Below are 57671 nucleotides of genomic sequence, written 5' to 3' on the forward strand. Positions count from 1 at the left end.
CGGCCTGGCAGGGGCAGGTCAGGCCGCCCGCGCGCAGGACGCCTCCACCATCGTCACCAACCCAGCTGGCATGACCCGGCTTCCTGACCATATGTTTACCGGCGGCGCGCAGGTCATGGGCGGCGATATCCCGTATCAGATGAATAACGAACACGGCGGTAATAGCCCTGGTAACGTGATGAATCTGTTTCCTAACGCCAGCGGCTTTTACGCACAGAAAATTAACGATGATTTATATGCCGGGATTGGCTTGTACGGCAACTACGGTTTAGGCATCGATTTTGGCAACTGGGCCGGCGATCGTCTTATCAAGAAAAGCACCATGGTGGCGATGACGCTGAGCCCGTCGCTGGCGTGGAAACTTAACGATCGTCTCTCTGTCGGCGCATCCGCCAACCTGAACTATGGTTATTTATCGCTGACGCGTAACGTCGACGGTAATGACGAGAAAGATAAAGACCATGACTGGGCGATGAGCTATCGTCTGGGTCTGCTGATGCAGTTAACCGACCAGACCCGCGCCGGCATCACCTGGAACAGTAAAACCGATTATGACTTTAACGTTAAGGGCAAAGCGCGTTTTCCCAATTTACCGAACGTTGCGTATGATTTGCCTATCTCCGCCCAGGTCCGCGCGCCGCAGCAGATCATGCTCAGCATGGTCCACGATATTAATAAACAGTGGTCGGTGATGGGCGATCTCGGCTGGCAGGACTGGAGCCAGTTCGGCAGCCCGCAAATCACCGTTTCCGGTCACGAAAGTAGTAAAAATAACCGCCTGAAGGACTCCTGGCATACCGCCGTCGGCGTACAGTACCGGCCGACCGAGCAGTGGCGTCTGAACGCCGGCGTCGGTTTCGACAGTACGGTTTATGATTCACAAAGCGACACGGCGCTCTCCCTGCCAACCGGCGATGAATGGCGCTTCGCCACCGGCGCGCAATACCAGATAACCCCGGCCAGCAATATCGGCGTCGCGGTATCCTATCTACATATGCAATCTTCCCACGTAAAATCACCGGAAATCATCGCCGGCAGCTACGATCATCCTTACCTGTGGTTCGCCAGCGTCAACTATAGTTATCAGTTCTGATGCGCCGGCTGCCCGCGCAAGAGGCGCGGACAGCCGATGGCCGTTGTCACATCAAGGTCTTAGCTCTTTGCGTCAAGTACAATTGGCGCGCTTACGCTATGCTTTAGCAGAATCTAACAACGTAGTGAGTTCATAAGGAAATCATCATGCGCTACAACATTCTTGCACTTGTTTTGCCTTGCGCACTGGCGCTGAGCGCCTGTACCACCGTGACCCCGGCTTATAAAGACAACGGCACCCGCAGCGGTTCCTGCATCGAGGGTGGCCCGGACGAGGTAGCGCAGCAGTTCTATGATTATCAAATCCAGCATCGTAATAACGATCTCACCGCGCTGCGCCCGTATCTGAGCGACGATTTGGCTAAACTGCTGAACGACGCTCGTCAGGACCCATCGCGTAACGCGCTGCTGCAATCAAATCCATTCTCCAGCAGTTCCACCCCGGCGGATAGCGCCGACGTCGCCAGCGCCTCAACCATCCCGAACCGCGATGCGCGCAATATTCCGCTGCGCGTTGAATTAAAACAGGGAACTCAGAGCTGGAAAGATGAAGTGCTGATGATTCAGGAAGGCCAGTGCTGGGCGGTTGACGATGTCCGCTACCTCGGCATAAACAGCCACGCTCCGGCCGGCTCGCTGCGTCAGAGTCTTGAGAAACGCTAATTTCGGCGTTAAAGCCACCCCGCTGAAACGATAACCCCGGTAAAATGTCGGTATTCCGTGTGGTAATGCCGACATTTGTTCCCCCCTACCACACGAACCCATATTTTGTGCTAACTTTAGTGATAAATGTGGTTTACATTTAACTTTTAACGCATAAATATTGCATAACTATTCTGTCAAAGGTACTATTTGCGGCCTCAATAGCTATTTGTATCAGACTGCCCAGATGAGTATTAAACTAAACGGCATTAATTGCTTCTACGGCGCGCACCAGGCGCTGTTCGACATCACGCTGGATTGCCCGCAGGGGGAAACGCTGGTGCTCCTCGGCCCAAGCGGCGCCGGTAAAAGCTCGCTGCTTCGCGTACTCAACCTGCTGGAGATGCCGCGTTCCGGTACCTTAAACATCGCCGGTAATCAATTCGACTTCACCAAAGCGCCGTCTGACAAAGCTATTCGCGAGCTGCGCCAGAATGTCGGGATGGTCTTCCAGCAGTACAACCTGTGGCCACACCTGACCGTGGTGCAAAACCTGATCGAAGCCCCGTGCCGCGTGCTGGGCTTAACCAAAGATCAGGCGCTGGCGCGCGCCGAAAAACTACTTGAGCGTTTACGCCTTAAACCTTACAGCGACCGCTATCCGCTGCATCTGTCAGGCGGTCAACAGCAGCGCGTAGCGATTGCCCGCGCGCTGATGATGGAGCCACAGGTGCTGCTGTTTGATGAACCCACCGCCGCGTTGGATCCGGAAATCACCGCCCAGATCGTCAGCATCATTCGCGAACTGGCGGAAACCGGAATCACCCAGGTTATCGTTACCCACGAAGTGGAAGTGGCGCGTAAAACCGCCAGCCGCGTGGTGTATATGGAAAACGGGCATATCGTTGAGCAAGGGGATGCTAACTGCTTCGCGCATCCGCAAACCGACGCCTTTAAAAACTATCTTTCACATTGATGTTTTCGGGGAAATAACGATGAAAAAAGTACTGATTGCCGCTCTGCTCGCGGGCATGAGCCTTTCCGCTACCGCAGCCCAGACTATCCGTTTCGCCACCGAGGCCTCCTACCCTCCGTTTGAGCTGGTAGACGCCAACAACAAAATCGTCGGCTTTGACGTCGATCTGGCTAACGCGCTGTGTAAAGAGATGGACGCGACCTGCACCTTTACTAACCAGGCTTTCGATAGCCTGATCCCAGGACTGAAATTCCGCCGCTTCGACGCCGTCATGGCCGGTATGGATATCACCCCTGAGCGTGAAAAACAGGTGCTGTTCAGCACCCCGTATTATGAAAACTCGGCGCTGTTTGTCGGCCAGCAGGGCAAGTTCACCGGCATTGACCAGTTGAAAGGCAAGAAAGTTGGCGTGCAGAACGGTACTACCCATCAGAAATTCATCACTGATAAGCATCCGGAAATCACCACCGTTCCTTATGACAGCTACCAGAATGCTAAACTGGATCTGCAAAACGGCCGCATTGACGCCGTCTTCGGCGACACGGCGGTAGTGACCGAATGGCTGAAGAGCAATCCGAAGCTGGCGCCGGTGGGTGATAAAGTGACGGATAAAGACTACTTCGGTACCGGTCTCGGCATTGCGGTTCGTCAGGGCAATACCGAGCTGCAGCAGAAATTTAACGCTGCGCTGGAAAAAGTGAAGAAAGATGGGACGTACCAGACCATCTATAGCAAATGGTTCCAGAAGTAACGCTGAATGAACGAATTTTTTCCATTAGCAAGCGCCGCCGGGATGACCGTCGGCCTTGCCGTTTGCGCGCTGGTCATCGGCCTGGTGCTGGCGATGCTTTTCGCCGTGCTGGAGTCGGTGAAATGGCGCCCTGTGGCATGGTTGGCGACCGGCATCGTGACGATTTTACGCGGCCTACCGGAAATCCTGGTGGTGCTGTTTATCTACTTTGGTTCCTCACAGCTGCTGCTGACGCTGTCTGACGGTTTTACTCTTAATCTTGGGTTTGTGCAGATTCCGGTACAGATGCAAATTGAGAATTTCGACGTCAGCCCGTTCCTCTGCGGCGCCATTGCGCTTTCCCTACTGTATGCCGCCTATGCCTCGCAGACCCTGCGCGGCGCCTTGAAAGCGGTGCCGCAGGGGCAGTGGGAGTCCGGACAAGCGCTGGGTTTGTCGAAGGCGGCGATATTCTTCCGCCTGGTGATGCCGCAGATGTGGCGCCATGCCCTGCCGGGCCTGGGCAACCAGTGGCTGGTGCTGCTGAAAGATACCGCGCTGGTCAGCCTTATCAGCGTCAACGATCTGATGCTGCAAACCAAAAGTATTGCTACCCGTACTCAGGAGCCGTTTAACTGGTACATCATTGCGGCAGCTATTTATCTCGTCATCACCCTGTTGAGTCAATACATTCTCAAACGTATTGATCAGCGTGCGACGCGCTTCGAACGGAGACCAGGTTGATGCTCGATTACTTACCCGAACTGCTGAAAGGGCTGCATACCAGCCTGACGCTGACGGCGGCATCGATCGTCGTGGCGCTGATCCTGGCGCTGATCTTTACCATTGTGCTGACGTTAAAAACGCCGGTGGTGGTGTGGATCGTCCGCGGCTATATCACCCTGTTTACCGGGACACCGCTGCTGGTGCAGATCTTCCTGATCTACTATGGACCAGGACAGTTCCCGTCATTACAGAATTACCCGGTGCTGTGGCATCTGATCTCTGAGCCCTGGCTGTGCGCGCTGATCGCTTTGTCGTTAAACAGCGCGGCTTATACCACCCAGCTGTTCTATGGCGCCATCCGCGCCATTCCGGACGGCCAGTGGCAGTCCTGCAGCGCGCTGGGGATGAGCAAGAAGGATACGCTGGCGATTCTGCTACCGTATGCTTTTAAACGCGCCCTCTCCTCGTACTCTAACGAAGTGGTGTTGGTCTTTAAAAGCACCTCGCTGGCTTACACCATCACGCTGATGGAAGTGATGGGTCATGGCCAGCTGCTATACGGGCGCACCTATGACGTGATGGTCTTCGGCGCAGCCGGTATCATTTATCTGGTGGTGAACGGCCTGCTGACGCTGCTGATGCGTCTGGTGGAAAGAAAAGCGCTGGCCTTCGAGCGCCGTAACTAACATCACGAAATGCATAAACAGTAATATATGAAACGGGTAAGTGCTAATGCTTACCCGTTTTTTTTATAACCAATAAAATAAACATACAACTTTATTGCATATAAATTCATTTAGTGGCATTGTGAACTTCAGCCGTAAACCGGCACAACATCATAAGATTGACCGACGGGAGTCCCACTATGAAAAAGTTAGTTCTGGCCGCACTGCTTAGCTCTTTCGCCTTTGGCGCCGCTGCCGCGGAAAAAATCAGCTTTGGCGTTTCCGCGACCTATCCGCCATTTGAATCCATGGATGCGAATAACCAGATTGTCGGTTTCGATCTCGATCTGGCCAAAGCGCTGTGTAAGCAAATGCAGGCTGACTGTACTTTTACCAACCACGCTTTCGACAGCCTGATCCCGGCGCTAAAATTTAAAAAGTATGATGCGGTGATCTCCGGCATGGACATCACGCCTGAGCGTAGCAAACAGGTCGCGTTTACTGACCCGTACTACGCCAACTCGGCGCTGGTAATCGCCAAAAAAGACGCGTACCACTCTTTTGATGACCTGAAAGGTAAGCGTATCGGCATGGAAAACGGCACCACGCACCAGAAATACCTGCAGGATAAGCACCCGGAAGTCAAAACCGTCGCTTACGATAGCTACCAGAATGCCATTATCGACCTGAAAAACGGCCGTATCGACGGCGTCTTCGGCGATACCGCGGTGGTCAACGAATGGCTGAAGACCAACCCGCAGTTAGGCGCGGCGACGCCGAAAGTGACCGATCCGCAGTATTTCGGTACCGGCCTCGGCATTGCGGTGCGCCCGGATAATAAAGCGCTGCTGGAAAAACTGAACGCAGCGCTGAAAGCGATTAAAGCTGACGGAACCTACCAGAAAATTAGCAACCAGTGGTTCCCGGAGTAAGATCTACGCTTCCCGGCTTACGGCGCAGCCGCCTGAGCCGGGTCTATCGGTAACGCCCCCCCTCACAGCGGCAGGGTAAACTGGAAACAGGCCCCTGCCGGTACTTCCAGCAGGCGAATTTCCCCCCCGTGCAGTTGCAGCATCCGGCGAACAATCATCAACCCCAGCCCGCCCCGTGAGGCGCTCTGCTGCCCCGGTTCCAGTACCGATGGCCGCTCAAACAGATTGGCCCGTAACTCACCGGCGACGCCCGGGCCGCTATCGGCCACCTCGACCACCACCTGTGCCCCCTGCTGGCGCGAGGAGAGACGAATTTCGCCCCCGTGCGGAGTATGGCGAATGGCGTTATCCAGCAGATTGGTTAATACCCGCTCCATCATCGAGAGGTCTGCCTCAACCAAAGGCAAGCCTGACGCCAATTCCAGGCGCAGACGGATTTCGCGGGTGGCAATCGCCAGATCGAATTTTTGCGCCACGTCCTGAATCAGCTCGGCAAGGATAAACTTTTCCGGCTGCGGCTTAATACCGCCATGTTCAAGGCGTGCCAGCTCAAATAGCTGCTGCGACAGATGACGAACTTTATTTCCCTGGCGTAGCGCGATATTCAGATACTGCTTACGCTCCTGCGCCGTCAGGCGATCATCCTTTAGCGATAACGTCTCCAGATATCCCAGCAGCGAAGTGAGCGGCGTGCGCAGGTCATGCGAAATATTGGCAATAAATTCCCGGCGCTGACGATCGCTATCAGCCAGCCGATCCCATTGCCCGGCGATCTGCTGCGCCAGTTCGATAAAGCGGTTATGCAGCAGCGCCACTTCATTTCCGGGATGCGGGTCCGGCGCCTGCGCCGCCAGCGCTTTGATTGCTCGAATGCTGTCGCTGTCTCCGGCTGCCACCTGCGCCGTCAGCTGGCGTACCGGGCGTGTTACCCAATACCACGCCAGGCCGCCGGCCAACAGGCCAAACAGCGCCACCAGCAGCAGGGTCCATAGCAGCAGGCTCCACAGCGTCTTCTGCCAGGCGTTTTGTGCCAGTTCATTAAAAGTTTCGCCCTGCAGGATAATGTAGAGATAGCCACGTAGCTGGCCGTCAAGGCGCAGCGGCGCGGCGCTAAACACTTTTTGCTGGTCCATGCTGCGCGGATCGTCACCATAAATTGGCCACGCGCCGCCGGAGAGAAACGCCTGCACCGGCGCCATGGCAATGCGCTGGCGTTTAATGTGCCCCGGCGGCGCGGCATCCGCCAGCAGCTCGCCATCCGGCGAAACGAGGTACAGCTCGACGCTTGGGTTAAACACCATCAGACGGTCGAATAGTGGTTTCAACGCCGCGCGATCGACCTCGCCGCGCGCGTTGAGCAGCGGCTCGCGGGCGGCGATCTGCTGCGCCAGACCGGCTGAAAGCCGTTGTACCATGACGTTACCGTACTGCGCGCTGCTATAGAGCTGGAGTAGACAAACGGACAGCGCACACAGCAGCAGCAAGGCGATAAACACCAACGATAACCGCTGGCTGAGGCTGAGTCGGCGGATCATGACTGCGCCCCGGCGCTATAGGGCGCAAATTTATACCCCTTCCCCCAGACGGTAAGAATAATGTCCGGCTCTGCCGGGTCGCGCTCTATTTTCGTACGCAGACGATTAATATGCGTGTTGACCGTATGTTCGTAGCCTTCATGCTGATAGCCCCAGACGCTATCCAGCAGCGCCAGACGCGAAAAAACTTCACCGGGATGGCGGGCAAAGTAATAGAGCAGATCGAATTCGCGCGGCGTGAGGTCAACCAGTTCACCGCGCAGCCTGACCTCCCGGGACAGCGGGTCGATATTCAGGCCGTGGCAGGCGATACGTCCGGCATCCATCAAGAGATTTTGTCCCATCGCTTCCTGACGGCGGAAAACCGCCTTCACCCGGGCAATCAGCTCCAGCAGAGAAAAAGGTTTCGCCAGATAATCATCGGCCCCCATTTCCAGCCCCTGCACGCGCTGGGTTTCGCTGGAACGGGCGCTAATAATAATCACCGGTAGATAGCGCGTTTGCTGACGGATGCGACGGCAAATCTCCAGCCCGTCGACGTTGGGCAACATCAGGTCAAGAATCACCGCATCCCAGACGCCGTTATCCAGCTGGCGCAGCGCCTGCGCGCCGTCCGCCTCGTGCTCGATTTGGTACCCTTCATCCTGCAGATTCAGGCGCAACAAAGCCGCAATATCATCATCATCTTCCACCAGCAGGATTTTTTTACTCATCAGATTCGCTCCACGAATTTCACGCTCGTTTCATAAAGCTTACCCGATTTCAGCCGCTTAAAGAGTTCACATTTTGTTTAAACTTCACGAACCAGCAGCGTCAGCACTTCATAATGCGCGGTATGTGGAAACATATCGAACAACTGCACTCGCTCAAGGCGATAGCCCTGCAGACGATCAATATCTGCGGCCATCGTCCGGGCGTTACAGCTCGAATAAATGATATACGGCGGCGCCATGCGGCTTAGATAATCGCACAGTTCGGCGCCGATGCCGCGCCGCGGCGGGTTGACCAGCACAAGCTGTGGAATATCGTCTTCATGCGTCGCGAATTGCGTGGAATCCAGCGCCTGAAAATGAAGATTGGTTAATCCCAATTGGGCCGCGGATTGCTTCGCGCAGGCGATGGCTTCCGGGGCGATTTCGATACCGGTAAGGCGCATCTGCGGGGTTGCGCAGTGCAGGCCGAAACCGCCGACGCCGCAAAACAGATCCCACATGTGGTTGACCGGCAGCGCGCGTACCCAGTCGCGGGCGGTAGCATAGAGCTGGCTCGCCACCGTCGGGTTGGTCTGGAAAAAGCTTTGCGGGCGGATCCACAGCGGTACGCCGTTAAAGTTCTCCGCCAGCGCCTGTTGATCGCTGAGGAAAATCTCCTGCTCCCCTTCCATGATAGCCATATGCACGGGCTGAATATTGGCGGTAATCACCTTTAGCTGCGGCAACTGCTGCTGTAACCACGGCAGCGCGGCGCGCAACTGTTCAAGCTTTGCCGCAGAGCGCAGAACGAAACGCAACATCATGCCGCCGTGCTGGCTTTCTGTCAGCAGCAAATACTTCAGTTCGCCGCGCTTGCGGGCAACGTTATAGGGGGTGAGTCCGGCGCGGGCGATAAACGGCTTCAGCGCGGCGAAAACCGGTTCAAAACTCGGCGGATACAGCGGACAATCGGTGAGATCTTCCGGCGTGCCATCACGATGCAGCATGCCTAGCAGCGGGCGCTCTACGCTACCGCTTACGACCATTTTCGCTTTGTTGCGAAACGCCGTCTCCGGACCTGAAACCGGAGCAAGCCATGTCGCCGCTGGATGACCCGCCAGCAGTTCGCGCAGGTTAGCCATTTTATCGGCGAGCTGTTGCGTCAATGGCAATTCCAGCCACTGACAAGAACGGCAGCGGCCCGCGTCGTAAAGTGCGCAATGCATAAGAAGACCTTCAAGAAAACCGGGGCGGGGATTGTATCACCGTTATTGCAAGCGGAAAAACCGTCGGCACGACGCAGGGATAAACAATAGCGCCAGCACCAGCAGATCCGGCAGCTTCTGCAGAAACAGCGCATGGAGAATTTCCCGCTTTGACTCCCCGGCCACGCTGAACAGTTCTGGATAGCCGTAGCCAATCGAGGCCGCCCACAGATAAGAGATGACGATAATTTGCGTCAGCAGGTAGAGCCAGCGCGCCCAGTTGCGGCCTTTCACCAGCGAAAAGGCGCACCAGATCTCGATAAACACCAGCGCCAGGCTCGCCAGAAACACCAACGTCAGGGCCCAGGTTTGCACGCTACGATGGACAAAATCGGCAATCCCCTGCACGCCAAGCTGATTGAGGATCATTAACAGGTCAAGACCGCGAATTAAGATAATAGCAAAGGCCGCCACCTGTACCAGCGCAGGGACGTTAAGACGAGCATGAGACGATCGAGTTTTTGTAAACAATCCCAACGTAAAGTCATCCATGAAAACGGCGCCACGAGTGCGGCGCCAATGTTAACTCTATTGCAGAGATTATACCCTAAATAATTCGAGTTGCAGGAAGGCGGCAAGTGAGTGAATCCCCAGGAGCTTACTCTAGTAAGTGACTGGGGTGAACAAACGCGGCCAACGCACATGCAGCTTGAAGTATGACGGGTATAGGGGGTTCAGCCCCTTCTTGCACGCTGGATATCACGCACTCGCTGCTTTTCTGCGCGAGCCATTAAATACCAGGCGATAAAACCGACAATTCCCACCACACCGAGGATTAAGGTCGCCAGGGCGTTAATTTCCGGGTTAACGCCCATCCGCACGCTGGAGAAGACCAGCATCGGCAGCGTCGTCGCCCCTGGTCCGGAAACGAAGCTGGCAATCACCAGGTCATCAAGCGACAAGGTAAACGCCAGCAACCATCCGGAAATGACCGCGGGCATAATCATCGGCAAGGTTATCACGAAAAACACCTTCAGCGGCGCGGCGCCAAGATCCATCGCCGCCTCTTCGATTGACCTGTCCAGCTCGCGCAGACGTGAAGAGATCACCACCGCCACGTAGGCGGTACAGAAGGTGACATGCGCCAGCCATATCGTCAACATGCCACGATCCGATGGCCAGCCGATGGAATGCCCCAGCGCGACAAACAGCAGCAGCAGCGACAGCCCGGTAATCACATCGGGCATCACCAGCGGCGCGGTGATCATAAAAGCAAAACCGTTGGAACCGCGAAAACGGCCAAAACGCACCAGCACCACCGCGGCAATCGTGCCAAGGATCGCCGCCGCCGTCGCCGCGCAGGCGGCAATGGTCAGGCTTAACCCCACCGCGCTCATCATCGCGTCATCATGAAACAGCTCGCTATACCAGCGCGTCGACCACCCCGCCCATACCGTCACCAGCTTCGAACTGTTAAATGAATAGATAACCAGCATCAGCATCGGCGCATACAGGAAGGTAAAACCGAGCACGAGGATCAGAATCCGCCATGGCGAACGTACTACCGGTAAGTCATTCATCCATGATCCCCCATCTGTTTTTGCTGATGCTTGTGGAACCACATGATCGGCACGATCAGCAACAGCAACATCACAATCGCCACCGCCGATGCTACCGGCCAGTCGCGGTTATTAAAGAACTCCTGCCACAGCACGCGGCCAATCATAATGCTGTCGGGGCCGCCGAGCAGTTCCGGGATGACGAACTCGCCCACCGCCGGAATAAACACCAGCATCGAGCCGGCGATAATGCCGCCTTTCGTTAACGGAACAATCACCTGGAAGAAGGTCTTTAACGGCCTGGCGCCGAGATCCAGCGACGCTTCCACCAGCGAATAGTCGATACGCGTCAGCGCGGTATAAATCGGCAGCACCATGAACGGCAGGTAGGCGTAAACGATACCGATGTACACCGCCAGATTGGTATGCAAAATCTCCAGCGGTTGATCGATAACTCCGAGCCACAACAGGAAGTTATTGAGCACCCCGTTGCTTTTCAGCAGCCCCATCCAGGCGTAAACGCGAATGAGGAACGAAGTCCACGAAGGTAATATCACCAACAGCAGCAGGATATTGCGCGTCGACGGCTTGCTATGCGCCACCGCCCACGCCAGCGGATAGCCCAATAGCAGACAGCAAAAGGTGGAAATTGCCGCCACCTGCAACGACTGCAGATAAGCCTCAAAGTACAGCGGATCGTCGGTCAACTGCAGGAAGTTGCCGAGGTTGAGCGTCAACGTCAGTTGACCGTCGGCCCACGACAGTAACTCGGTATAGGGCGGGATCGCCCGCGCCATTTCGGCCAGACTGATTTTAAAAACGATCAGGAATGGCAGTAAAAACAGCAGGATTAACCACAGATACGGCAGCGCAATCACCAGCTTACGCCCATGGGCCATCTGCTGGCGCGCCAGCCACAGGGCAAAACCGCCGGGCTTTTTGCTGCCGGCTGGAGGTTCTAATGTGCTCATCGCCCTCTCCTTACACCGTCAGAACAACGCAGCTATCGGCATCCCAGCACAAGCGAACCTCATCACCCCAGGTCGGCATTCCTTTCCGATGGCGATGCTCATTTTGCAGCTGCGCGCTGATCATCTGCCCGCTTTTCAGACGGACATGATAGATAGACAGATCGCCGAGATAAGCGATATGGATAACCTCGCCTACCGCAAAGTTAAAGCCGTCTGCCGGTGGTTCGTCACAGAGCATGATTTTCTCCGGACGCAGCGCCACCCAGACCGGCACGTTATCCACCACCGAGGCATCCGGATCGACTTTCAGCGGATGCACCAGCCCCGGCGCATTCAGTACCAGGCCATCTTCCAGCCGCTCTTTGACCAGCCCTTCGAAGACGTTTACCGAGCCGATAAACTCGGCGCTATAGCGGGTCGTCGGATGTTCATAGATCTCCTCCGGCTCGCCGATCTGCACGAACTTACCGCGGTTCATGATGGCGATACGGCCCGCCATGGTCATCGCCTCTTCCTGGTCATGGGTGACCATCACGCAGGTGACGCCGACGCGCTCAAGAATATCCACTACCTCAAGCTGCATCCGGTCGCGTAGTTTTTTATCCAATGCGCCCATCGGTTCATCAAGCAGCAGCAGTTTCGGCCGCTTCGCCAGGCTTCGCGCCAGCGCCACGCGCTGACGTTGGCCGCCGGAAAGCTGGTGCGGCTTGCGTTTGGCGAACTCCTGCATATGCACCAACGCCAGCATCTCCTGGACGCGGGCGTTAATCTCCGCCTTTGGCAGCTTGTCCTGCTTAAGACCAAAGGCGATATTTTGCTCCACCGTCATGTGGGGAAATAGCGCGTAAGACTGGAACATCATATTGATCGGCCGCTGATACGGCGGCACGCGCGCCAGGTCGACGCCATCCAGCACAATCTGCCCGGCGGTGGGCAACTCAAAACCTGCCAGCATACGTAGCAGCGTCGATTTCCCGCAGCCGGACGCGCCCAGTAAGGCAAAGATTTCGCCTTTATAAATAGTGAGGTTGACATCATCGACGGCGTGTTGCCCATCGAAGGATTTGGTTAAATTACGGATTTCCAGCAGCGGGGTCAGCGCTTTGGGGGCTTTCGCCTGTGGGCGGGGCATTGCGTCATTCACTCGGGTGCTCTCCGGCAAATACAATCACCGTATGGCCCGGTTGCCATACATTCTTCAGTTCTATGTCCGCCAGCGAACAGCAGGTCAGACCTTTACAGGCCCGGCGTACCGGGCCTGACGGCGTTATTTTCCGCTTTTCACTTTGGTCCACGCGCGGGTGCGCACGCGGTCAATCTTCGGATCCTGCACCTTGAGGGTGAACAGCTTGGCGAAGACATCCTCTGGCGGGTAAATCGCCGGATTGTTGCGGATGTCGGCACTGACCAGCGGCGTCGCCTCTTTGTTAGCGTTAGCGTAGTAGACGTGATCGCTGATATGGGCGATGACCTCCGGGCGCAGCAGATAGTTCAGGAACTGATAGGCTTCGTCTTTATTTTTGGCATCCGCCGGCATGGCGAAGACATCAAAGAAGGCCAGCGCCCCCTCTTTCGGAATAAAGTAGGAGATATTGACGCCATTCTTCGCCTCTTTCGCGCGATTCGCCGCCTGCCAGACATCGCCCGCCCAGCCGATAGCGACGCAAATATCACCGTTTGCCAGGTCATTGATATATTGCGAAGAGTGGAAGTAACGGATATTGGGCCGCAGCTTCAGCAGCAGATCGGTTGCCGGTCCGGTGTAATCATCGGCTTTGGTGCTGTTTGGATCTTTGCCGAGATAGTTCAGCACCGTCGAGAAAATCTCTTCGGGGGCATCAAGGAAGGAGACGCCGCAGCTTTTCAGCTTCTCAAGGTTTTCCGGCTTAAGCACCAGATCCCAGCTGTTCAACGGTACGTCTTTACCCAGCGCCGCTTTCACTTTATCGACGTTATAGCCGATGCCGGTGGTCGCCCACATGTATGGCATAGCATATTTATTATCGGGATCGTGACGCGCCACCAGTTGTAAAACTTTCGGGTCGAGGTTTTTCCAGTTCGGCAGTTTGCTTTTATCCAGCGGTTGGAATACCCCGGCCGCCAGCTGGCGTTCAAGGAAGCTTGCCGACGGCACCACCAGATCGAACCCGGTGCTGCCGGCCATTAATTTACCTTCCAGCACCTCGTTGGAATCAAATACGTCATACACCACTTTAATACCGGTCTCTTTTTCAAAATTGGCAACCGTGTCCGGCGCAATATAATCAGACCAGTTATAAACGTGCAGCGTTTTTTGTTCCGCTGCGAGCGAGCCGGCAGAAACGGCCATCAGCGCACCCGTAATCACACCTGTTAACCATTTTTTACCCAAGGCGGTCATATCTCTGTTTCCTTCTCAAGGCCCGTTAATTCACGGACGCAATAGACGAACCTGAACGCATGCAAGAATCATGCATATTTTTCATTGCCTGAGATAAGGAGAGGACACCTCTCCCTGATTGGCTGCCCGCAAAAGGACGCCTCGCCAGAATAACTGTAGCCAGAATAAGAGGATATAGCCCAGGCAAAAAAACGCCCTGGATCATATTTCCAGCCAATAAAGGTCTACGAGATAAAAGCGAAGCGCTAAAACAGCAGTGAATAATTCTTTAAAGACGGGTTTGAGACAGAATAAATAAGCAACCGCCATCGCAGCGGCTGCTTTTATTAATTAGTGCAGAAAATGGTATTGCACTTCTTCGGCTGCGGCCTCTTCTTCCTGCTCTTCCGCTTTATACAGCAGTTGATTGGCGCCGGCTTCCAGAATGACCATCGAGACCTGCTCTTCGCTCTGGCGGAAGAACCAGGCAAACTGTTCGAGAGTGACGCCCGCGCCAACGGGCAGCGCCTGGCAGACCACCAGCTTCGGCAGGTTATCATCCTGAATATCAAGGAACGCTTTTACGGTCAGCGAACTGGCGTTAATCGCTGACAGATCCGCCGACAGCGGCAGCAGCGCAGAGGGCTTCACTTCCGCCAGAGCCGAAAACAGCACCACGTTGTCCAGCAGGTCGATTTTGGCATCGAAAATACCGTCGAAATTCTGCATATGCGGCAGGTGCAACGCCTGGCAGGAGTCGCACTCAAAAAAACTGATGCCTAACTCGTCGAGCCAATGACGTAACGTATCAAGACCCGGAACGACCAGTGAATCCATAGTGCCTGTGACCTCTTGCTGGATAAAAAACGACGCATAGCTTACGCAAAAAATGCGTCGCATTCCATGAAAGGATAACGAAGTGACGCTACCCTCCCATTTTTAGACAATATCCAGGCGTGGCCTGGCGCTCGATCCACGCGATCATTCGCCCGGCAATATCGACGTGAGTGGTGGTTTCAATCCCTTCCAGCCCCGGCGAGGCGTTAACTTCCATCACCAGCGGGCCGCGGTGGGCGCGCAGAATATCCACGCCTGCCACGTCCAGACCCAGCGTTTGCGCCGCTTTAATCGCCATCTCCCGCTCCTGATCGCTAAGCGTGGCCGTAGTGGCGACGCCGCCGCGGTGCAGGTTAGAGCGAAAATCGCCCTCCTTCGCCCGCCGTTCAATCGCCGCCACCACCTCATCGCCAACCACCAGGCAGCGGATATCGCACCCTTTTGCCTCAGCGATATATTCTTGCACCAGAATGTGCGCATTGAGGCCCCGGAAGGCGTCAATCACGCTTTCCGCCGCCTGTCGCGTTTCCGCCAGCACCACGCCAATCCCCTGCGTCCCCTCCACTAACTTCACCACCAGCGGCGCGCCGCCGACCATGGCGATCAGATCGCTGGTGTCGTCCGGCGAGTGAGCAATACCGGTGACCGGTAGATCGATTCCCTGACGCGCCAGCAACTGCAGCGAGCGCAGTTTATCGCGGGCGCGGGTAATCGCCACCGACTCGTTTAGCGGATAGCTGCCCAGCAGTTCGAACTGCCGCAGCGCGGCGGTGCCGTAATAGGTGATCGCCGTGCCAATACGCGGAATGACTGCATCAAAATGGGGCAACTGTCGCCCTTTGTAGTGAATCGAGGAGGCAACCGGGCTGACGCTCATATAGCAGGAGAGCGGATCGAGGATCTCGACCTGATGCCCGCGTTTTTGCGCGGCTTCACGCAAGCGGCGGCAAGAATAAAGCGTTCCATCCCGGGATAATATAGCGATTTTCACCCAACACCTCTTAGAAAATAACTGGCGGCCAGCACTCTGCGTTTGCAGGTTGAAGTGTATAGGGAATCAGCGCGTTGCCCAGCCCTGTTTATGCAAATAATCGAGAATAAACGGCCGGCTCTCTTTGATGATGGTGCGGCGGATATGATCGCTCCAGGTATCGCGGCGGGTATTGCTGCCGCGCGTCAGATAATAGTCCGCCAGCTGTTCGTCATACTGCGCCAGCACCTGTTGATCAAGCGGTTGGTAGTGATTCTCATGCACCAGCATCGCAGGCGGGATACGCGGCTTAACCTGCGGGTCGTCAGCAGGCCAGCCAAGGCACAGGCCAAACAGCGGCAACACGTGTTTCGGCAGCTGCAGCAGCTCGGTTACCGCGTCAATGTTATTACGCAGGCCGCCAATATAGACGCCGCCTAATCCCAGGGATTCCGCGGCGATTAAGGCATTCTGCGCCATTAGCGCGGTGTCGACGACGCCCAGCAGCAGCTGTTCAGCCAGTCCCAACTGCGCTTGCGGGCAAATTTGCAGGTGGCGGTTGAAATCGGCGCAGAATACCCAAAACTCCGCTGCCTGCGCCACGTGCTGCTGGCCGCCGGTCAACTCAACCAGCTGCTCACGCATCTGCGGGTCGGTAATGCGAATAATCGAGGTACATTGTAAAAAGCTGGAGCTGGAAGCCCCTTGCGCCCCGGCAATGATCGCCTCACGCTGTTGGTCGCTAATCGGCGCGTCGGTAAAATGGCGGATGGAACGGTGGTTACGCAGCAGATCAATGGTCGGCGTCATGGTGTTTTTCTCGTTCGGACGGGGTAGAAGATGAGGTCTTATTATCGGTCAACTGCGGCGCGACAATTTTCGCTATTCGCCACATTAAGGCTATCGCCGCCGGGATCATCAGCAGGATCCCGGCAAAGATCATGATGAGCGCCGCCGTCGGGCTGGCAAATGGCGCAGGCAGTTGAACATACTGGTTTAATGACAGCCAGGCCAACGTCAGCAGCGCCATGCCGACGAGCTCAACAATCAGAATACTTTTGGGTAATGCGGCAGGCGATCGCATAACGCTCCTCAATATACTCATGCCGCGCACAGCGCATCGCTGGCGCATCTGTATAGGGTCTTGCAGCAGATGATATTGATCAAGCATAACCCGCAACCATCGCTATAAAAGGTAAAACCTTCTTCCCCTTGCTAACGGAACGCGGCATCATAGCCACATTCGCCATCCGGCTGAGATTTAAGGAGAGAAGCATGTTTACCGTTATTTTTGGTCGCCCAGGTTGCCCGTACTGCGTTCGCGCTAAAGAACTGGCTGAGAAACTGAGCACCGAGCGCGATGACTTCAGCTATCGCTACATTGATATCCACGCGGAAGGCATCAGCAAAGCCGATCTGGAAAAAACCGTCGGTAAGCCGGTAGAAACCGTACCGCAGATTTTCGTCGATCAGAAACACATCGGCGGCTGCACGGATTTCGAAGCCTGGGCGAAGGAAAATCTCGGCCTGTTTGCCTGAGAGACTTCACTCTTCCGTTGAGTGCCTGCGTCTGGCGTCCAGCCAGACGCAAATAAATAAAAAGCATAGCGCCCCGAGCGCGCACCAGAAGACCGCGCTAAAAAGCCACGCCAGTTCCTGCCAAAACGATCGATGAGTAATAAAGAACATCCGCATCACCACCAGACAAACCGGTGCCGCCAGCATGGCGCCAATCAGCGGACGTATGACGCGCCTTCCGGGGGATAAACAGCTCGCCACGGCGCCAGGTAGCACAAAGAACAGCAGTCCAAGCTCGGGGTTGCCCGTTTGCCGAAAAGCCCCTTTCATATGCAGCAACAGCGATAAACAGACCACAATAAACAGAAAGAACCCACAAATTATACCGGCCCACGCGCGCTCAGATTTCACGATATCCTCCTGATTTCGCCTCTAACTATCTTTCACTTCATCCAGTCAGAAATAGCATTCTGGCAGTCCATGCTTATAACGCTCCCGTCAGAGTAAAACGATTGTGACTAGCCGCAGCAACCAGGAAAGATTAAACTAGCGGCACTGTTTTATCGGTATTAACGGGATGCCAGAATAACGTTCGGCATAGTGCGAACGCTTGAGCAACCTTAGACCAAAAAACCATTTCCTTCAACAACTTACTAGTAAACGAGAAGTTGGCTTTCGTGAATATAAACGTCGCAGATTTGTTAAACGGGAATTACATCCTGTTATTGTTTGTTGTACTCGCACTGGGTCTTTGCCTGGGGAAACTTCGCCTCGGGTCAGTACAACTTGGTAATTCCATTGGCGTTTTAGTGGTTTCTTTATTATTAGGTCAGCAGCACTTCGCCATTAACACAGATGCGCTAAATCTTGGCTTTATGCTGTTTATTTTCTGCGTCGGCGTCGAAGCGGGCCCCAACTTTTTTTCGATTTTTTTCCGCGACGGCAAAAACTATCTGATGCTGGCGCTGGTGATGGTGGCCAGCGCGATGTTAATCGCTATGGGGCTGGGCAAATTGTTTGGCTGGGACATCGGCCTGACCGCCGGGATGCTGGCGGGCGCTATGACCTCCACCCCGGTGCTGGTGGGCGCTGGCGATACCCTACGCCACTTTGGCCTGCCCAGCGATCAGCTGGCGCAGTCGCTTGACCACCTGAGCCTCGGTTACGCCCTGACCTACCTGGTTGGCCTGGTGAGCCTGATCGTCGGCGCGCGCTATATGCCGAAGCTGCAGCATCAGGATCTGCAGACTAGCGCCCAGCAGATCGCCCGCGAGCGCGGTCTGGATACCGACTCCAAGCGTAAAGTCTATCTGCCGGTTATCCGCGCCTACCGCGTCGGCCCGGAATTGGTCGCGTGGGCGGACGGCAAAAATCTTCGTGAGCTGGGGATTTACCGCCAGACCGGCTGCTATATCGAGCGTATTCGTCGTAACGGTATCCTGGCGAACCCGGATGGCGACGCGGTACTGCAGATGGGCGACGATATCGCGCTGGTTGGCTACCCGGACGCCCATGCCCGCCTCGACCCAAGCTTCCGTAACGGTAAAGAGGTGTTTGACCGCGACCTGCTCGATATGCGTATCGTCACCGAAGAGATTGTGGTTAAGAATCATAACGCCGTCGGCCGCCGCCTGGCGCAGCTGAAGCTGACCGATCACGGCTGTTTCTTAAACCGGGTGATCCGCAGCCAGATTGAGATGCCAATCGACGATAACGTGGTGCTCAATAAAGGCGACGTGCTGCAGGTGAGCGGCGACGCCCGCCGCGTAAAAACCGTCGCTGACCGCATCGGCTTTATTTCGATTCACAGCCAGGTGACCGACCTGCTGGCTTTCTGCGCCTTCTTTATCGTCGGCCTGATGATCGGCATGATCACCTTCCAGTTCAGCTCGTTCAGCTTCGGCATCGGTAACGCCGCCGGCCTGCTGTTCGCCGGCATTATGCTTGGCTTCCTGCGTGCCAACCATCCGACCTTCGGCTATATCCCGCAGGGCGCATTGAACATGGTTAAGGAGTTCGGTCTGATGGTGTTTATGGCCGGGGTCGGCCTGAGCGCCGGCGCGGGTATTAATAACGGTCTGGGCGCCATTGGCGGGCAAATGCTGGCCGCCGGTCTTATCGTCAGCCTGGTGCCGGTGGTGATCTGCTTCCTGTTCGGCGCCTATGTGCTACGCATGAACCGCGCGATGCTGTTCGGCGCGATGATGGGCGCGCGCACCTGCGCCCCGGCGATGGAAATTATCAGCGATACCGCGCGCAGCAACATTCCCGCACTCGGCTATGCTGGCACTTACGCTATCGCCAACGTGCTGCTCACCCTTGCCGGTACGCTGATCGTCATCATCTGGCCGGGCCTTGGCTAGCCCCGGCCGAAAATTTTTAACTTTTTCGCAAAAAAATCGGTGATGAACAGAACTTTTTCCCAGGATGTCAGTCATAACTAGTGCCACTGCTTTTCTTTGATGTCCCCATTTTGTGGAGCCCATCAACCCCGCCGTTTAGGTTCAAGGTTGATGGGTTTTTTGTTGCCTGAAATTTAGTTCCTTAGAATCAACCTCTTTGCAGACAACTCGTTCCTGAATGGCGATGACCTTCCCGTGAAAACCGCCCCACTCTTAACAGCAGTCTCTGGCCTTGCTTTCGCCTCGCAGAAAAGCGCTTCCTTAACGCCTGATAGTTACTGCTATTGAATTGACGTACTTAACCTGCTATGTAAAACGTAGTGTTGATACTTTACTTCTACTGATAAGGAATTCAGATGTTAACGCAAAGTCTTATTAATATATTCAGCAAAGAAATGATAGGGACAGTTATCACCGCCCTGCCCATCATAAAAGCCATCTTAAATTACTTAAACAAACCTTTAGATGACATCGATGATATATATAAAAAAGCCAAATTAAGCACATGGCGAATTCGCTTTTTCATGATCAAAATATCGACAAAAGAGATACCCAGGCTGACTCGCGCAAATGTGATATTGTTTTCCATCGTCTTATTATTTCTTTTTGGCAGCTTAGCAACCAGTTCATATTATGGCGTAAAGCTATTACAAGTACGTCCGGGCTGGACATCTTTAATTCTTAAAGAAACGGATGAATGGTTTTTAATCTCGGAAAAAGAAGCATCAGAACACGCATTCCATCCCTCATGGCATCTCACAGAAAAAAGCTGTCTCTCTGGCGAGGCCAAGCAACTGGCAAATGACAAAATAATAACACCACAACTAGGGAGATTTATTTGTGAATCCTTCACCAATACAGATGACAAAGAGAACATAATGAAATCCATTAAAGATACCACTCACAATAAACCTGTCATCACCTTTCTCATCTCGATCATTACCGTTGGCTGCATATGGTTCATAACCAGCTTAATATTGACGTTAATATATACTCTCAGACTTAAAAAATTCATTATCCGGGAGCATGAAAAAGCCTATGACTATCTAACATAGCACTCCAGACTTTAGCTTAGGGGGTGAGAACTCTGTTACATTTGTCATTTGCACGACGTATATTATCAGTTCCGGTAATATTGTTACTGGAACTGCAGAGCCTATCATCCTGTAATAATTATTGATATTATTGTCCGCAACGATTAAGAGGTGTTTCGGTTGAAGGTTAAAACATGATTGATGTACAGCAGGAACAAACACTTCAGAAGCACGGTTTTACCAGCAAAGAGATCAATATGCTGCGAAAAGGACTTGAGAGTCCACAACGTAAAGATCAAAGCCTGCAGGTCTTGTTGGTGGAGCTAAGGCGTCGTTTTTACATGTCCTGTATCATCATCATTGCCCTGCTTATCTTTTGTAGCTACGCGGTGCTGACTAATGATACCGGTTATGGGCTGGCTTACTTTGCTGTGACTGCAGTTTGCTGCGCCTTTGCACTATTAGCTACACCTTATCCGCTTTCATGGAAAGCGATAACATTCTTAAGAAAGAAACTCTACCCAAATTAATTTAACAAGCAATTTTTTCATCAGTACGATACGTTCTCCCTATGTTGTATAACTGATATGTCCTCAACATGCCACTTAAATATCCCCTCTTAAATAATCGGCGATAAAGCTTATCAAGCACACCAGCGAAAAACAGATGGCGAAACCACCCAGCTTGAATAACCAGCCATCCAGAGCAATAAAACAAACCACAGCGGCGATAGAGAAGCTGCCCGTTCCGACAGCTTCAAACATATTGATTGCATGAATGCAGATCTTTTTACAAACATAGCTTGAAGAGAATCTTTTTGGTTTCATTGGCTCTTTCTTATCCCTGCATCAGGTAACCCAAGGCTAATCAAAAGCGCGTCTATTGGCCAGTAATAATTAAAGCATTCCCTTATTAAATCAACAAGTTAAACAAACACCTAATAAAGAAAATCAATCCCTAAACGTAACTCCCCCCTCCTTGCACAGTCTATTTTTTCACCCATACTTTGCTGATCCACTCCCACATAAGGCGTTCTTCATGTTGCTTAAAGATAAGACCGTGGTGATTTTCGGCGGCAGCGGCGCGATTGGCCGCGCGGCGGCGCTCGCCATGGCGAAAGAAGGCGCGCGGATCTTTCTGGCCGCCCGGCAGACGGATAAGCTGGAAAAGGCGGCGGCTGAGATTCGCGCCGCAGGCGGGAGCGTCGAGACCCTGCAACTGGATGTGCTGGATGGCGGGCAAACCACCGCGCAGGTGGCCAACCTGGCCGGGCGAACCGGCGGGATTGATATCGTAGTCAATGCCACCGGCTTTCTTCACAATCAGGGGAAAACGCTGGCACAATTATCCCTTGCCGATTATCACCAGGGTTTTGTCCCCTTTCTCGATGCCCAATTTATTATTGCTAAGGCAGTGGCGCCGTGGATGGGTGGCGAACGCGAGGGCGTCATTATTACCACTATCCCTCCTTCCGCGGCGATGGCCATCCCTGGACACCTCGGCCATATCGTCGGCTGCGCCGCAATGGAAGCCTTTATCAACGCATTGGCCAGCGAACTGGGGGAGAAAAATATCCGCGTGCTCGGCGTACGGTCACACGCAATAGCGGATGCGGCGCTGGCGGGTTCTTATACTGCCGAGGTGTTTGCGCCTAAAGCACAGGCGCTGGGCTTGAGCGTCGAACAGTGGCTGGGGGGTGCGGCGCACGGCACGATGCTGCAGCGGTTACCAACGCTCGCGCAGATAGCCGGGGTCATCACCTTTCTCGCCTCACCGTCGGCGGCGGCGATGACCGCCACGGTGGTTAACGTCACCGCCGGAGCGACGCTTAGCTAGCGCTATTCTCCCCCGCCAGCCGCCCGACCATCAGGCGAATCGCCGCTTTCGACAGCGGCGCGCTATCGGTGACGAAGTGCAGCGTCATCCCCTCGATAAACGCATCCAGCCCGCGCGCCGTCGCCGGTTCAAACCACTGCTCCAGCGTCTGCTGGCTGCGCAGCATCCAGCTCTGCATGACCGTTTTCAGCGCTGGTCGGCTGCTGCAAAACGCGTACAGCTGGTACATTAACTCCATATTGCGTGCGGTGGTCACCTGGGCGCTGAAGATAAGCTCGGCGATAGCGTCGCAGGCCTGCTCGCAGCTGCCGACGCCGTCGAAAAATTGCTGATACTGCGCCGACATTTCGACGGTGAAGTTACGAAACGCTTCCTCAATCAGCGCCTCAATACCGCTAAAATAATAGGTCAGCGAGCCCAGCGGTACCCCGGCGCAGCTGGCGATTTTACGGTGCGTTACCGCATGAATTCCGTGCGCGGCGATGGTATCCAGCGTCGCCTGCAGGATGCGCTCGCGCCGCTGCGGATCGTTCGGTCTGCGGGTCATCGGTGTGTTTTTCCCCTCTGTGCGCTACGCAGGTCAAGCGATAGCGGAATGTGTACAAATGTACACAACCTTGCTACTGTTGTCTGCAACTCTTCTTTCTCGGGCGTTTATGGATGACGGCGCAAACTTCTCGCAAAGCCCTCCAGCTTCGGCTGTGGGCGCTATTTATGTTCTTCTTTATTCCCGGCTTATTGATGGCCTCCTGGGCCACCCGTACGCCCGCGATTCGCGATTTACTAACCCTTTCCACTGCTGAGATGGGGATGGTGCTATTTGGCCTGTCGATTGGTTCGATGAGCGGTATTCTCTGTTCAGCATGGCTGGTGAAGCGCTTCGGTACCCGTAAAGTCATCCGCACAACTATGTTGTGCGCCGTGGCGGGCATGCTGGTGTTAAGCCTGGCGCTGTGGCTCGCCTCTGCGCCGCTGTTCGCCTTTGGGCTGGCTATCTTTGGCGCCAGCTTCGGCTCGGCGGAAGTGGCGATTAACGTCGAAGGCGCCGCCGTTGAACGGGAAATGAATAAAACCGTGCTGCCGATGATGCACGGTTTTTACAGCTTCGGCACCCTTGTGGGCGCTGGCATCGGTATGGCGGTGACCGGTTTTGGCCTGCCCGCCGCGCCGCATATTCTGATCGCCGCGCTGGTGGCGATTGCCCCCATCGTTATCGCCATTCGCGCCATCCCCGACGGCACGGGCAAAAATGCCGCCGAATCCGCCCACAGCGAAGCCAAAGGCCTGCCGGTATGGCGCGACGTGCAGCTGTTGCTGATCGGCGTGATCGTGCTGGCAATGGCCTTTGCCGAAGGTTCCGCCAACGACTGGCTGCCGCTGCTGATGGTCGACGGCCACGGCTTTAGCCCCACTTCCGGTTCGTTGATTTACGCCGGTTTCACCCTCGGCATGACCCTCGGCCGCTTCACCGGCGGCTGGTTTATCGACCGCTACAGTCGCGTCACCGTCGTACGCGCCAGCGCGGTAATGGGCGCGCTGGGTATCGGGCTGATTATTTTTGTCGACAGCACCTGGGTTGCCGGGGTATCTGTACTGCTGTGGGGACTCGGCGCGTCTCTCGGTTTCCCGCTTACCATTTCCGCCGCCAGCGATACCGGCCCGGATGCGCCGAAACGCGTGAGCGTCGTGGCGATTACCGGCTATCTGGCTTTCCTCGTCGGGCCGCCGCTGCTGGGCTTCCTTGGCGAACACTTTGGCCTGCGTAGCGCCATGATGGTAGTACTGGGTCTGGTCATGGTGGCGGCGCTGGTAGCCCGCGCGGTAGCCAAACCGCAGCCTGAACCTGTGATGGAGAATAGCTAATGAGCATCAAACTGATTGCGGTAGACATGGACGGCACCTTTTTAAGCGATGCCAAGACCTATAATCGCCCACGTTTTCTGGCGCAGTATCAGCGCATGCGCGAACAGGGCATTCGCTTCGTGGTCGCCAGCGGCAACCAGTATTACCAGCTGATATCGTTCTTCCCCGAGCTGGTCGATGAAATCGCCTTCGTCGCCGAAAACGGCGGTTGGGTGGTGAGCGGTAAAGAGGATATCTTTAACTGCCAGCTGCCGACGACGCATTTCAACGCCGTCGTCGACCACCTGCAAACGCTGCCGCATATCGAAATTATCGCCTGCGGCAAACGCAGCGCCTATACGCTCAATAGCTATAACGACGAGCTAAAAGCGGTGGCGGCGAAGTACTATCACCGTCTCGAACTGGTGGATGATTTTAACCATCTCGATGACACGATCCTCAAATTCGGTCTGAACGTGCCGGATCATCTGATCCCGGAAATTCAGCCGAAGCTACACGCGGCGCTGGGCGATATGGTTACCGCCGTCGCCACCGGCTACGGCAGTATCGATTTAATCATCCCTGGCGTGCATAAAGCCAACGGCCTGCGCATTTTGCAGGAGCGCTGGGGCATCGATAACCATGAGGTGGTGGCATTCGGCGATAGCGGCAATGATATTGAAATGCTGCAGCATGCCGGTTTTGGTTTCGCCATGGCGAATGCCAAAGCGGAGGTCAAATCCGTCGCCAGTCATCATGCTCCGCATAATAACGAAGAAGGCGTATTGCATATTATTGATAAGGTATTGAATCGCGAAGCGCCGTTCGCCTGATGAGAACCCGGATGCCTTTGGGCATCCGGGTTTACTACGTATCACGCCTGCTGCGAACTGCCGACGCTTTTATCTTTCAGGAAGTAAATAATCAGCCCCAGCCATAGCACCCCGCCCAGCAAGTTAAACAGGCTGAACAGGCCGTTACCGCCAAGCTCATACGCATGCTTGCTAAGCTCAATGCCCACGGTAAAGATCAGCATCTGCAGCATACCCATCGCCGCCGAAACCGTCCCTTTACTCATTTCGCTGGCGAACAACGTTAAGCGCACCAGCCCGGCGTTAGCCAGGCCAATCCCGAAAGCGTAGAAGCTTAAACCAGCGGTCATCCACAGATAAGCATGGGACGAGACCACCGTGGCCGCCGCCGACAGGAGCAGGCCAAACATAATCGGCCAGCCGCCCATAATAATCAGCGAACGTACCGAGCGGCGCGAGGTCAGACGCGCCAGCACCAGGTTGCCGGCGATCAGCGCGCCGAAAATCGGCACCTGCAGCATGCCGTACTCATAGCTGGTGGCCTGCTCGCCGCTGATGATAATCACCGGCGATTGCGCAATCCACGCCAGCAGCGGCAGGCTAACAAAACCGGTCGCCAGCGCGCCGGCGACAAAGCGCAGGTTTTTCAACACCAGACGATAGTCGCGGCCCAGCTCTTTTACCGACAGTTTTTCCCCCATCCGCGTCGCCGTTTCCGGCATCGCCCGCTGCAGCCCCACAAAGGAGATGGCCGCCAGCACGGCGAACAGCACAAACATCATCTCCCACGGCAGCATATGCACCCAGGCAGCGCCGACCAGCGGCCCGAGCAGTGGCGCAATCAGCGCGACGTTAGCCATCAGGGCGGTGATTTTGATACACACCGCCTCCTCAAACGACTCCTGGATAGCCGCATAGCCCACCGCGCCGATAAAGCACAGGCTGATGCCCTGCAGGAAACGCAGCAGGGTAAATTGCTCAATGGTTTGCGCCAGCAGCGTCGCCAGACAGGTGACGATAAACCACACCACCCCGGTCAGCATCACCGGACGGCGGCCAATACGATCCGACAGCGGCCCCAGCAGCCACTGCAAAAACATCCCCCCCGCCAGATAGGCGGTCATAGAGGTGGGGACCCACTCATTGCCGACCTGAAACTCCTGCACCACCGCGAGCATACCCGGTTGGATCATATCGTTGCCGATATAGGTGGAGAATTCATATAACACAAGGCACAGCGGGAACAGTAACGCCTGACGACCGAGGCGCTTACCTGATAACGAATAATTCTGCATGCAATCTCTTAATTAAAAAAAATCGCGCAAAGTTTAATGAAAGTCGACCCGTGGAGATAGTGAATTGTGAGTGACAATGAAAAATATCGCCAGCCCACATTCCGGCATGAAACGAATATTTATATTTCGTTTATGTTTCAATGAGATTACAGCCGATATACTTGCTATGGCGAAATACCGGCAAGGGCATCTCACGGGTATATTTCGTAACAAACTGATAATTAAGACAATGCTGCTTTACCTTATCGTTACCTTTCAATATGGTGAGCGGCTTATTGCCATCGTAAGCAGAGACTGGAAGCATGCTGGAAAATATCAACTACGCGCTGTTTGCCCTGATTAACGCCACCCCGGCCTCCTCGTGGTGGGCGATTGAGGTCGCCACGTTTATTGCCAAAGACTTAATTATCATTGTGCCGCTGCTGGTGGTGGCGCTGTGGCTGTGGGGGCCAAACCAACGTCAACTGGTATTCAAGGTCATGCTGGCCCTGGCCCTGAGCCTGTCTATTTCGTGGGTTATCGGTCATCTGTTTCCGCATGACCGGCCGTTTGTTGACGGCGTCGGCTATAACTTCCTGCATCATGCGGCGGATGACTCGTTCCCAAGCGATCACGGCACCGTCATCTTTACCTTCGCGCTGGCGTTTTTATTCTGGCACCGAGTGTGGTCCGGCGCGCTGCTGCTGGTCATCGCCTCGGCGATTGCATGGTCGCGCGTCTATCTGGGAGTACACTGGCCGCTGGATATGTTGGGCGGGCTGCTGGCCGGCATGTGCGGCTGCCTTGGGGCGCAACTGCTGTGGCAGAGCGGCGGTCATGGTCTCTACCAACGGCTGCAGCGCCTGTATCGTCTCTGCTTCTCGCTGCCGATTCGTAAAGGCTGGGTACGCGGCTAACGTCTGACAGGTGACGAACCCCTCGCCGCCGGGTAAAATCAAGCTGACGCCCTGCCCTTGCAGGGCGATTTTAGCTCAGAGGGTATATGGAAACTCGTCGTGACGAACGCATTAACCAGCTCATTCAGGCACTCAAGCGCAGCGATAAACTTCACCTGAAAGAAGCAGCTTCGCTGCTTGGCGTATCAGAAATGACCATTCGTCGCGATTTGAACGGCCACAGCGGCCCGGTGGTGCTGTTGGGCGGTTACATCGTGCTGGAACCGCGTAGCGCCACGCACTATCTGCTGAGCGATCAGAAAACCCGTCTGGTAGATGAAAAGCGCCGCGCCGCGCGTCATGCCGCCGCGCTGCTTGAAGCGCATCAGATGGCCTTTTTTGACTGCGGCACCACGACGCCATGGATCATCGACGCCATCGATAACGAGCTGCCGTTTACCGGCGTGTGCTACTCGTTAAATACCTTTCTCGCCCTGCAGGAAAAACCGCTGTGTCGCGCTATTCTGTGCGGCGGCGAATTCCACGCCAGCAACGCCATCTTTCTACCGCTCAGCCTGCAGGATACCTTGAGCCATCTCAGCCCGGATATCGCCTACTACTCCGCCGCCGGTATCGACTGCGAACAAGGCGCGACCTGCTATAACCTGGAAGAGCTGCCGGTGAAACACTGGGCCATGAACAACGCTCGCTACCATGTGCTGGTGGTCGATCACAGTAAGTTTGGCAAAGTGCGGCCGGCGCGGATGGGGGAATTATCGCGTTTTGACGTCATCGCCAGCGACGTTCGCCCGGATGACGATCTGTTGGCGCTGGCGAAAGAAAAGCAAATATCACTGCTGTACTAACCGCGCCCCGTAGGGCGCGGCCTGTCGCTTAAGAGAACCAGCTGCCGAACCAGCCGTGCAGTTTCATCAGCACGAAGTCGACCATGCGGCTGAAGAAGCCGCCCTCTTTCACGTCTTCCATGACGATCAGCGGTCGCTGTTCGATAGTTTTGTCATTGAGTTTAAAGTCGATGGTGCCCACCACCTGCCCTTTCGCCAACGGTGCAGTGAGCTGCGGCTCAGTCAGGTTGTAGCTGGCTTTCAGGTTTTTCAACTGCCCGCGTGGAATGGTCACCGATCCGGCTTCGCCGGCACCCAGTTTGACTTCATTACTGTCGCCGAACCACACGCGCTGGGAAATAAAGGTGGCATCCGGTTTGATTGGCGTGACGGTTTCATAGAAACGGAAGCCCCAGGTCAGCAGTTTTTCGGACTCGTTAAAACGAATACGGTCGGTTTTAGTGCCCAGCACTACCGCGATAAGGCGCATATCGCCCTGGGTGGCGGAAGAGACCAGGTTGTAGCCCGCGCCGGCGGTGGTGCCGGTTTTTACGCCATCGGCATTGAGGTTGGTGCTCCACAGCAGACGGTTACGGTTTGGCTGACGGATTTTATTGAAGGTGAACTCTTTCTCTTTGTGTACCGCGTACTCTTCCGGCACATCATGGATCATGGCTTTTGTCAGCAGCGCCATATCGCGAGCGGTACTGAACTGCCCCGGCGCGTCCAGGCCGTGGACGGTTTTAAAGGTGGTGTTGGTCAGGCCGATTTTCTGCGCGTAGCCGTTCATCAGATTGACAAATGAATCCTGGCTGCCGGCGACATAGTCGGCGATAGCGATGCTGGCATCGTTGCCGGACTGAATTATCACGCCCTTATTGAGGTCTTCAACCGATACCTGCATACCTGGCTTCAGGAACATCACCGAGGAGCCGCGCAGCGCCGGGTTACCGGTGGCCCACGCATCGCGGCCGACGGTGACCGTATCGGTCAGTTTGATTTTGCCTGCTTTCAGCGCCTGGCCTACCACGTAGCTGGTCATGATTTTGGTCAGGCTGGCCGGGTCGAGTTTCTCGTCGGCATTGCCTTCACTCAGCACTTTGCCGCTGGCATAGTCCATCAGGATCCAGGCTCGCGCATCAATCGATGGCGCATCCGGAAGTTGATCCGCCGCCTGCACTGCAGGGGCCACGAGAAGTAAAAGCGCGCAGCCTGCCGCGAGGCCGCGAAGGGAAAAAGCATCATGCGTCATAAGAGCCACCCAAGTATCCTTTCCAAACAAAATATGCCGCAACACTCTTGCCGCACAGCACAAGGCGGTGAGTAAAGCGTACAAATGACCTTAAAGAAACAGCGAGTTGGTAAAGTTTTTAAAGTTTACGCAATAACGACGCTGCCTGCTGAAAACAAGGCAATTTTTTTGATCGTGATTGCCTTAATATTAACTTTATTCCAACATGATTGCTCACCATGTTGCAACGGCGATTAAATAACATGCAGGAGCGGATATGATTACGTTATGGGGCAGAAATAACTCGACCAACGTGAAGAAAGTGCGCTGGGTGCTGGCTGAGCTGGATCTTCCTTATCAGCAGATTCTGGCGGGGCTGGAGTACGGTCTCAATCACGACCCGGAGTATCTGGCGATGAACCCGAACGGCCTGGTGCCGCTACTCAAAGACGATGCCAATGGGCTGGTGCTGTGGGAATCCAACGCCATTATTCGTTATCTTGCCGCGCAGTACGGGCAAAACCGTCTGTGGGTGGAGTCGCCTGTGCAGCGCGCGCAGGGTGAAAAATGGATGGACTGGGCCAACGCTACGCTGTCCCCGGCGCACCGTCCGGTATTAATGGGGCTGGTCAGAACGCCGCCGGACCAGCGCGATCCGGCGGCCATTGAGGCAGGTATTAACGCCTGTGAAGGGCTGTTCGCCATGCTCGACGATGAACTGGCGAAGCATGCCTGGCTTTCTGGCGATGAGTTCGGCCTTGGCGATGTGGCGGTGGCGCCGTTCGTTTATAACCTGCTTTCCATCCTCGACAGCTGGCAGCCGCGGCCCCATCTGCAGCGCTGGTATCAGCAAATCCAGCAGCGTCAGGCCTTCCGCGACATCGTCATGATCCCGGTCACCTGAGGTGATTACTCCGGGCTGACCTTGAGCAGTTCACCGTCGGGCTCGTCGGTTAACAGATAAAGATAACCGTCGGGCCCGACGCGCACATCACGAATGCGTTTGCCGCGATCTTTTAATAGCCGCGTCTCCTCGCTGAGGGTATTGCCGTCCACCGAGAGCACAATCAAGGACTCATCCTTCAGCGCGCCGATAAACAACTTGTGCCGCCACTGCGGGAAAGTCGACGCGTTGTAAAACGCCATTCCGCTCAGCGCCGGGGAGGCCGGCCAGACGTGCAACGGTGCCTCGGTATTCGGCGCGCTCTTTCCTTTAGCTTCCGGGATAGGTTGGCCGCTATAGTTAATGCCGTGCGTCGCCAGCGGCCAGCCGTAGTTTTTCCCGGCCTGGGGAATATTGATCTCATCGCCGCCGCGCGGGCCGTGCTCGTTCAGCCACAGCGTATCGCTCCACGGATTCATCGCCATTCCCTGCGGGTTGCGAACACCGTAAGCCCAAATCTCCGGTCTGATGCCAGTACGTCCGACGAAAGGATTATCTTTGGGTATTGTCCCCTGGTCAGTCAGGCGCACGACTTTTCCCTGCAGTTTATCGAGATCCTGCGCCGTCGGGCGCTGATTGTTTTCACCTAAACCAATAAACAGATGCCCTTTGCCATCAAAGACCATCCGCCCGCCAAAATGATTGCCAGTGGAGAGCTTCGGCTGCTGGCGGAAAACGGTTTTAAAATCTTCCAGGTTTTGCAGGTCGGCGCTGAGGCGGCCGTACCCCACCGCGGTACCCGCTTTGCCGTCCTCGCCCGCTTCGGCATAGCTCAGCCATACCCGGCGCGACTGAGCAAAGTCCGGCGCCAGCACCACGTCCAGCAGGCCGCCCTGACCGTTGGCCCACACCTTCGGCACGCCGCGAATGGGCGCCGATAATCCTTGATCGAGCTGCCAGCGTTTAAGTTCGCCGCCGCGCAGGGTAATCAGCACGCCTTCATTGTCCGGCAGGAATGCCAGTGACCAGGGGTGGTCGAGGTTATCCTGCAGCACCTCAACGCGCGGCGCGGCCATCGCCGCCATGGGCAGCAGCACAGTCATAAGAGCTATTTTGAGATATCGGCGCATGGCGCACTCCTTTCGTCAGCATTGCTGATAAGGGTAGCCAGCGTGGGCGGTCAGGCAGGGATTTTTACATAAACTTTAACAGGGGGAGTCACCTCCCCCTGGATTCAGGCGTGGGTCATTGGCGCTGAGTTATTCAGAATGTGAATATTCATCGTCAATCCCGACAGACAGCGTTCTAGCTTCTCTACGTTAACGGCAATATAAGCCGGGCAATCATGATGCCCGCTCATCAGGCAAACCGCCGCCGAAGCGACGGACTCACCGGCAAGGCGGAAGGCTTCCATCTCTTCCGGCGCGATGGCGTGCTGCAAACGCGGCGCGTGTACGCGCAGTTCATGGCATAGCTCAAACAAGTTATCACGCAGATGGTCATTTTCGCTGACTGACATATAGCCTTTCGCTTTACGAAGCTGGAGATAAGCCGCCAAATCGATATTGGCATTAATCAGCTTATTCAAAAGGTTAGTGTAACGTCTGTCAACGCTCATCACGGTCCTCCTCTGTCGTCCATTACCATAATCATAGTATGGTCATTTTTTGCGCGGAATCATGAGCGAGGTCAATAATCACACAGCAATTAACATTATTTACAATGTTACAACCTGGGTGGCCAACAACGCGGCTTAAACGCCTCCGCTGCGCTAACGCTTTTTCATCATTCATCGCCGCCTGGCTATACTCTTTTTCGCAAAGATCTGTAGAATTCCTGCCCTGACCATTCCAATAAATGAACATTTTTTAAGCTATGAGCAATGTCACGCACCAGCCGAAAATCGGCTTCGTCTCCCTGGGCTGCCCGAAAAACCTGGTAGACTCAGAACGTATCCTCACCGAACTGCGTACCGAAGGGTATGATGTGGTTCCCAGCTACGACAACGCCGATATGGTTATCGTCAACACCTGCGGCTTTATCGATAGCGCCGTGCAGGAGTCGCTTGAAGCGATCGGCGAAGCATTAAAAGAAAACGGCAAAGTGATCGTTACCGGCTGCCTCGGCGCGAAAGAAGATCAAATCCGCGAAGTGCATCCAAAGGTGCTGGAAATTACCGGGCCGCATAGCTACGAGCAGGTGCTGGAACACGTCCATCACTATGCGCCAAAGCCGAAGCACAACCCGTTCCTCAGCCTGGTGCCGGAACAGGGCGTCAAGCTGACGCCGCGTCACTACGCGTACTTAAAAATTTCTGAAGGCTGCAACCATCGCTGCACCTTCTGCATCATCCCGTCAATGCGCGGCGATCTGGTGAGCCGCCCGATTGGCGAAGTGCTGGCGGAAGCCAAACGCCTGGCCGACGCCGGGGTGAAAGAGCTGCTGGTGATTTCGCAGGACACCTCCGCCTATGGCGTTGACGTCAAGCACCGCACCGGTTTCCACAACGGCATGCCGGTGAAAACCAGTATGGTCAGCCTGTGCGAAGAGCTGGCGAAGCTCGGCATTTGGGTGCGTCTGCACTACGTCTACCCGTATCCGCACGTTGACGATGTGATCCCGCTGATGGCGGAAGGCAAGATCCTGCCGTATCTCGATATTCCGCTGCAGCACGCCAGCCCGCGCATTCTGAAACTGATGAAGCGCCCGGGTTCCGCAGACCGTCAGCTGGCGCGTATTAAACAGTGGCGCGAGATCTGCCCGGATCTGACCCTGCGTTCCACCTTTATCGTCGGTTTCCCGGGCGAAACGGAAGAAGATTTCCAGATGCTGCTCGATTTCCTGAAAGAAGCGCGTCTGGACCGCGTTGGCTGCTTCAAGTACAGCCCGGTTGAGGGCGCCACCGCCAACGAACTGGCGGATCAGGTCCCGGAAGAGGTGAAAGAAGAGCGCTGGAACCGCTTTATGCAGCTGCAACAGCAGATTTCCGCCGAGCGTCTGCAGGAGAAAGTGGGCCGCGAAATTATGGTACTGGTCGATGAAGTCGATGAAGAAGGCGCGATTGGCCGCAGCATGGCCGATGCCCCGGAAATCGACGGCGCGGTCTATCTGAACGGTGAAACCAACGTTAAACCGGGCGACGTGCTGCGGGTGAAAGTTGAACACGCCGACGAATATGACCTGTGGGGTTCCCGGGTCTAATCCCGCTTCCCGGATAGCGGCTTACGCCTTATCCGGGCTACCTCTTTCCCCATGGCTGCTGAAACTGCCGCCGTTGGTGGCCTCAAAATCGCTGAGACGTTCCCGGAAGGTCGGGGCAGCCCGCATGGATGCGGGCTGAGGGCCGTGTTTTGCAAGGACGCTGCCTCGGCCCGACCCGAAGCCTGCCGGGATAAGTCGAAGGTACCACGAAGTGGCGATTTTGGCGGCCAGAGCCCGGGAGTACAGAGGGCGGCGGCGACTGGCCGCCCTCTGTGCGCTCCCTGCGCCATGAGAGCCATAACGCAGAAGAAATATCGGGAGCGCAATGTTCTCGGAAACAGCACAGGACAACCCTTTGTCCTGGAGCGAAACAGCTGCAAGCCGATAACAGTATCTACCAACTTTGCTACCGCCGTACTTGTCTCCTACCCCTTTATCTTCGGATCCAGCGCATCGCGCAGGCCGTCGCCCAACAGATTAAACGCCAGCACCGTCAGGAAAATGGCGATCGCCGGGAATAACGCCACATGCGGCGCCATCACCATATCCGCGCGCGCTTCGTTCAGCATCGCCCCCCACTCCGGCGTCGGCGGCTGGGCGCCAAGGCCGAGGAACGACAGGCTGGCGGCGGAGATAATCGACACGCCGATGCGCATGGTAAAATAAACCACTATCGACGATACCGTACCGGGCAAAATATGGTTGAACAGAATAGTCGTATCGCTGGCGCCGATACTGCGCGCCGACTCAATAAACGTCTGCTGCTTCAGCACTAACGTATTACCGCGCACCAGGCGGGCGAACGCCGGAATTGAGAATATCGCCACCGCGATAATCACGTTGGCCATCCCGCTGCCCATCACCGCCACTACCGCAATCGCCAGCAGAATGCCGGGGAAGGCAAACAGCACGTCGCAGATACGCATGGTGATGCGGTCCCACCAGCCTTCGTAGTAACCGGCCAGCAGGCCGAGCACGGTGCCAATTAGCGCGCCAATTAGTACCGCCAGAACCCCTGCGGCCAGCGAAATTTGCGCGCCGACCAGCACACGGCTGAAGATATCGCGCCCCAGCGAATCAACGCCGAACCAATGCACCATTGACGGCCCTTCATTGAGCCGGTCGTAATCAAAATAGTTTTCCGCGTCATACGGCGCTATCCACGGCGCGATAATCGCGACGATAATCAGCAGCAGCACAAATAGGGCCGCTGCCATCGCCACCGGCTGGCGACGAAAACGCCGCCAGAACTCGTGCCACGGCGTGCGGATCTGTCCGGGCTTAACGCCCGGCATGGCGTTGATAACCGCTTCCCTTCTCCAGTTGAGCAATCGCACCTTACTTGTACCTGATAGCCGGGTTAATGGCGGCATACAACACGTCCACCACTAAGTTGATAAGAATGAACTCCAGCGAAAACAGCAGCACTTCCGCCTGGATCACCGGGTAGTCGCGCATCTCCACGGAATCGACCAGCAACCGACCAAGCCCCGGCCAGTTGAAGACCTTCTCCACCACAATGGAGCCGCCGAGCAGAAAACCGAACTGCAGACCCATCATGGTCACTACCGGGATCATCGCGTTGCGCAGGCCATGCTTCAACACCACCAGCGTTTCGCTCACCCCTTTAGCCCGCGCGGTACGCATGTAATCCTCATGCAGCACGTCGACGAACGACGCGCGGGTGAAGCGCGCCATCACCGATGCCACCGCGGCGCCAAGGGTCAACGACGGCAGAATATAGTGCCGCCAGCTGTCGGCGCCGACCGTCGGCAGCCAGCCCAGCTCAACGGAAAAAACCTGCATCAGCAGCATGCCGAGGGCGAACGCCGGGAAGGAGATACCGGTTACCGCCAGCGCCATCCCCAACCGATCCGGCCAGCGATTGCGCCACACCGCCGCGGCGATGCCCGCCGCCATGCCGAACAGCACCGCCCAGCTCATACTGGCAAGCGTTAACCATAGCGTCGGCATAAAGCGGCTGGCGATTTCGCTGGTCACGGGGCGGCGCGAAGCCATCGAGATACCGAAATCACCCTGCAATACATTGGTGATGTAGTGCCAGAACTGCACGTGCAACGGCTGATCGAGCCCCAGCTGTTGGCGAACCATCGCCACCACCTGCGCATCGGCTTCCGGCCCGGCGATCAGCCGCGCCGGATCGCCCGGCAGCATATGTACAAACAGGAACACCAGAACGGCGACGATAAACAGCGTCGGAATGAGCCCCAGCAGGCGCTTCAGAACGTAATTCAGCATCGCCCCCTCCCATTTCGGCAGAGGGAACGCGTGAGCATAAGCACTATCACTGCGTCAGATCCGCCTGCTCGAAGCTAAAACCGGTATCCGGTTGAATATAAAACCCGGTCAGGTTTTTGCTATGCGCCGATACCAGCTTTTCCACCACCAGCGGCACCCACGGCGACTCTTTCCAGATAATGTCCTGCGCATCTTTATAGAGTGTGGTCTTCTGTTGCGCATCGGTCGTTTTCAGCGCCTCGCTCAGATCTTTATCGACCTGCGGGTTACTGTAAAACGCGGTGTTAAACAGGGTCGGCGGCCAGTTTTGTGAGGCGAATAGCGGCGACAGCGCCCAGTCGGCTTCGCCAGTCGACGCTGACCAGCCGGTGTAGAACATCCGCACCCCGCTCTCTTTCTGCCCCTTGCCTTCAACCTGCGCCGCACGCTGTCCGGCATCCATCGCCGTCACTTGCGCTTTTATACCCACCTGCGCCAGCTGCTGCTGGGTAAACTGCAGCACCTTCTGCGCGGTGCTGTGATTATGCGATGACCACAGCGTGGTGCTAAAGCCGTTAGGGAAACCGGCTTCTTTCAGCAACTGACGGGCTTTCGCCGGGTCGTAAGGCCATGCGCTGTAGGTCTGGGCGTAAGCAATAGAAGGCGGTACGACGCCGGTCGCCGGGGTGGCGTATCCGGCAAACGCGACCTTAACCAGCGCCTGACGGTTAATCGCATAGTTAATGGCTTCCCGCACCTTCGGATTATCGAACGGCTTCTGCGTTACGTTCATGCTGATATAGCGCTGCATAATCGACGGGCTGGCCACCAGCTCCAGCTTGCTGTTTTTCGCCAGCAGCGGCGCTTGCTCGTAAGGGATCGGGAAGGCGAACTGCGCCTCGCCGGTCTGCAGCATCGCCGCACGGGTGTTGTTATCGACCACCCGGCGCCAGGTAATGGAATCCAGCTTCGGCAGCCCCGGCTGCCAGTAACCGTCAAACTTGCTGACTTTGACGAAATCGGTCTGATTCCAGGTGTCGAGCTTATACGGCCCGGTACCTACCGGGTGGAAACCGATCTCCTTGCCATATTTTTTCAGCGCCGCCGGCGAAATCATCGCCGTCGCCGGATGGGCAAGGATATTGATAAACGCCGAGAACGGTTGTTTGAGTGTGATTTTGACCGTCGTCGGATCCACCGCCTCGGTGCTGGCGATATTCTTATATAGGTTATAGCGTTTGAGATGGTTATCCGGATTGCTGGCGCGGTCGAGATTCGCTTTCACCGCTTCGGCGTTAAAATCGGTGCCATCCTGGAATTTCACCCCGCTGTGCAGCTTGATGGTATACACCAGACCATCCGCCGAAACGGTGTAACTTTCCGCCAATACGTTTTGCAGTTTCATCTCTTTATCAAGGCCGAACAGGCCTTGATAAAACGACTTCGCCACCGCCTGCGATAACGTATCGTTCGCGTCATAGGGATCAAGGGTCGTGAAGTTGGAACCGACCGCCACTACCACATCTTTCGCGGCGAAGGCCGGCGTCGCCGCCAACGCCGAGGCGATGCCAAGCGCCAGTAGCCATTTGCGTGTAACAGGTTGAGTCATGTTGTTATGCTCCTGCAAGAGTGCGTTAGATTGTTATCGGCTCAGTACATCGGCGGGCTCGCGGGCGACATAATGCCCCGGCGCTACCAGCTGTAACGGCGCGCTGTCGATTTCTTCTCCCGGTTTATAGATATTCCCCGGCAGCTCGTCAGAGAGTAATACACGCTGCGGTTGACGATGCGCCGGATCGGCGACCGGCACCGCCGCCATCAGTTTACGGGTGTATGGATGCTGCGGGTTCTCAAACACGGCGCGACGCGGGCCAATCTCCACGATCCGCCCGCGATACATCACCGCTACGCGGTGGCTGATGCGCTCCACCACCGCCATGTCATGGGAAATAAACAGAAATGCGATGCCCATTTCACGCTGTAAATCGAGCAGCAGATTAATAATCTGCGCGCGAATCGACACGTCCAGCGCCGACACCGACTCATCGGCGATCACCACTTTCGGATTGAGCGCCAGCGCGCGGGCGATACAGATACGCTGCCGCTGACCGCCGGAAAACTCATGCGGATAACGCCACGCGTGTTCCGCCTCCAGCCCCACGCGCTGCAACAGCCAGGCGACGCGTTCGCGAGCCGCATCCCCTTCCAGCAGACCATGCACGCGCAGCGGCTCCATAATGGAATAACCGACCGTCTGCCGCGGGTCGAGCGAAGCGTAAGGATCCTGAAAAATAAACTGAATATCGCGGCGCAGCGTCTGTAGCTTGCCGCCGGACAGCGCATCAATACGCTGGCCGTTAAAGGTGATGCTGCCGCCTTGCGCTTCCACCAGCCGCAGCAGCGCCCGCCCGGTGGTCGATTTACCGCAGCCGGATTCGCCGACCAGCGACAGCGTTTCGCCCGGCCACAGGTCGAAACTCACTTTTTCCACCGCATGCACTTCGCGGGTGACGCGGTTGAGAATACCGCCGCGGATCGGAAAACGCGCGACCAAGTCGCGTACCTGCAAAATCGGTTTACCGGCTACCACGGTATTCTGTTCCGGCTGCTGGGTCACACCGTCGTTGAGCAGCGGGAAGCGTCGCGGCAAATCGCTGCCGCGCATCGAGCCGAGCTTCGGCACCGCCGCCAGTAGCGCCCGGGTATAAGGATGCTGCGGGGCGCGAAAAATATCCTCGACGCGCCCGCTTTCTACCGCTTCGCCGCGATACATCACCAGCACGCGATCGGCGATTTCCGCCACCACGCCCATATCATGAGTGATAAACATCACCCCCATCGCCATCTCTTTTTGCAGCGCGGCGATAAGCTGCAGGATCTGCGCCTGAATCGTAACGTCCAGCGCGGTGGTGGGTTCATCGGCAATCAGTACCGCCGGGCGACACGATAACGCCATGGCGATCATCACCCGCTGGCGCATGCCGCCGGAAAGTTGATGCGGGTAACGTGAAAGCATCGCTTCCGCTTCCGGAATACGCACCCGTTCGAGCATCTTTTTAGCTTCCCGCAGCGCCTCGTCATGGCGCAGTCCCTGATGTAGCCGAATAGACTCGGCAATTTGTTCGCCGATGGTGAATACCGGGTTCAGCGAGGTCATCGGCTCCTGAAAAATCATCGCCACGTCCGCGCCGCGAACCTGACGCATCTGCCCCGCCGTTTGAGCATTAATATCAATCACCTGACGGTTACGTCGGCGCAGCAGCAACGCCTCGCTGCTGACTTCGCTGACCGCCTCGTCGAGCAGGCGCATCAGCGCCAGGGCGGTCACCGATTTTCCGGAACCGGACTCGCCGACAATCGCCAGCGTCTCGCCGCGGCGGAGGCTAAATGACAGGTTACGCACCGCAGAAACGCGCTGCCGCTGCTGGCTAAAGGCGACGTTAAGATCGCGTACCACCAGCACATCGTCTTCATCAATTTCATGACTTTGCGGCAAGCTCGCTTCTCCTTTTATTCGCGATAAATTCCAATCGTCGGTGTATCGCCCGCATAACACCATGCCCGGTACATACCTTCGCTATTGAAAGGCAGCACTACATTCCCCTCGCGGTCGATGGCGATAAGGCCCCCGCTGCCGCCCAGCGCCGGCAGTTTTTCCTGCACCACTCGCTCGCAGGCCTCAAACAGGCTGAGATTGCCATACTCCATCAACGCCGAAATGTCGTAAGCGGCGAGCGTGCGCATGAAGACTTCGCCGGTGCCGGTGCAGGAGACCGCGACGCTGGCATTATTGGCATAGCAGCCCGCGCCCGGCACTGGGCTGTCGCCGACGCGTCCGGGCAGTTTATTGGTCATTCCGCCGGTGGAGGTCGCTGCCGCCAGATTACCGGCCAGATCCAGCGCCACCGCGCCGACGGTACCCATTTTGTGGCGTTCATCGAGCGGCGCGGCATGATGGTCGAGAATAATCTCGCCGCCCTCTTTCGCCTGCTGCAACTGCAGAAGCCGCTCGGTGGTAGAAAATAACTCGTTCTCAACCAGCGCCATGCCGCGCGAGGCGGCAAACTTTTCCGCCCCTTCGCCGATAAGCAGCACGTGCGGACTTTCTTCCAGCACCAGACGCGCCGCCAGCACCGGGTTACGCAGATGCTTTACGCCAGCCACCGAGCCGGCCTGCAGGCTATAGCCATCCATCACACAGGCATCCAGTTCGTGAGTTTGATCGTGGGTAAACACGGAACCTATTCCGGCGTTAAATAGCGGGCACTCTTCCAGCAGGCGTACCGCTTCGGTCACTGCATCCAGCGCGCTGGCGCCTGCTGCCAACATTTTTTGTCCGCTATCGACGATGGCCGACAGCGCGGCCACATACTCGCGTTCGCGCGCCTGAGTCATCTGCGCGCGGCTAATCGCGCCGGCGCCGCCGTGGATTGCTATTACCGCCTTACCCATTCAATCTTTCCTTTGCCATAAACTGTATAGATATCATTATACTGACTAACCTTTTATACGTTTTTTGAATATAGAAAGAGCATCCGGTGATGTAAAGCCTCGTACCGCAGTGGCATACAGTCGCCGGCGCTTTTCTGCCATAATAGGCGTTTTCGACGTTTTGCCAGCAGGAGTAACCCATGGATTTTACCGCCGGACTGATGCCGCTCGACACAGCCCTGACTCAGATGCTCGACCGTATTTCGCCGCTGCAGGCCACGGAAACCCTGCCGCTGCTGCAGGCCTTTTCGCGCGTGACCGCCCATGATGTCGTTTCGCCGCTGGACGTACCCGGTTTTGATAACTCGGCGATGGACGGCTATGCCGTGCGCCTGGCCGACCTCACCGACGGCGCGGCGCTGCCGGTTGCCGGTAAGGCCTTTGCTGGCCAACCGTTCCACGACGCCTGGCCGGCGGGCACCTGTATCCGCATCATGACCGGCGCGCCGGTGCCGGAAGGCTGCGACGCCGTGGTCATGCAGGAAGAAACGGAACAAACCGACGCCGGCGTGCGCTTCATCGCGCCGGTAAAAGCCGGGCAAAATATTCGCCGGCGCGGCGAAGATATCGCCAACGGCGCGGTAGTATTCCCGGCGGGTACGCGTCTCACCGTAGCCGAGTTGCCGGTGCTGGCATCGCTGGGTATTGCCGACGTCGAGGTAGTCCGTAAAGTGCGCGTCGCGGTCTTCTCGACCGGGGATGAACTCCAGTTGCCGGGCCAACCGCTCGGCGATGGCCAGATTTATGATACTAACCGCCTGGCGGTACATCTGATGCTCGAACAGCTGGGCTGCGAGGTGATCAACCTCGGCATTATTCCTGACGATCCGGCGAAGCTGCGCGACGTCTTTATCGCCGCCGACCAGAAGGCCGATGTGGTAATAAGCTCAGGCGGCGTCTCCGTGGGCGAAGCCGATTACACCAAAACTATCCTCGAAGAACTGGGCGAGATCGGCTTCTGGAAGCTGGCGATTAAGCCGGGTAAACCGTTCGCCTTCGGCAAGCTCAGCAACAGCTGGTTCTGCGGCCTGCCGGGCAATCCGGTTTCCGCCACCTTAACCTTCTATCAACTGGTACAACCGCTGCTGGCCAAGCTCTCCGGCAACCGCGGTCAAACCCAGCCGATGCGTCTGCGCGTGCGCGCCGCCAGCCGGCTGAAAAAATCGCCGGGCCGCCTCGACTTCCAGCGCGGCGTGCTGCAGCGCAATCCGGAAGGCGAACTGGTGGTGAGCAGCACCGGCCATCAGGGCTCGCACATTTTCAGCTCATTCAGCCTCGGTAACTGCTTTATCGTACTGGAGCGCGAACGCGGCAACGTCGAAGCGGGCGAATGGGTCGAAGTCGAGCCCTTTAATCATCTGTTTGGGGGGCTGTAATGGCCGTTGAGCTGAGCGACGAGGAGATGCTGCGCTATAACCGGCAGATCGTACTGCGAGGGTTTGATTTCGACGGTCAGGAGCGGTTAAAAGCCGCTCGCGTACTGATCGTCGGCCTCGGCGGGCTCGGCTGCGCCGCCGCTCAATACCTGGCGGCGGCCGGGGTGGGTCAGCTCACCCTGCTGGATTTCGATACCGTTTCATTATCCAATCTACAACGCCAGACGCTGCACAGCGACGCGACCATCGGCCAGCCGAAGGTCGATTCTGCCCGCGATGCGCTGGCGCGCATTAACCCGCACGTCCGGCTGGTCACCATCGATGCAATGCTGGATGACGCGGCGCTGGCAACGCAGATTGCCGACCACCATCTGGTGCTGGACTGTACCGACAACGTTGCTGTTCGTAACCAGCTCAATGCTGGCTGCTTCCAACACAAAACCCCGCTGATCTCCGGCGCGGCAATTCGTATGGAAGGGCAAATCAGCGTCTTTACCTATCAGGACGGCGAGCCCTGCTATCGCTGCCTGAGCCGCCTGTTCGGCGAAAACGCCCTCACCTGCGTCGAAGCCGGGGTGATGGCGCCGCTGGTCGGCACTATCGGTTCACTGCAGGCCATGGAGGCGATTAAACTGCTGACCGGTTACGGCACCCCCGCCAGGGGAAAAATCGTGATGTATGACGCGATGACCTGCCAGTTTCGCGAAATGAAGCTGATGCGCCACCCGCAGTGCGAGGTGTGCGGTTCGCGCTAATTTCCCGCCGCCGGCGAGCCAGGTCGCCGGTCGTTTTGTGAACCGTACCATTCTTTTTCTCTACGACGAATTTATCCACACCGCTCGTTGATTTACATCAATATAACTTTCATTCGAAAGTTATTTAATTTTCATGTGCAAATAAGAGGGTAAATCATGATCTTCAACATCCAGCGCTACTCCACCCATGACGGCCCGGGGATCCGTACCGTCGTATTCCTTAAAGGCTGTTCGCTGGGCTGCCGTTGGTGTCAGAACCCGGAAAGCCGCGCCCGCAGCGAAGACCTGCTGTATGACGCGCGGTTGTGCCTTGACGGCTGCGAGCTTTGCCAGCAGGCGGCGCCGGAGGTGATTACCCGTACCCTGGACGGCCTGATTATCCATCGGCAAAACGTCAACGACGCCCATATTGCCGCGCTACGCCACTGCTGCCCCACTACCGCGCTGACGGTCTGCGGCGAGGAAAAAAGCGTGGCGGATATTATGGCGACGGTGCTGCGCGATAAGCCGTTTTACGATCGCAGCGGCGGCGGCATTACTCTTTCCGGCGGCGAGCCCTTTATGAACCCGGCGCTGGCGCAGGCGCTGTTCGAAGCCAGCCATCAGGCTGGCATTCACACCGCCGTGGAAACCTGCCTGCACGTACCGTGGAAGTACATTGAACCCTCTTTACCGTTTGTCGATCTGTTTCTGGCCGACCTGAAGCACGTTGACGAGGCCGTTTTCCAGCAGTGGACCGACGGCAGCGCCCGCCGGGTGCTGGATAACCTGCAGCGCCTGGCGCAGGCCGGGAACAAAATCATTATCCGCGTCCCATTAATTCAGGGGTTTAACGCCAGCGAAGCCGACATTACCGCGATTACCGATTTTGCCGCCGACCGTCTTCAGGTCAGCGAAATCCATTTCCTGCCGTACCACACGCTGGGAATGAATAAATACCAACTACTCAGTCAGCCCTATACCGCACCGGACAAACCGCTGGCCGCTCCCGAGCTGCTGGCCTTTGCGCAGCAGTACGCGCAAAGCAAAGGTTTAACGGCGACCCTACGAGGATAACTTATGACCACCTTAAAACTGGATACTCTGAGCGCCCGCATTCAGGCGCATAAAATGGCGCTGGTGCATATCGTTAAGCCGCCGGTTTGTACCGAGCGCGCCCAACACTATACCGCCGCCTATCAGCAACATCTCGATAAACCGATCCCGGTACGTCGCGCGCTGGCGCTGGCCCATCACCTGGCGGAACGCACTATCTGGATCAAGCACGATGAGCTGATCGTCGGCAACCAGGCCAGCGAAGTTCGCGCCGCGCCGATTTTCCCGGAATATACCGTCAGCTGGATTGAGAAAGAGATCGACGATCTCGCCGACCGTCCGGGCGCCGGCTTCTCGGTCAGCGAAGAGAATAAGCGCGTATTACATGAAGTGTGCCCATGGTGGCGCGGGCAGACCGTTCAGGACCGCTGCTACGGCATGTTTACCGATGAACAAAAAGCGCTGCTCGCTACCGGTATTATCAAAGCCGAAGGTAACATGACTTCCGGCGATGCCCACCTGGCGGTCAACTATCCGCTGCTGCTGGAAAAAGGGCTCGACGGCATGCGCGCGAAGGTCGCTGAACGCCGCTCGCGTATTAATCTGACGGTGCTGGAAGATCTGCACGGCGAACAGTTCCTGAAGGCGATCGATATCGTGCTCGCGGCAGTGAGCGAACACTGCAAACGCTTCGCTACGCTGGCGCGCGACATGGCGGCGCAGGAGCCGCGTGAATTGCGCCGCGACGAGCTGCTGGCGATCGCCGAAAACTGTGAAATTATCGCCCACGAGCCGCCGAAAACCTTCTGGCAGGCGCTGCAGCTCTGCTACTTCATTCAGTTGATCCTGCAGATTGAATCCAACGGCCACTCGGTCTCTTTTGGCCGCATGGACCAGTACCTCTATCCATACTACCGCCGCGACGTTGAACTGCAGCAATCGTTGGATCGCGAACAGGCCATTGAGCTGCTGCATTGCTGCTGGCTGAAGCTGCTGGAGGTCAACAAAATTCGCTCCGGTTCGCATTCCAAAGCTTCCGCCGGTAGCCCGCTGTACCAGAACGTCACCATCGGCGGGCAAAATCTGGTCGACGGTCAACCGCAGGACGCCGTCAACCCGCTGTCGTACGCGATCCTCGAATCCTGCGGCCGCCTGCGCTCTACCCAGCCGAACCTCAGCGTGCGTTACCACGCCGGGATGAGCAACGACTTCCTCGACGCCTGCGTTCAGGTGATCCGCTGCGGTTTCGGCATGCCGGCGTTTAATAACGATGAAATCGTCATCCCGGAATTTATCAAGCTCGGCATTGAGCCGCAGGACGCCTACGATTACGCCGCTATCGGCTGTATCGAAACCGCGGTCGGCGGCAAATGGGGCTATCGCTGCACCGGCATGAGCTTTATTAACTTCGCGCGGGTGATGCTGGCGACGCTGGAAGGCGGCCGCGATGCCACCAGCGGCCAGGTGTTCCTTGCCCAGCAACATGCGCTATCGAAAGGTAACTTCGCTAACTTCGACCAGGTACTGGAAGACTGGGACACCCAGATCCGCTACTACACCCGTAAATCCATCGAGATTGAGTACGTTGTCGATACCATGCTGGAAGAGAACGTCCACGATATTCTTTGCTCAGCATTAGTCGATGACTGCATCGAACGGGCGAAAAGCATCAAGCAAGGCGGCGCGAAATATGACTGGGTTTCCGGCCTGCAGGTCGGGATTGCCAACCTCGGCAACAGCCTGGCGGCGGTGAAAAAACTGGTCTTCGATCAGGGCGTCATCGGCCAGCAGGAGCTGGCGAAGGCGCTGGCGGAAGATTTTGCCGGCCTGACCCATGAGCAGTTACGTCAGCGCTTGATCAACGGCGCGCCGAAGTACGGTAACGATGACGACAGCGTCGACATTCTGCTGGCCCGCGCCTATCAGACCTATATCGACGAGCTGAAGCAGTACCATAACCCGCGTTACGGCCGCGGCCCGATTGGCGGTAACTATTACGCCGGTACGTCGTCTATCTCCGCTAACGTCCCGTTCGGCGCGCAGACCATGGCAACGCCGGATGGCCGTAAAGCGCACGCGCCGCTAGCGGAAGGGGCCAGCCCGGCCTCCGGTACCGATCACCTGGGGCCAACGGCGGTTATCAGTTCGGTAGGTAAATTGCCGACCGGCGCGATCCTCGGCGGCGTGCTGCTCAACCAGAAGCTGAATCCTTCCACGCTGGAGAACGAGTCTGATAAGCAAAAGCTGATGGTGCTGCTGCGCACCTTCTTCGAGGTGCATAAAGGCTGGCATATCCAGTACAACATCGTGTCACGCGAAACGCTGCTGGAAGCCAAGAAACACCCTGACCAGTACCGCGATTTAGTGGTCCGCGTCGCCGGATACTCGGCGTTCTTCACCGCCCTGTCGCCGGATACCCAGGACGACATCATCGCCCGTACCGAGCATACGCTGTAAGGAAAATACCCGGCCGGCGCTGCGCTGAGCCGGGTTACTGCTGCCATGCCCGGTAGCTACGCTGACGGGCATGCTGATGAATAGGTAACTTTCATTCGAAATAAATTTGTGCTCCCCATCACATTGTAATTAGAATGTTACTGGTCGAAGTTAAGCCAGGAGCACCTCTTATGACCGTTAAAGTTATCGTCACCGATATGGACGGAACTTTTCTCAATGACGCCAAACAGTATGACCGCCCGCGTTTCCTCGCGCAGTTTGCGCAGCTTAAACAGCAAGGTATTGAATTTGTTGTCGCCAGCGGCAACCAGTACTATCAGCTGATCTCATTTTTCCCGGAAATTCGCGAGCAGATTTCATTCGTCGCAGAAAACGGCGCTCTGGTTTACGAGCATGGCAAACAGGTTTTCCACGGCGAACTGACCCGTCACGAATCACAGGTGGTGATTGGCGAACTGCTAAAAGACCCGCAGCTCAACTTTGTCGCCTGCGGCCTGCAAAGCGCATACGTTAGCGATAAAGCGCCTGACGCCTTTGTTGAGCTGATGTCGAAGCACTACCATCGTCTGCAGCGGGTAAGCGATTACCATCGCATCGACGATACGCTATTCAAATTCTCCCTCAACCTGCCGGATAGCGATATCCCGCAGCTTATCGATAAATTGCACGTCTCGCTGGACGGAATCATGAAGCCGGTCACCAGCGGCTTTGGCTTTGTCGATTTGATTATCCCCGGCCTGCATAAAGCCAACGGCATCAGCCGCCTGCTCAAACGCTGGAACCTTTCGCCGCAGCAATGCGTAGCAATTGGCGACAGCGGCAATGACGCCGAAATGTTAAAACTGGTGAAATATGCTTTTGCTATGGCCAACGCTGCCGACAGCATCAAAGCCATCGCCGGTTTCACCACCGATGACAATAACCACGACGGCGCGTTGAAGGTGATTCAGGCCGTTCTCGATAAGACCTCCCCTTTCAACGACTGATCCTGTGCCGGGGTATCCGCCCCGGCTTTTCCATTTTGTGCGCCGCTGCATAATTTTAAACTTGCATTAACTCTAATTTAACTTAAATTAACGTTTGTAAGATTTAACACTTTCGAATGAAAGATACAGCGAGGTGATTATGGCTGCTCTCCCTACCCACGAAACATTACCTGCCGACCATAAAGCGGCGATTCGCCAGATGAAACAGGCCTTACGGGCGCAAATCGGCGATGTTCAGGCAGTGTTCGATAAACTCTCGGCGCGTATCAGCGAGCGCCTGGACGAGATTAACGCCCTGAAAGCCGCAGGCCAGGAGGTCTGGCCAACGATCCCGTTTAGCGATATCGCCCAGGGTAAAGTGAGCGATGCGCAGCGCGAGGCGATTAAGCGCCGCGGTTGCGCGGTTATCAAAGGCCACTACCCGCGCGAACAGGCGCTGGCCTGGGATAACGCGATGCTGGAATACCTGGACCTGAACCATTTCGACGACGTTTACAAAGGGCCTGGCGACAGCTTCTTCGGCTCGCTGGAGGCTTCGCGCCCGGAGATCTATCCGATCTACTGGTCTCCCTCGCAAATGCAGGCGCGCCAAAGCGATGAAATGGCGGCGGTACAATCCTTTCTTAACCGCCTGTGGCGCTTCGAACAGGACGGCAAACGCTGGTTCGATCCAGATGTCAGCGTGATTTACCCTGACCGCATCCGCCGCCGCCCGCCGGGAACCACGTCAAAGGGGCTGGGCGCGCATACCGATTCCGGGGCGCTGGAGCGCTGGTTGCTTCCCGCTTATCAGCAGGTTTTCGCCAACGTCTTTAATGGCAATATCGACGCCTACGATCCGTGGGACGCGGCGCATCGTACCGAAGTGGAAGAGTACACCGTCGATAACACCACCAAATGTTCGGTCTTCCGCACTTTCCAGGGTTGGACAGCGCTGTCGGACATGATCCCCGGTCAAGGGCTGCTGCACGTGGTGCCGATCCCGGAGGCGATGGCTTACGTTCTGCTGCGTCCGCTGCTGGATGATGTGCCGGAAGATGAACTATGCGGCGTCGCGCCGGGCAAGGTGCTGCCGATCTCTGAGCAATGGCATCCTCTGCTGATCAAAGCGTTAAGCTCGATTCCCGCGCTGAATGCCGGCGATTCCGTCTGGTGGCACTGTGATGTCATTCACTCGGTCGCGCCGGTGGAAAATCAACAGGGCTGGGGCAACGTCATGTACATCCCGGCCGCGCCGATGTGCGAAAAAAACCTCGCCTATGCGCAGAAGGTAAAAATCGCGCTGGAAAAAGGCGCCTCGCCGGGGGATTTCCCGCGTGAAGATTACGAATGCGACTGGCAGGCGCGCTTCACCGTTGCCGATCTTAACGATCACGGCAAACGCGCATTGGGCATGAAGATCTAATCATCATACAGACCTTGCTGTTCTACGGCGGTATGGCTCTTGCCTGGCCGGATCCGCCGCACCGAATCGCGTACCACCAGGGCCCCGTGCAGCAGTAGCGAGCCGTGCGGCGCTTCCGGGCGCAGCAGACGCTGCTGCAAAAGATGTACCGCCTCGCTACCGAGCTCATCCCGCGGCACATGAATCGCCGTTAGCGGCACGTCCTGAATCGCCGCCAGATTAAAACCGTCGATACTCATCACCGAGACATCCTGCGGCACCCGCAGGCCTCGTTTTTGCAGCGCGCTGACGGTACCGGCGGCCATAAAATCGCCGCCCACCAGAAACGCCGTCGGCATCGGGCGCCCCTGTAAAGCGTCGAGCCAGGCACCGACCTGCTCTTCCGTTTCTCTGGCGCTAAAGTTGGCGACGCTAATCAGGTCACGGCTACCGGTAAATCGCAGGTTGCGCGCGCGCCACGCCTCCTTGATACCCACCAGCCGTAGCTCCATGGTATAGCGGCGCAAGCACATCACGTTCATTACCGCCTGATGGCCCATATCAAACAGATAACGAGCGGCGCACTGACCAATCAGGCGATGGTCAGGCGCAATGGAAGGAAGCCGCATCCCCTCATCCCGGCAATTGATTAATACACAAGGTTTGCCAAGATCCGCCGCCAGCGCGTGGATATGCCGATCGTCGATACCCAGTAATACCGCCGCCTGGGTGTCGGTCTCGTTCATGCGGGCCAGAAACAGATTGGCGTCGCTGTCGTTTTCTTCCAGCGCGCAATAGCGCAGACGTACTTCATGCGGCGCCAGCGCGTTATTAATACTCTGGATGACGCGGTAGTAGAAAATATCTGAACGTTCGTCGAAGGCCCGCTGTGGCGCAAAAATCAGCAGGTTGTTGAGCAGTAGCCGCCCGGCGGCCAATCCCTGCATCACCCCAAGTTCACGGGCGCAGGCCAATACCGCCTGACGGGCCTTTTCGCTGGTATTCGCTTTTCCGGCTAAGACGCGTGAAACCGTACTGGCTGACAGCCCGGTGCGGGCGGCAATTTCGGCGACTCGCAGCTTTTTATCCATTCTGTGATCCAGCTCCAATTCAAAAATGAAAGAATTTTCATAGTCGCCAAACCCTGACCAACAAGCAAATACTCCGGCAAATTATGAGAACTACGTCATCTCATGAAAAATTTTGCATAAATAGCGCTACTGCCCGCCGTCTTTCTCCCTTATTTTGAATTGGTCCAATATCTTCCATACTAGTTATACCAATAGATATTGAAATAAAAACAAATAATTCAAATGGTTAGAACTATTACGTGACGACTCAGCGGCTGAAGCGTCACTTCCCCCTACAACGTCTTGTGGAGAGTTCTATGAGTCAAGGCCTCAACAATGATATGGCAGTCAGCAAAACGCGCCGGGTGGTGAAAAACCTGCGCTGGTGGGTGCTGGTGCTGTTTTTACTTGGCGTCACCGTCAACTACATCACACGTAACTCGCTGGGGATTATCGCCCCGGAACTGAAAGCCACTCTCGGTATTACCACCGAGCAATATTCGTGGATCGTCGGCGCATTTCAGCTGGCTTATACCATCTTCCAACCGCTGTGCGGCTGGCTTATTGACGTCATCGGACTCAAGCTGGGCTTTATGGTTTGCGCCACATTGTGGGCGGTAGCCTGTATCGCGCACGCCGGCGCCGGCAGCTGGCTGCATCTGGCTATTTTACGCTTCTTTATGGGCGGCGCAGAGGCGGCCGCCACCCCGGCTAACGCTAAAACCATCGGCGAGTGGTTCCCGAAATCCGAACGGCCGATCGCCGCCGGCTGGGCTGGCGTCGGCTTTTCTATCGGCGCAATGCTGGCGCCGCCTATCATCTACTTCGCCCACGCCTCCTTCGGCTGGCAGGGCGCGTTTATGTTTACCGGCGTGCTGGCGCTGCTGTGGGTCGTGCTGTGGTGGGCGTTCTATCAGAGCCCGGAAAAGCACCCGAATCTCAGCCAAAGCGAGCTGGAGTACATCAAGCAGGACAACGAAGCGCCGCCGGTGAAGCTGCCCTTTTTTACCGCGCTAAAAACCGTCTCGAAGAACAAACGTTTCTACGGTATCGCCATCCCCGCTTTTATGGCCGAGCCCGCCTGGGCGGTGCTGAGCTTCTGGGTGCCGCTGTACCTGGCGAAAGAACACGGTATGGATCTTAAACAGATAGCGATGTTCGCCTGGCTGCCGTTCCTCGCCGCCGACCTTGGCAGCGTGGTCAGCGGCTATCTCACCCGCCTGTACGTCCGTTGGTTCGGCTGTACGCGAGTCAATTCGGTCATCGCCAGTTCCGTGACCGGCGCGTTTCTTATGATCTCGCTGGCGCTGGTCGCTATTACCCGCGATCCCTATATCACCATCATCCTGATCTCCATTGGCGGTTTCGGCCATCAGATCATCTCCTGCATGCTCAGCGCGCTGGTGGTGGAGTCTTTCGACAAGGGACAAATGGCGACGGTCAACGGTATGCGCGGCTCCGCGGCATGGATCGCCAGCTTCCTGTTCTCATTATTAATCGGGGTGACCGCCGACAAAATTGGCTTCAACCCGCTGTTTATCGCCATGGGTTTCTTTGACCTGATTGGCGCCGTTTTCCTGGTGGCATTTATTGCTGAACGTCGCGCCCAGCGCGCCTGAGAGTGGATGTAAAATATGAAGACGTTGAAACACTGGAGTTTGCACCAACAGCTGGCGCATCACGTTGAATTGACCGTTGATGGCCAGCACACTTTGTGTCTGTATGTGCTGGAAGAGAATTTATTCCGCGTCCTGCTGAAGCGCCAGGGCCAACTGGCGCTGGATCGCACCTGGAGTATCGCCCCGCAGCAGGATGTGCCGTGGGAAGGCCGCGCGCGGGATGACCTCAGCGGTTTTAGCCTCCCGGCCTGGCAGATGAGCGAAGCGGATGACACGCTGACCATCGCCACCCGCCAGCTGCGCGTTACCGTCCATCAGCCGCTTTGGCTGGAGTGGAGCTATCGCGACGAGGCCGGTGAGTGGCAGACGCTCGCCAATGACCGCCCAACCAGCGCCTATCTGGCAAACGCCCACGGGGATGGCGTCGCCCATTATCTTAGCCGCCGCAAAGATGAACGTTTCTACGGGCTGGGCGAAAAAGCCGGTGACCTGCAGCGTAACGGCAAACGCTACGAAATGCGTAACCTCGATGCCATGGGCTACAACGCCGTCAGCACCGACCCGCTGTATAAACATATTCCGTTTACCATCACGCAGCGCAGCGATATCAGCTACGGCCTGTTCTATGACAACCTGAGCAGTTGCTGGCTGGATCTGGGCAATGAAATCGACAACTACCACACCGCCTATCGCCGCTGGCAGGCGGAGGCCGGCGACATCGATTATTACCTGTTTACCGGTAAGCTGGTGCTGGATGTGACCAAAGCGTTTGTCCGTCTGACAGGTAAAACGTTGTTTGGGCCGAAATGGAGCCTCGGCTATAGCGGCTCGACGATGCACTATACCGACGCGCCGGATGCGCAAAATCAGCTGATGAACTTTATCCGCCTGTGCGAGCAGCATGCAATCCCCTGTGATTCGTTCCAGCTCTCTTCCGGCTATACCTCAATCAACGGCAAACGCTACGTCTTTAACTGGAACTACGACAAGGTGCCGCAGCCAAAAGTGATGAGCCAGTCGTTCCACGATGCCGGGCTGAAACTGGCTGCCAATATCAAACCGTGTCTGCTGCAGGATCACCCACGCTATGGCGAAGTGGCGGAACGCGGCCTTTTCATTCGCGATTCGCAAACCGATTCGCCGGAGCGCTCCAGCTTCTGGGACGATGAAGGTTCGCATCTCGACTTCACCAACCCGCACACCGTGACCTGGTGGCAGGAAGGCGTGACCACCCAGCTACTGGAGATGGGTATCGATTCGACCTGGAACGATAATAACGAGTATGAGGTGTGGGACGGCGAAGCGCGCTGCTACGGCTTTGGCCGCGAAATCGCCATTAAGCATATTCGTCCGGTGATGCCATTATTGATGATGCGCGCCTCGCTGGAAGCCCAGCAGCGCTTTGCGCCGCAAAAGCGCCCGTATCTGATCTCCCGCTCCGGCTGCGCCGGGATGCAGCGCTACGTGCAAACCTGGAGCGGCGACAACCGCACTAACTGGGATACGCTGCGCTATAACACCCGTATGGGATTAGGGATGAGTCTTTCCGGCTTGTTTAACGTCGGCCATGACGTCGGCGGATTCTCCGGCGATAAACCCGAGCCAGAGCTGTTCGTTCGCTGGGTGCAAAACGGCGTGATGCATCCGCGCTTTACCATTCACTCGTGGAATGACGACCAGACGGTCAATGAACCCTGGATGTACCCGGAAATCACCCCGGCGATCCGCTCTGCCATCGAGCTGCGCTACCGTCTGCTGCCCTATTTGTACACCCTGTTATGGCAGGCGCATGCCGATGACGAACCCATGCTGCGCCCGACCTTCCTCGACCACCAGCACGATACCCAGACCTTCGTCGAGTGTGATGACTTCATGCTGGGGCGCGATCTGCTGGTGGCAAGCGTGGTGGAGCCTGGCGCCCGTCAGCGCCAGCTGTGGCTGCCCGATAATCAGGACGGCTGGTACGATTTTTACAACCACCAGTGGTTCGCCGGTGGTCAGAGGGTGACGCTGGACGCACCGCTGGAAAAACTGCCGCTGCTGGTCCGCGCCGGCGCCGGTCTGCCGCTCAGTGAACGTATCAGCCACGTCGATGCGCAAAAAGACGATCGTCGCGAACTGCAGTTGTTCCCACTGAAAGGTACCGGCTCAACCCGCGGTTTGCTGTTTGAAGACGACGGCGAAAGCTGGGGCTATAAAGAGGGTGATGCGCTATGGCTGGAGTGGGAAATGACCTGCAGCGCCAGCAGCATAAACCTGAAGCTCGACGCTCGCGGCAACTATCGCCCAGCGTGGAAAGCGTTGAAGCTGTCATTACCGGCGGGAGAAAAACGCCAACTGCTGGTGAATGACGTCGAAGGGACCGAGTGGAGGCTCTGACCATAGGCCGGCTGAAAATGCCGGTATTGGTGGTCCAGAAATCCCCGGTGGCGCTACCGCTTACCGGGGCTACAACACTGTGCGGTTTGGTCGCCCGGGTAACGGACAGTTTCAGAAGCCATAGGTACAAGATAGAGACCTTAAGCTCACAATGGCACGGACCGTAGGCCGGATAAGGCGCAGCCGCCATCCGGCGCAAAATCGGTTCTTTACCCGCGGTTATTGCCCGGCAGCGCTGCACTTGCGCGGGCCTACAGATCACATGCCGGGGTAGGTCGGGTAAGGCGCAGCCGCACCCGACAAAAAACGGCACCGCGGGTAGATACTGCTATCGGTTGGCAGCGGGTTTGGTCCGGGAAAAACAGTTCTTTTGTATTAATTCAGAGCCTATTGCGATCCCGAAATGTCTTCTGCGTTATGGCTCTCATGGCACAGGGAGCGCGGTGAAGACATTAAAGGCAGGTCGTAAGGACCGTAGGTCGGGTAAGGCGTTAGCCGCCACCCGACAAAAAACGGCACCGCGGGTAGCCCGGGTAAGGCGTAGCCGCCACCCGGGTAACGGGGAGGAATTACTCGATACCTTTACTGCGCAGGTAATCTTCGTAGTTGCCGCTGAAATCGATTACGCGTTCTGGAGTGATCTCCAGTACGCGAGTCGCCAGCGAACTCACGAACTCACGGTCGTGAGAAACGAAAATCAGGGTGCCCTGATACATCTCCAGCGCCATGTTCAGCGATTCGATCGATTCCATATCCAGGTGGTTAGTCGGTTCATCCATCACCAGGATATTCGGTTTCTGCATCATCAGCTTACCAAACAGCATGCGACCTTTCTCGCCGCCGGAGAGGACTTTCGCCGGCTTTTTGATATCGTCCTGGCTAAACAACAGACGACCGAGGATACTGCGTACCGCCTGCTCGTCATCGCCTTCCTGTTTCCACTGGCTCATCCAGTCAAAAACCGTCAGGTCGTTTTCGAAATCTTCGGCATGATCCTGCGCGTAGTAGCCGATACGGGCGTTTTCGGACCACTTGACGGTACCGTTATCCGCTTCCAGTTCGCCGACCAGGGTTTTCAGCATCGTTGATTTACCGACGCCGTTGGTCCCCAGTACCGCCAGCTTTTCGCCAACTTCCAGCAGCAGATTAACCCCTTTGAACAGCGGGCCGTTATCAAAGCCTTTCGCCAGCGCTTCCACTTCCAGCGCGTTACGGAACAGTTTCTTATCCTGTTCGAAGCGAATGAACGGGTTCTGACGGCTGGAGGCTTTCACTTCATCCAGCTTAATTTTATCAATCTGACGGGCGCGAGAGGTCGCCTGACGCGATTTTGAAGCGTTGGCGCTAAAGCGGCTAACAAAGGCCTGCAGGTCGGCAATTTGCGCTTTCTTCTTGGCGTTATCGGCCAGCAGACGCTCACGCGCCTGGGTCGCCGCGGTCATATATTCGTCATAGTTGCCCGGATACACGCGCAGTTCGCCGTAATCGAGATCCGCCATATGAGTACAGACCATGTTCAGGAAGTGACGGTCGTGCGAAATGATGATCATGGTGCTGTCGCGTTCGTTCAGCACCTGCTCCAACCAGCGAATAGTATCGATGTCGAGGTTGTTCGTCGGTTCATCGAGCAGCAGGATATCCGGATTGGAGAACAGCGCCTGCGCCAGCAGGACACGCAGTTTCCAGCCCGGCGCGACTTCGCTCATCGGGCCGTAATGTTGCTCCACCGGAATACCGACGCCGAGCAGCAGTTCACCGGCGCGCGCTTCGGCGGAATAGCCGTCCATCTCGCCGTATTTTACTTCCAGGTCGGCCACTTTATAGCCGTCTTCCTCGCTCATTTCCGGCAGCGCGTAGATGCGATCGCGCTCTTGCTTCACTTCCCACAGCTCGCCGTGGCCCATGATAACCGTATCCAGCACGGTGAACTCTTCGAAGGCGAACTGATCCTGGCGCAGCTTACCGATGCGCTCGTTCGGATCGAGAGACACGTTGCCCAGCGTCGGCTCAAGATCGCCGCCGAGGATCTTCATAAACGTGGATTTGCCGCTGCCGTTGGCGCCAATCAGGCCGTAGCGGTTGCCGCCGCCAAATTTGACGGAGATGTTTTCAAACAGCGGCTTACTGCCAAACTGCATGGTGACGTTGCTGGATACTAGCACGAGGATATCCTGAAAATAGAGAATTAGGGATGTGATGAACCAGACATTATGCCAGCAAATGGTTCACTTTTCACGGCTTGCGGTAAAAAGCCCGCCAATAACTATGCTATGGTCAGGGTTTTACCGCAAAATGACCGATTGCTAAGACATAATAATTATCCGCAATTCAGAGGGAATTTATGACCACCCGCACCAGCCATCCTGCATTTATCTCGCTTCAAGGCGGCATCAACTTTCGCGACCTCGGCGGTCAACGCGCGGCCGACGGCCGGCGCGTACGTTCTGGCAAACTGCTGCGCTCGGGCTCGCTGCACAACATGACGCCGGAGGATCTCAATCATCTCAGCGCCATCCCGCTGAGCCGGGTGCTGGATTATCGCGATCCGACAGAGGTCAACCGCAGCCCCGATCGGCTGAATAGCGAAGCCTTTTACCTCAACGCCCCGGCCAATCCGCTTTCCAGCAGCGTCAATGCGAAAGTCACCGAGTTTAACGCCGCGACCCTCAACACCATGGACGGCGAGCAGTTTATGCTACAGCTCTACCGCCAGTTACCGTTTGATAACGCCGCCTATCGCCAGTTGACGCAATGGCTAATGGAGCCTTTTGACGGCGCCCTGCTGCAGCACTGCGCCGTCGGTAAAGACCGCACCGGCGTCGGCTGCGCCCTGACGCTGTTCGCGCTCGGCTGTGATAGCAATACGGTCATGGAAGAGTATCTGCTGACCCAGGGAATGCTGGCGCAGGTCGAAGGATTCCTGCTCGACACCTTCGGCGAAGGCCTTAATGAGCACGGGCGTAAAAATCTCGCCGCCATCATGACCGTTCAGGAGTCATATCTGGCGACCGCGTTGTCCAGCATTGAACAGCGTTACGGTCATGTCGACCGCTGGCTGGAACAGGAATACCGCCTGACGCCGCAGGCGCGCGAAGCGTTGCAGTCACGGCTGCTGGAAGATTAATCCACGTTTTACTAACCAGACGATTCGCCGTGAAAGCGGCGCGTTGCGCACTACACTATTAGCAACAGGAAAAAATTGTGATTTCGTACACATCTGATTTACCTGTTTATCGGAAAGCACATATAATGCGCTCCCATCTACTATCTGAATATCTAACAAGGCCCGTGTGGCGTTGACACCGCGCACGACATGAAGAATATGAAATTATCGACACTCTTAGCGGCAGCCTTCGCCATCGTGGGCTTTTGCAACACAGCTTCAGCTGTTACCTATCCTCTGCCAACCGACGGCAGCCGTCTGATTGGCCAGAACCAGGTCATCACTATTCCAGACGATAATAAACAGCCGTTGGAATATTTCGCTGCCAAATATCAGATGGGTCTGTCCAACATGCTGGAAGCGAACCCGGGCGTGGATACCTACCTGCCGAAAGGCGGTACCGTGCTGAATATTCCGCAACAGCTGATTCTGCCAGACACCGTGCACGAAGGCATCGTCATCAACAGCGCCGAGATGCGTCTGTACTACTACCCGAAAGGCACCAATACCGTGATCGTACTGCCGATCGGTATCGGCCAGTTGGGCAAAGATACGCCGATCAACTGGACGACCAAAGTTGAGCGTAAGAAAGCGGGCCCGACCTGGACCCCGACGGCGAAAATGCACGCCGAATACGCCGCGGAAGGTAACCCGCTGCCGGCAGTCGTGCCAGCAGGCCCGGATAACCCGATGGGCCTGTACGCGCTGTACATCGGTCGTCTGTACGCCATCCACGGTACCAACGCCAACTTTGGTATCGGCCTGCGCGTGAGCCACGGCTGCGTACGTCTGCGTAACGAAGACATCAAATTCCTGTTTGAGAACGTGCCGGTCGGCACCCGCGTGCAGTTTATCGATGAGCCGGTAAAAGCCACCACCGAACCGGATGGCAGCCGCTACGTTGAAGTACACAACCCGCTGTCGACCACCGAAGCGCAGTTCAAAGGCGGCGAAATCGTGCCTATCAGCCTGACTCAGGCCGTGCAGTCGGTGACCAGCCAGCCTGACGTTGACCAGAGCGTAATGGATCAGGCGATCCAGAACCGTTCAGGG

General features: G+C 56.4%; 54 protein-coding genes (2 of these 54 running past the window's edge). 28 read left to right on the plus strand and 26 right to left on the minus strand.

All coding sequences use genetic code 11. The annotated features are described in order from the left end of the window. From ABLU86_RS10765 to artJ, 7 genes are all read left to right on the plus strand, one after another. Positions 1-1093 carry the 3' portion of an outer membrane protein transport protein gene (locus tag ABLU86_RS10765; protein WP_047047590.1) on the plus strand. 95 nt of this gene lie to the left of the window's left edge, so only the last 1093 of its 1188 coding nucleotides appear in the window; its start codon lies off the left edge, out of view; the stop codon is at positions 1091-1093. 146 nt (positions 1094-1239) lie between these two features. Beyond that, on the plus strand, positions 1240-1755 hold the full coding sequence (locus tag ABLU86_RS10770; RefSeq protein ID WP_015367514.1) for a lipoprotein: 516 nt from the start codon (positions 1240-1242) through the stop codon (positions 1753-1755). Positions 1756-1981: 226 nt separating this feature from the next. Beyond that, a complete protein-coding gene (gene artP / locus ABLU86_RS10775) occupies positions 1982-2710 on the plus strand; it encodes an arginine ABC transporter ATP-binding protein ArtP (RefSeq protein ID WP_015367515.1) in 729 nt (242 codons plus the stop codon). A gap of 19 nt (positions 2711-2729) precedes the next feature. Beyond that, on the plus strand, positions 2730-3461 hold the full coding sequence (gene artI, locus ABLU86_RS10780) for an arginine ABC transporter substrate-binding protein ArtI (RefSeq protein ID WP_015367516.1): 732 nt from the start codon (positions 2730-2732) through the stop codon (positions 3459-3461). A 6-nt stretch (positions 3462-3467) separates the two neighbouring features. Next, a complete protein-coding gene (gene artQ / locus ABLU86_RS10785; protein ID WP_015367517.1) occupies positions 3468-4184 on the plus strand; it encodes an arginine ABC transporter permease ArtQ in 717 nt (238 codons plus the stop codon). Continuing rightward, positions 4184-4852 carry an arginine ABC transporter permease ArtM gene (gene artM / locus ABLU86_RS10790; RefSeq protein ID WP_015704859.1) on the plus strand — a complete coding sequence of 223 codons (669 nt, stop codon included), beginning with the start codon at positions 4184-4186 and terminating at the stop codon, positions 4850-4852. Before artQ ends, artM begins: the two co-directional genes overlap by 1 nt. 179 nt (positions 4853-5031) lie before the next feature. After that, positions 5032-5763, plus strand: a complete 732-nt coding sequence (gene artJ, locus ABLU86_RS10795; protein ID WP_015367519.1) for an arginine ABC transporter substrate-binding protein ArtJ — start codon at positions 5032-5034, stop codon at positions 5761-5763. A 62-nt stretch (positions 5764-5825) separates the two neighbouring features. On the opposite strand, the gene ABLU86_RS10800 is transcribed toward artJ, so the two are convergent. The 12 genes from ABLU86_RS10800 to ABLU86_RS10855 form a co-directional block, all read right to left on the minus strand. Then, on the minus strand, positions 5826-7298 hold the full coding sequence (locus ABLU86_RS10800; RefSeq protein ID WP_015704858.1) for a sensor histidine kinase: 1473 nt from the start codon (positions 7296-7298) through the stop codon (positions 5826-5828). Continuing rightward, the gene (locus ABLU86_RS10805; protein ID WP_045386679.1) at positions 7295-8011 is read right to left on the minus strand and encodes a response regulator transcription factor; all 717 of its coding nucleotides are present in this window, start codon (positions 8009-8011) and stop codon (positions 7295-7297) included. Before ABLU86_RS10805 ends, ABLU86_RS10800 begins: the two co-directional genes overlap by 4 nt. A 77-nt stretch (positions 8012-8088) precedes the next feature. After that, positions 8089-9216: a 23S rRNA (uracil(747)-C(5))-methyltransferase RlmC gene (gene rlmC / locus ABLU86_RS10810; RefSeq protein WP_015704856.1), complete on the minus strand. Its 1128-nt coding sequence runs from the start codon at positions 9214-9216 to the stop codon at positions 8089-8091. Between the two features lie 42 nt (positions 9217-9258). Continuing rightward, positions 9259-9747 carry a YbjO family protein gene (locus tag ABLU86_RS10815; RefSeq protein ID WP_015704855.1) on the minus strand — a complete coding sequence of 163 codons (489 nt, stop codon included), beginning with the start codon at positions 9745-9747 and terminating at the stop codon, positions 9259-9261. Positions 9748-9929: 182 nt separating this feature from the next. Continuing rightward, entirely contained in the window at positions 9930-10775 is an 846-nt protein-coding gene (potI, locus tag ABLU86_RS10820; protein WP_015367524.1) for a putrescine ABC transporter permease PotI, read from the minus strand. Then, complete coding sequence (potH, locus tag ABLU86_RS10825; RefSeq protein ID WP_348796119.1) at positions 10772-11725, minus strand: putrescine ABC transporter permease PotH; 954 nt, start codon at positions 11723-11725, stop codon at positions 10772-10774. The genes potI and potH overlap by 4 nt, the downstream gene beginning before the upstream one ends. 10 nt (positions 11726-11735) lie before the next feature. After that, positions 11736-12869 carry a putrescine ABC transporter ATP-binding subunit PotG gene (gene potG, locus ABLU86_RS10830; protein ID WP_015367526.1) on the minus strand — a complete coding sequence of 378 codons (1134 nt, stop codon included), beginning with the start codon at positions 12867-12869 and terminating at the stop codon, positions 11736-11738. Positions 12870-12992: 123 nt separating this feature from the next. Beyond that, the gene (gene potF, locus ABLU86_RS10835) at positions 12993-14105 is read right to left on the minus strand and encodes a spermidine/putrescine ABC transporter substrate-binding protein PotF (RefSeq protein ID WP_015367527.1); all 1113 of its coding nucleotides are present in this window, start codon (positions 14103-14105) and stop codon (positions 12993-12995) included. A 330-nt stretch (positions 14106-14435) separates the two neighbouring features. Then, on the minus strand, positions 14436-14921 hold the full coding sequence (locus ABLU86_RS10840) for a YbjN domain-containing protein (protein WP_015367528.1): 486 nt from the start codon (positions 14919-14921) through the stop codon (positions 14436-14438). Between the two features lie 88 nt (positions 14922-15009). After that, positions 15010-15912, minus strand: coding sequence for a 30S ribosomal protein S6--L-glutamate ligase (rimK, locus tag ABLU86_RS10845; protein WP_015367529.1), 903 nt, complete (start codon positions 15910-15912; stop codon positions 15010-15012). A 66-nt stretch (positions 15913-15978) separates the two neighbouring features. Further along, entirely contained in the window at positions 15979-16701 is a 723-nt protein-coding gene (nfsA, locus tag ABLU86_RS10850) for a nitroreductase NfsA (RefSeq protein WP_015704853.1), read from the minus strand. Further along, positions 16685-16975 (minus strand): YbjC family protein, encoded by a 291-nt coding sequence (locus tag ABLU86_RS10855; protein ID WP_015367531.1) that lies wholly within the window; start codon positions 16973-16975, stop codon positions 16685-16687. The genes nfsA and ABLU86_RS10855 overlap by 17 nt, the downstream gene beginning before the upstream one ends. A 191-nt stretch (positions 16976-17166) precedes the next feature. On the opposite strand from ABLU86_RS10855, the gene ABLU86_RS10860 reads away from it, so the two are divergent. Beyond that, positions 17167-17430, plus strand: a complete 264-nt coding sequence (locus ABLU86_RS10860) for a GrxA family glutaredoxin (protein WP_015367533.1) — start codon at positions 17167-17169, stop codon at positions 17428-17430. A 6-nt stretch (positions 17431-17436) separates the two neighbouring features. Here ABLU86_RS10860 and ABLU86_RS10865 read toward each other — a convergent pair whose 3' ends face one another. Next, positions 17437-17820, minus strand: coding sequence for an inner membrane protein YbjM (locus ABLU86_RS10865; protein ID WP_015367534.1), 384 nt, complete (start codon positions 17818-17820; stop codon positions 17437-17439). A 266-nt stretch (positions 17821-18086) separates the two neighbouring features. Between ABLU86_RS10865 and ABLU86_RS10870 the strand changes: the two genes are divergently transcribed. The 3 genes from ABLU86_RS10870 (at position 18087) to ABLU86_RS10880 (ending at position 21375) form a co-directional block, all read left to right on the plus strand. After that, a complete protein-coding gene (locus ABLU86_RS10870; protein WP_015704851.1) occupies positions 18087-19772 on the plus strand; it encodes an aspartate:alanine antiporter in 1686 nt (561 codons plus the stop codon). A gap of 395 nt (positions 19773-20167) precedes the next feature. Then, positions 20168-20866, plus strand: coding sequence for a DUF6216 family protein (locus ABLU86_RS10875; RefSeq protein WP_015367536.1), 699 nt, complete (start codon positions 20168-20170; stop codon positions 20864-20866). Positions 20867-21039: 173 nt separating this feature from the next. Next, entirely contained in the window at positions 21040-21375 is a 336-nt protein-coding gene (locus ABLU86_RS10880; protein ID WP_348796120.1) for a hypothetical protein, read from the plus strand. Positions 21376-21450: 75 nt separating this feature from the next. On the opposite strand, the gene ABLU86_RS10885 is transcribed toward ABLU86_RS10880, so the two are convergent. Beyond that, positions 21451-21672, minus strand: a complete 222-nt coding sequence (locus ABLU86_RS10885) for a hypothetical protein (protein ID WP_020079285.1) — start codon at positions 21670-21672, stop codon at positions 21451-21453. Positions 21673-21883: 211 nt separating this feature from the next. On the opposite strand from ABLU86_RS10885, the gene ABLU86_RS10890 reads away from it, so the two are divergent. Then, positions 21884-22681, plus strand: a complete 798-nt coding sequence (locus ABLU86_RS10890) for an SDR family oxidoreductase (RefSeq protein ID WP_020079286.1) — start codon at positions 21884-21886, stop codon at positions 22679-22681. On the opposite strand, the gene ABLU86_RS10895 is transcribed toward ABLU86_RS10890, so the two are convergent. Next, positions 22674-23228, minus strand: a complete 555-nt coding sequence (locus tag ABLU86_RS10895; protein WP_047064272.1) for a TetR family transcriptional regulator — start codon at positions 23226-23228, stop codon at positions 22674-22676. The two genes, ABLU86_RS10890 and ABLU86_RS10895, sit on opposite strands and share 8 nt — an antisense overlap. A 113-nt stretch (positions 23229-23341) precedes the next feature. Here ABLU86_RS10895 and ABLU86_RS10900 point away from each other — a divergent pair, with 113 nt between their 5' ends. Together ABLU86_RS10900 and ABLU86_RS10905 are read left to right on the plus strand one after the other, a co-directional pair. After that, on the plus strand, positions 23342-24544 hold the full coding sequence (locus tag ABLU86_RS10900; RefSeq protein WP_015704846.1) for an MFS transporter: 1203 nt from the start codon (positions 23342-23344) through the stop codon (positions 24542-24544). Next, positions 24544-25356 (plus strand): Cof-type HAD-IIB family hydrolase, encoded by an 813-nt coding sequence (locus tag ABLU86_RS10905; protein WP_042895373.1) that lies wholly within the window; start codon positions 24544-24546, stop codon positions 25354-25356. The genes ABLU86_RS10900 and ABLU86_RS10905 overlap by 1 nt, the downstream gene beginning before the upstream one ends. A gap of 41 nt (positions 25357-25397) precedes the next feature. Here the strand turns inward: ABLU86_RS10905 and kdeA are convergent, their stop codons facing one another. After that, complete coding sequence (gene kdeA / locus ABLU86_RS10910) at positions 25398-26630, minus strand: multidrug efflux MFS transporter KdeA (protein ID WP_015367543.1); 1233 nt, start codon at positions 26628-26630, stop codon at positions 25398-25400. A gap of 302 nt (positions 26631-26932) precedes the next feature. Between kdeA and ybjG the strand changes: the two genes are divergently transcribed. Next, entirely contained in the window at positions 26933-27526 is a 594-nt protein-coding gene (ybjG, locus tag ABLU86_RS10915) for an undecaprenyl-diphosphate phosphatase (protein WP_042895371.1), read from the plus strand. 86 nt (positions 27527-27612) lie between these two features. Then, on the plus strand, positions 27613-28371 hold the full coding sequence (gene deoR, locus ABLU86_RS10920) for a DNA-binding transcriptional repressor DeoR (protein ID WP_042895369.1): 759 nt from the start codon (positions 27613-27615) through the stop codon (positions 28369-28371). Positions 28372-28399: 28 nt separating this feature from the next. Here deoR and dacC read toward each other — a convergent pair whose 3' ends face one another. Then, complete coding sequence (dacC, locus tag ABLU86_RS10925) at positions 28400-29602, minus strand: serine-type D-Ala-D-Ala carboxypeptidase (protein ID WP_032705602.1); 1203 nt, start codon at positions 29600-29602, stop codon at positions 28400-28402. Positions 29603-29858: 256 nt separating this feature from the next. Here dacC and ABLU86_RS10930 point away from each other — a divergent pair, with 256 nt between their 5' ends. Continuing rightward, positions 29859-30485 (plus strand): glutathione S-transferase family protein, encoded by a 627-nt coding sequence (locus tag ABLU86_RS10930; protein ID WP_042895439.1) that lies wholly within the window; start codon positions 29859-29861, stop codon positions 30483-30485. Between the two features lie 5 nt (positions 30486-30490). Here the strand turns inward: ABLU86_RS10930 and ABLU86_RS10935 are convergent, their stop codons facing one another. Together ABLU86_RS10935 and bssR are read right to left on the minus strand one after the other, a co-directional pair. Continuing rightward, positions 30491-31594 carry a PQQ-dependent sugar dehydrogenase gene (locus ABLU86_RS10935; protein ID WP_058676253.1) on the minus strand — a complete coding sequence of 368 codons (1104 nt, stop codon included), beginning with the start codon at positions 31592-31594 and terminating at the stop codon, positions 30491-30493. A gap of 104 nt (positions 31595-31698) precedes the next feature. Then, positions 31699-32082 (minus strand): biofilm formation regulator BssR, encoded by a 384-nt coding sequence (gene bssR, locus ABLU86_RS10940; RefSeq protein ID WP_015367550.1) that lies wholly within the window; start codon positions 32080-32082, stop codon positions 31699-31701. 257 nt (positions 32083-32339) lie between these two features. Here bssR and rimO point away from each other — a divergent pair, with 257 nt between their 5' ends. After that, positions 32340-33665: a 30S ribosomal protein S12 methylthiotransferase RimO gene (gene rimO, locus ABLU86_RS10945; protein ID WP_015704839.1), complete on the plus strand. Its 1326-nt coding sequence runs from the start codon at positions 32340-32342 to the stop codon at positions 33663-33665. 425 nt (positions 33666-34090) lie between these two features. Here the strand turns inward: rimO and gsiD are convergent, their stop codons facing one another. The 5 genes from gsiD to iaaA are packed head-to-tail and all read right to left on the minus strand — an operon-like array spanning position 34091 to position 40355. After that, on the minus strand, positions 34091-35002 hold the full coding sequence (gene gsiD / locus ABLU86_RS10950; RefSeq protein ID WP_047041807.1) for a glutathione ABC transporter permease GsiD: 912 nt from the start codon (positions 35000-35002) through the stop codon (positions 34091-34093). A 1-nt stretch (position 35003) separates the two neighbouring features. Next, complete coding sequence (gene gsiC / locus ABLU86_RS10955; RefSeq protein ID WP_020079290.1) at positions 35004-35924, minus strand: glutathione ABC transporter permease GsiC; 921 nt, start codon at positions 35922-35924, stop codon at positions 35004-35006. Positions 35925-35970: 46 nt separating this feature from the next. Then, positions 35971-37512: a glutathione ABC transporter substrate-binding protein GsiB gene (gene gsiB, locus ABLU86_RS10960; protein WP_348796121.1), complete on the minus strand. Its 1542-nt coding sequence runs from the start codon at positions 37510-37512 to the stop codon at positions 35971-35973. Positions 37513-37545: 33 nt separating this feature from the next. Beyond that, the gene (gene gsiA / locus ABLU86_RS10965; protein WP_032711278.1) at positions 37546-39399 is read right to left on the minus strand and encodes a glutathione ABC transporter ATP-binding protein GsiA; all 1854 of its coding nucleotides are present in this window, start codon (positions 39397-39399) and stop codon (positions 37546-37548) included. 14 nt (positions 39400-39413) lie between these two features. Further along, positions 39414-40355, minus strand: a complete 942-nt coding sequence (gene iaaA, locus ABLU86_RS10970) for a beta-aspartyl-peptidase (RefSeq protein WP_015367557.1) — start codon at positions 40353-40355, stop codon at positions 39414-39416. Positions 40356-40534: 179 nt separating this feature from the next. Here iaaA and moeA point away from each other — a divergent pair, with 179 nt between their 5' ends. The 6 genes from moeA (at position 40535) to ABLU86_RS11000 (ending at position 48408) form a co-directional block, all read left to right on the plus strand. After that, complete coding sequence (gene moeA / locus ABLU86_RS10975; protein ID WP_348796122.1) at positions 40535-41770, plus strand: molybdopterin molybdotransferase MoeA; 1236 nt, start codon at positions 40535-40537, stop codon at positions 41768-41770. Further along, on the plus strand, positions 41770-42525 hold the full coding sequence (moeB, locus tag ABLU86_RS10980) for a molybdopterin-synthase adenylyltransferase MoeB (protein WP_259925415.1): 756 nt from the start codon (positions 41770-41772) through the stop codon (positions 42523-42525). Before moeA ends, moeB begins: the two co-directional genes overlap by 1 nt. 156 nt (positions 42526-42681) lie before the next feature. Continuing rightward, a complete protein-coding gene (locus tag ABLU86_RS10985; RefSeq protein WP_348796123.1) occupies positions 42682-43581 on the plus strand; it encodes a glycyl-radical enzyme activating protein in 900 nt (299 codons plus the stop codon). 3 nt (positions 43582-43584) lie between these two features. Beyond that, positions 43585-46017, plus strand: coding sequence for a formate C-acetyltransferase/glycerol dehydratase family glycyl radical enzyme (locus ABLU86_RS10990; protein ID WP_047049089.1), 2433 nt, complete (start codon positions 43585-43587; stop codon positions 46015-46017). Between the two features lie 170 nt (positions 46018-46187). After that, positions 46188-47003: a Cof-type HAD-IIB family hydrolase gene (locus ABLU86_RS10995; protein ID WP_015367562.1), complete on the plus strand. Its 816-nt coding sequence runs from the start codon at positions 46188-46190 to the stop codon at positions 47001-47003. Positions 47004-47142: 139 nt separating this feature from the next. Further along, positions 47143-48408 carry a DUF1479 domain-containing protein gene (locus ABLU86_RS11000; RefSeq protein WP_015704832.1) on the plus strand — a complete coding sequence of 422 codons (1266 nt, stop codon included), beginning with the start codon at positions 47143-47145 and terminating at the stop codon, positions 48406-48408. Here the strand turns inward: ABLU86_RS11000 and ABLU86_RS11005 are convergent. Next, positions 48405-49478 carry a LacI family DNA-binding transcriptional regulator gene (locus ABLU86_RS11005; protein WP_020079297.1) on the minus strand — a complete coding sequence of 358 codons (1074 nt, stop codon included), beginning with the start codon at positions 49476-49478 and terminating at the stop codon, positions 48405-48407. The genes ABLU86_RS11000 and ABLU86_RS11005 overlap by 4 nt on opposite strands. 296 nt (positions 49479-49774) lie before the next feature. Between ABLU86_RS11005 and ABLU86_RS11010 the strand changes: the two genes are divergently transcribed. Both ABLU86_RS11010 and ABLU86_RS11015 read left to right on the plus strand, forming a co-directional pair. Beyond that, positions 49775-51076, plus strand: coding sequence for an MFS transporter (locus tag ABLU86_RS11010; RefSeq protein WP_348796124.1), 1302 nt, complete (start codon positions 49775-49777; stop codon positions 51074-51076). 15 nt (positions 51077-51091) lie between these two features. Further along, a complete protein-coding gene (locus ABLU86_RS11015; protein ID WP_348796125.1) occupies positions 51092-53455 on the plus strand; it encodes a glycoside hydrolase family 31 protein in 2364 nt (787 codons plus the stop codon). Positions 53456-54024: 569 nt separating this feature from the next. On the opposite strand, the gene ABLU86_RS11020 is transcribed toward ABLU86_RS11015, so the two are convergent. Continuing rightward, the gene (locus tag ABLU86_RS11020; RefSeq protein WP_015367567.1) at positions 54025-55617 is read right to left on the minus strand and encodes an ABC-F family ATPase; all 1593 of its coding nucleotides are present in this window, start codon (positions 55615-55617) and stop codon (positions 54025-54027) included. 179 nt (positions 55618-55796) lie between these two features. Here ABLU86_RS11020 and ABLU86_RS11025 point away from each other — a divergent pair, with 179 nt between their 5' ends. Both ABLU86_RS11025 and ldtB read left to right on the plus strand, forming a co-directional pair. Continuing rightward, positions 55797-56579, plus strand: coding sequence for a tyrosine-protein phosphatase (locus tag ABLU86_RS11025; RefSeq protein ID WP_015367568.1), 783 nt, complete (start codon positions 55797-55799; stop codon positions 56577-56579). Between the two features lie 198 nt (positions 56580-56777). Then, positions 56778-57671 carry the 5' portion of a L,D-transpeptidase gene (gene ldtB / locus ABLU86_RS11030; protein ID WP_015367569.1) on the plus strand. 21 nt of this gene lie beyond the right edge of the window, so only the first 894 of its 915 coding nucleotides appear in the window; it begins with the start codon at positions 56778-56780; its stop codon lies beyond the right edge, outside the window.

This window comes from Klebsiella sp. JN_Kp121 (assembly GCF_040062145.1).
Classification (GTDB): domain Bacteria; phylum Pseudomonadota; class Gammaproteobacteria; order Enterobacterales; family Enterobacteriaceae; genus Klebsiella; species Klebsiella aerogenes.

Excerpts from the sequence above, each read along its gene's own strand:
- ABLU86_RS10770 (WP_015367514.1), top strand. The coding sequence starts at position 1,240 with ATGCGCTACAACATTCTTGCACTTGTTTTGCCTTGCGCACTGGCGCTG.
- artP (WP_015367515.1), top strand. The coding sequence starts at position 1,982 with ATGAGTATTAAACTAAACGGCATTAATTGCTTCTACGGCGCGCACCAG.
- artI (WP_015367516.1), top strand. The coding sequence starts at position 2,730 with ATGAAAAAAGTACTGATTGCCGCTCTGCTCGCGGGCATGAGCCTTTCC.
- artQ (WP_015367517.1), top strand. The coding sequence starts at position 3,468 with ATGAACGAATTTTTTCCATTAGCAAGCGCCGCCGGGATGACCGTCGGC.
- artM (WP_015704859.1), top strand. The coding sequence starts at position 4,184 with ATGCTCGATTACTTACCCGAACTGCTGAAAGGGCTGCATACCAGCCTG.
- artJ (WP_015367519.1), top strand. The coding sequence starts at position 5,032 with ATGAAAAAGTTAGTTCTGGCCGCACTGCTTAGCTCTTTCGCCTTTGGC.
- ABLU86_RS10800 (WP_015704858.1), bottom strand. The coding sequence starts at position 7,298 with ATGATCCGCCGACTCAGCCTCAGCCAGCGGTTATCGTTGGTGTTTATC.
- ABLU86_RS10805 (WP_045386679.1), bottom strand. The coding sequence starts at position 8,011 with ATGAGTAAAAAAATCCTGCTGGTGGAAGATGATGATGATATTGCGGCT.
- rlmC (WP_015704856.1), bottom strand. The coding sequence starts at position 9,216 with ATGCATTGCGCACTTTACGACGCGGGCCGCTGCCGTTCTTGTCAGTGG.
- ABLU86_RS10815 (WP_015704855.1), bottom strand. The coding sequence starts at position 9,747 with ATGGATGACTTTACGTTGGGATTGTTTACAAAAACTCGATCGTCTCAT.
- potI (WP_015367524.1), bottom strand. The coding sequence starts at position 10,775 with ATGAATGACTTACCGGTAGTACGTTCGCCATGGCGGATTCTGATCCTC.
- potH (WP_348796119.1), bottom strand. The coding sequence starts at position 11,725 with ATGAGCACATTAGAACCTCCAGCCGGCAGCAAAAAGCCCGGCGGTTTT.
- potF (WP_015367527.1), bottom strand. The coding sequence starts at position 14,105 with ATGACCGCCTTGGGTAAAAAATGGTTAACAGGTGTGATTACGGGTGCG.
- ABLU86_RS10840 (WP_015367528.1), bottom strand. The coding sequence starts at position 14,921 with ATGGATTCACTGGTCGTTCCGGGTCTTGATACGTTACGTCATTGGCTC.
- nfsA (WP_015704853.1), bottom strand. The coding sequence starts at position 16,701 with ATGACGCCGACCATTGATCTGCTGCGTAACCACCGTTCCATCCGCCAT.
- ABLU86_RS10855 (WP_015367531.1), bottom strand. The coding sequence starts at position 16,975 with ATGCGATCGCCTGCCGCATTACCCAAAAGTATTCTGATTGTTGAGCTC.
- ABLU86_RS10860 (WP_015367533.1), top strand. The coding sequence starts at position 17,167 with ATGTTTACCGTTATTTTTGGTCGCCCAGGTTGCCCGTACTGCGTTCGC.
- ABLU86_RS10875 (WP_015367536.1), top strand. The coding sequence starts at position 20,168 with ATGTTAACGCAAAGTCTTATTAATATATTCAGCAAAGAAATGATAGGG.
- ABLU86_RS10880 (WP_348796120.1), top strand. The coding sequence starts at position 21,040 with ATGATTGATGTACAGCAGGAACAAACACTTCAGAAGCACGGTTTTACC.
- ABLU86_RS10885 (WP_020079285.1), bottom strand. The coding sequence starts at position 21,672 with ATGAAACCAAAAAGATTCTCTTCAAGCTATGTTTGTAAAAAGATCTGC.
- ABLU86_RS10890 (WP_020079286.1), top strand. The coding sequence starts at position 21,884 with ATGTTGCTTAAAGATAAGACCGTGGTGATTTTCGGCGGCAGCGGCGCG.
- ABLU86_RS10895 (WP_047064272.1), bottom strand. The coding sequence starts at position 23,228 with ATGACCCGCAGACCGAACGATCCGCAGCGGCGCGAGCGCATCCTGCAG.
- ABLU86_RS10900 (WP_015704846.1), top strand. The coding sequence starts at position 23,342 with ATGACGGCGCAAACTTCTCGCAAAGCCCTCCAGCTTCGGCTGTGGGCG.
- ABLU86_RS10905 (WP_042895373.1), top strand. The coding sequence starts at position 24,544 with ATGAGCATCAAACTGATTGCGGTAGACATGGACGGCACCTTTTTAAGC.
- kdeA (WP_015367543.1), bottom strand. The coding sequence starts at position 26,630 with ATGCAGAATTATTCGTTATCAGGTAAGCGCCTCGGTCGTCAGGCGTTA.
- ybjG (WP_042895371.1), top strand. The coding sequence starts at position 26,933 with ATGCTGGAAAATATCAACTACGCGCTGTTTGCCCTGATTAACGCCACC.
- deoR (WP_042895369.1), top strand. The coding sequence starts at position 27,613 with ATGGAAACTCGTCGTGACGAACGCATTAACCAGCTCATTCAGGCACTC.
- dacC (WP_032705602.1), bottom strand. The coding sequence starts at position 29,602 with ATGACGCATGATGCTTTTTCCCTTCGCGGCCTCGCGGCAGGCTGCGCG.
- ABLU86_RS10930 (WP_042895439.1), top strand. The coding sequence starts at position 29,859 with ATGATTACGTTATGGGGCAGAAATAACTCGACCAACGTGAAGAAAGTG.
- ABLU86_RS10935 (WP_058676253.1), bottom strand. The coding sequence starts at position 31,594 with ATGCGCCGATATCTCAAAATAGCTCTTATGACTGTGCTGCTGCCCATG.
- bssR (WP_015367550.1), bottom strand. The coding sequence starts at position 32,082 with ATGAGCGTTGACAGACGTTACACTAACCTTTTGAATAAGCTGATTAAT.
- rimO (WP_015704839.1), top strand. The coding sequence starts at position 32,340 with ATGAGCAATGTCACGCACCAGCCGAAAATCGGCTTCGTCTCCCTGGGC.
- gsiC (WP_020079290.1), bottom strand. The coding sequence starts at position 35,924 with ATGCTGAATTACGTTCTGAAGCGCCTGCTGGGGCTCATTCCGACGCTG.
- gsiB (WP_348796121.1), bottom strand. The coding sequence starts at position 37,512 with ATGACTCAACCTGTTACACGCAAATGGCTACTGGCGCTTGGCATCGCC.
- iaaA (WP_015367557.1), bottom strand. The coding sequence starts at position 40,355 with ATGGGTAAGGCGGTAATAGCAATCCACGGCGGCGCCGGCGCGATTAGC.
- moeA (WP_348796122.1), top strand. The coding sequence starts at position 40,535 with ATGGATTTTACCGCCGGACTGATGCCGCTCGACACAGCCCTGACTCAG.
- moeB (WP_259925415.1), top strand. The coding sequence starts at position 41,770 with ATGGCCGTTGAGCTGAGCGACGAGGAGATGCTGCGCTATAACCGGCAG.
- ABLU86_RS10985 (WP_348796123.1), top strand. The coding sequence starts at position 42,682 with ATGATCTTCAACATCCAGCGCTACTCCACCCATGACGGCCCGGGGATC.
- ABLU86_RS10990 (WP_047049089.1), top strand. The coding sequence starts at position 43,585 with ATGACCACCTTAAAACTGGATACTCTGAGCGCCCGCATTCAGGCGCAT.
- ABLU86_RS10995 (WP_015367562.1), top strand. The coding sequence starts at position 46,188 with ATGACCGTTAAAGTTATCGTCACCGATATGGACGGAACTTTTCTCAAT.
- ABLU86_RS11000 (WP_015704832.1), top strand. The coding sequence starts at position 47,143 with ATGGCTGCTCTCCCTACCCACGAAACATTACCTGCCGACCATAAAGCG.
- ABLU86_RS11005 (WP_020079297.1), bottom strand. The coding sequence starts at position 49,478 with ATGGATAAAAAGCTGCGAGTCGCCGAAATTGCCGCCCGCACCGGGCTG.
- ABLU86_RS11010 (WP_348796124.1), top strand. The coding sequence starts at position 49,775 with ATGAGTCAAGGCCTCAACAATGATATGGCAGTCAGCAAAACGCGCCGG.
- ABLU86_RS11015 (WP_348796125.1), top strand. The coding sequence starts at position 51,092 with ATGAAGACGTTGAAACACTGGAGTTTGCACCAACAGCTGGCGCATCAC.
- ABLU86_RS11025 (WP_015367568.1), top strand. The coding sequence starts at position 55,797 with ATGACCACCCGCACCAGCCATCCTGCATTTATCTCGCTTCAAGGCGGC.